General features: G+C 61.2%; 48 protein-coding genes and 2 pseudogenes (1 of these 50 running past the window's edge). 31 read left to right on the forward strand and 19 right to left on the reverse strand.

The annotated features are described in order from the left end of the window. From AB7M22_RS09895 to AB7M22_RS09930, 8 genes are all read left to right on the forward strand, one after another. Nucleotides 1-37, forward strand: partial view of an AAA family ATPase gene (locus tag AB7M22_RS09895; RefSeq protein ID WP_454186121.1) — the end only. 1,313 nt of this gene lie to the left of the window's left edge; the window shows 37 of its 1,350 coding nt (coding positions 1,314-1,350); its start codon lies beyond the left edge, outside the window; it ends in the stop codon at nt 35-37. After that, a complete protein-coding gene (locus AB7M22_RS09900) occupies nt 37-522 on the forward strand; it encodes a hypothetical protein (RefSeq protein WP_454186122.1) in 486 nt (161 codons plus the stop codon). The genes AB7M22_RS09895 and AB7M22_RS09900 overlap by 1 nt, the downstream gene beginning before the upstream one ends. Nucleotides 523-527: 5 nt before the next feature. After that, nucleotides 528-1,445 (forward strand): tetratricopeptide repeat protein, encoded by a 918-nt coding sequence (locus AB7M22_RS09905; RefSeq protein WP_454186123.1) that lies wholly within the window; start codon nt 528-530, stop codon nt 1,443-1,445. Nucleotides 1,446-1,550: 105 nt separating this feature from the next. Beyond that, on the forward strand, nt 1,551-1,811 hold the full coding sequence (locus AB7M22_RS09910; RefSeq protein ID WP_454186124.1) for a YeaC family protein: 261 nt from the start codon (nt 1,551-1,553) through the stop codon (nt 1,809-1,811). After that, complete coding sequence (locus AB7M22_RS09915; protein ID WP_008014560.1) at nt 1,808-2,638, forward strand: DUF2797 domain-containing protein; 831 nt, start codon at nt 1,808-1,810, stop codon at nt 2,636-2,638. Before AB7M22_RS09910 ends, AB7M22_RS09915 begins: the two co-directional genes overlap by 4 nt. Nucleotides 2,639-2,648: 10 nt before the next feature. Further along, on the forward strand, nt 2,649-5,306 hold the full coding sequence (pepN, locus tag AB7M22_RS09920; protein ID WP_454186125.1) for an aminopeptidase N: 2,658 nt from the start codon (nt 2,649-2,651) through the stop codon (nt 5,304-5,306). A 1,213-nt stretch (nt 5,307-6,519) separates the two neighbouring features. Next, nucleotides 6,520-7,587 (forward strand): WD40/YVTN/BNR-like repeat-containing protein, encoded by a 1,068-nt coding sequence (locus AB7M22_RS09925; RefSeq protein ID WP_454186126.1) that lies wholly within the window; start codon nt 6,520-6,522, stop codon nt 7,585-7,587. 28 nt (nt 7,588-7,615) lie between these two features. Next, nucleotides 7,616-10,000, forward strand: a complete 2,385-nt coding sequence (locus tag AB7M22_RS09930; protein ID WP_007901145.1) for an efflux RND transporter permease subunit — start codon at nt 7,616-7,618, stop codon at nt 9,998-10,000. A 174-nt stretch (nt 10,001-10,174) separates the two neighbouring features. On the opposite strand, the gene AB7M22_RS09935 is transcribed toward AB7M22_RS09930, so the two are convergent. Continuing rightward, nucleotides 10,175-10,894 carry a FadR/GntR family transcriptional regulator gene (locus AB7M22_RS09935; protein WP_032835696.1) on the reverse strand — a complete coding sequence of 240 codons (720 nt, stop codon included), beginning with the start codon at nt 10,892-10,894 and terminating at the stop codon, nt 10,175-10,177. Nucleotides 10,895-11,099: 205 nt separating this feature from the next. Continuing rightward, nucleotides 11,100-12,836: an IlvD/Edd family dehydratase gene (locus tag AB7M22_RS09940; protein WP_007901147.1), complete on the reverse strand. Its 1,737-nt coding sequence runs from the start codon at nt 12,834-12,836 to the stop codon at nt 11,100-11,102. A 193-nt stretch (nt 12,837-13,029) separates the two neighbouring features. Between AB7M22_RS09940 and AB7M22_RS09945 the strand changes: the two genes are divergently transcribed. The 9 genes from AB7M22_RS09945 (at nt 13,030) to AB7M22_RS09985 (ending at nt 19,977) form a co-directional block, all read left to right on the forward strand. Continuing rightward, on the forward strand, nt 13,030-14,352 hold the full coding sequence (locus AB7M22_RS09945; protein WP_454186127.1) for an MFS transporter: 1,323 nt from the start codon (nt 13,030-13,032) through the stop codon (nt 14,350-14,352). A 158-nt stretch (nt 14,353-14,510) separates the two neighbouring features. Next, nucleotides 14,511-15,503, forward strand: coding sequence for an AraD1 family protein (gene araD1 / locus AB7M22_RS09950; protein WP_454186128.1), 993 nt, complete (start codon nt 14,511-14,513; stop codon nt 15,501-15,503). 10 nt (nt 15,504-15,513) lie between these two features. After that, a complete protein-coding gene (locus AB7M22_RS09955) occupies nt 15,514-17,094 on the forward strand; it encodes an aldehyde dehydrogenase (NADP(+)) (RefSeq protein ID WP_454186129.1) in 1,581 nt (526 codons plus the stop codon). 174 nt (nt 17,095-17,268) lie between these two features. Further along, nucleotides 17,269-17,565, forward strand: a complete 297-nt coding sequence (locus tag AB7M22_RS09960; RefSeq protein WP_008011324.1) for a DUF5629 family protein — start codon at nt 17,269-17,271, stop codon at nt 17,563-17,565. Then, on the forward strand, nt 17,558-18,727 hold the full coding sequence (locus AB7M22_RS09965; RefSeq protein WP_454188784.1) for a lactonase family protein: 1,170 nt from the start codon (nt 17,558-17,560) through the stop codon (nt 18,725-18,727). Before AB7M22_RS09960 ends, AB7M22_RS09965 begins: the two co-directional genes overlap by 8 nt. A 156-nt stretch (nt 18,728-18,883) precedes the next feature. After that, nucleotides 18,884-19,063: a hypothetical protein gene (locus AB7M22_RS09970; RefSeq protein ID WP_007901164.1), complete on the forward strand. Its 180-nt coding sequence runs from the start codon at nt 18,884-18,886 to the stop codon at nt 19,061-19,063. A 205-nt stretch (nt 19,064-19,268) separates the two neighbouring features. Next, on the forward strand, nt 19,269-19,394 hold the full coding sequence (locus tag AB7M22_RS09975) for a hypothetical protein (protein ID WP_454186130.1): 126 nt from the start codon (nt 19,269-19,271) through the stop codon (nt 19,392-19,394). 116 nt (nt 19,395-19,510) lie between these two features. Continuing rightward, the gene (locus tag AB7M22_RS09980; protein WP_454186131.1) at nt 19,511-19,723 is read left to right on the forward strand and encodes a hypothetical protein; all 213 of its coding nucleotides are present in this window, start codon (nt 19,511-19,513) and stop codon (nt 19,721-19,723) included. Beyond that, nucleotides 19,720-19,977 (forward strand): hypothetical protein, encoded by a 258-nt coding sequence (locus AB7M22_RS09985; protein WP_454186132.1) that lies wholly within the window; start codon nt 19,720-19,722, stop codon nt 19,975-19,977. Before AB7M22_RS09980 ends, AB7M22_RS09985 begins: the two co-directional genes overlap by 4 nt. A gap of 123 nt (nt 19,978-20,100) precedes the next feature. Here the strand turns inward: AB7M22_RS09985 and AB7M22_RS09990 are convergent, their stop codons facing one another. The 10 genes and pseudogenes from AB7M22_RS09990 to AB7M22_RS10035 all read right to left on the reverse strand — a co-directional run bounded on the left by AB7M22_RS09990 (nt 20,101) and on the right by AB7M22_RS10035 (nt 33,356). After that, complete coding sequence (locus AB7M22_RS09990; RefSeq protein WP_454186133.1) at nt 20,101-20,697, reverse strand: glutathione S-transferase; 597 nt, start codon at nt 20,695-20,697, stop codon at nt 20,101-20,103. Continuing rightward, nucleotides 20,694-24,335 carry an AAA family ATPase gene (locus AB7M22_RS09995; RefSeq protein WP_454186134.1) on the reverse strand — a complete coding sequence of 1,214 codons (3,642 nt, stop codon included), beginning with the start codon at nt 24,333-24,335 and terminating at the stop codon, nt 20,694-20,696. The genes AB7M22_RS09990 and AB7M22_RS09995 overlap by 4 nt, the downstream gene beginning before the upstream one ends. Continuing rightward, on the reverse strand, nt 24,332-25,576 hold the full coding sequence (locus tag AB7M22_RS10000) for an exonuclease SbcCD subunit D C-terminal domain-containing protein (protein WP_454186135.1): 1,245 nt from the start codon (nt 25,574-25,576) through the stop codon (nt 24,332-24,334). Before AB7M22_RS10000 ends, AB7M22_RS09995 begins: the two co-directional genes overlap by 4 nt. A gap of 268 nt (nt 25,577-25,844) precedes the next feature. Beyond that, nucleotides 25,845-27,497 carry a BatD family protein gene (locus tag AB7M22_RS10005; protein WP_454186136.1) on the reverse strand — a complete coding sequence of 551 codons (1,653 nt, stop codon included), beginning with the start codon at nt 27,495-27,497 and terminating at the stop codon, nt 25,845-25,847. After that, nucleotides 27,494-29,230, reverse strand: a complete 1,737-nt coding sequence (locus AB7M22_RS10010) for a tetratricopeptide repeat protein (RefSeq protein WP_454186137.1) — start codon at nt 29,228-29,230, stop codon at nt 27,494-27,496. The genes AB7M22_RS10005 and AB7M22_RS10010 overlap by 4 nt, the downstream gene beginning before the upstream one ends. Continuing rightward, nucleotides 29,227-30,321, reverse strand: a complete 1,095-nt coding sequence (locus AB7M22_RS10015) for a vWA domain-containing protein (protein WP_454186138.1) — start codon at nt 30,319-30,321, stop codon at nt 29,227-29,229. The genes AB7M22_RS10010 and AB7M22_RS10015 overlap by 4 nt, the downstream gene beginning before the upstream one ends. After that, nucleotides 30,314-30,808: a DUF4381 domain-containing protein gene (locus AB7M22_RS10020; RefSeq protein WP_454186139.1), complete on the reverse strand. Its 495-nt coding sequence runs from the start codon at nt 30,806-30,808 to the stop codon at nt 30,314-30,316. Before AB7M22_RS10020 ends, AB7M22_RS10015 begins: the two co-directional genes overlap by 8 nt. Next, nucleotides 30,805-31,749 (reverse strand): DUF58 domain-containing protein, encoded by a 945-nt coding sequence (locus tag AB7M22_RS10025; RefSeq protein ID WP_454186140.1) that lies wholly within the window; start codon nt 31,747-31,749, stop codon nt 30,805-30,807. The genes AB7M22_RS10020 and AB7M22_RS10025 overlap by 4 nt, the downstream gene beginning before the upstream one ends. Before the next feature lie 5 nt (nt 31,750-31,754). Further along, a pseudogene (locus AB7M22_RS10030) lies at nt 31,755-32,715 on the reverse strand (AAA family ATPase). A gap of 287 nt (nt 32,716-33,002) precedes the next feature. Then, nucleotides 33,003-33,356 carry a hypothetical protein gene (locus AB7M22_RS10035; RefSeq protein ID WP_008067938.1) on the reverse strand — a complete coding sequence of 118 codons (354 nt, stop codon included), beginning with the start codon at nt 33,354-33,356 and terminating at the stop codon, nt 33,003-33,005. A gap of 503 nt (nt 33,357-33,859) precedes the next feature. Between AB7M22_RS10035 and AB7M22_RS10040 the strand changes: the two genes are divergently transcribed. After that, nucleotides 33,860-38,767 carry an NAD-glutamate dehydrogenase gene (locus tag AB7M22_RS10040; protein ID WP_454186141.1) on the forward strand — a complete coding sequence of 1,636 codons (4,908 nt, stop codon included), beginning with the start codon at nt 33,860-33,862 and terminating at the stop codon, nt 38,765-38,767. A 216-nt stretch (nt 38,768-38,983) separates the two neighbouring features. Here AB7M22_RS10040 and AB7M22_RS10045 read toward each other — a convergent pair whose 3' ends face one another. From AB7M22_RS10045 to pdxR, 3 genes are all read right to left on the reverse strand, one after another. Next, a complete protein-coding gene (locus AB7M22_RS10045) occupies nt 38,984-39,400 on the reverse strand; it encodes a cupin domain-containing protein (RefSeq protein ID WP_427628041.1) in 417 nt (138 codons plus the stop codon). A 246-nt stretch (nt 39,401-39,646) separates the two neighbouring features. Next, nucleotides 39,647-39,940 carry an antibiotic biosynthesis monooxygenase family protein gene (locus AB7M22_RS10050; RefSeq protein ID WP_454186142.1) on the reverse strand — a complete coding sequence of 98 codons (294 nt, stop codon included), beginning with the start codon at nt 39,938-39,940 and terminating at the stop codon, nt 39,647-39,649. Between the two features lie 123 nt (nt 39,941-40,063). Next, nucleotides 40,064-41,497 (reverse strand): MocR-like pyridoxine biosynthesis transcription factor PdxR, encoded by a 1,434-nt coding sequence (gene pdxR / locus AB7M22_RS10055; protein WP_454186143.1) that lies wholly within the window; start codon nt 41,495-41,497, stop codon nt 40,064-40,066. A gap of 247 nt (nt 41,498-41,744) precedes the next feature. On the opposite strand from pdxR, the pseudogene AB7M22_RS10060 reads away from it, so the two are divergent. Beyond that, nucleotides 41,745-41,972, forward strand: a pseudogene (locus tag AB7M22_RS10060) (carboxymuconolactone decarboxylase family protein); the annotation flags it as partial. Nucleotides 41,973-42,271: 299 nt separating this feature from the next. Here AB7M22_RS10060 and AB7M22_RS10065 read toward each other — a convergent pair. Then, nucleotides 42,272-42,616: a hypothetical protein gene (locus tag AB7M22_RS10065; protein WP_454186144.1), complete on the reverse strand. Its 345-nt coding sequence runs from the start codon at nt 42,614-42,616 to the stop codon at nt 42,272-42,274. 191 nt (nt 42,617-42,807) lie between these two features. On the opposite strand from AB7M22_RS10065, the gene AB7M22_RS10070 reads away from it, so the two are divergent. From AB7M22_RS10070 to AB7M22_RS10080, 3 genes are read left to right on the forward strand one after another with little or no spacing between them, the layout of a single operon-like run. Beyond that, the gene (locus AB7M22_RS10070) at nt 42,808-43,491 is read left to right on the forward strand and encodes an STN domain-containing protein (RefSeq protein WP_454186145.1); all 684 of its coding nucleotides are present in this window, start codon (nt 42,808-42,810) and stop codon (nt 43,489-43,491) included. Beyond that, entirely contained in the window at nt 43,488-44,033 is a 546-nt protein-coding gene (locus tag AB7M22_RS10075; protein ID WP_007901197.1) for an RNA polymerase sigma factor, read from the forward strand. The genes AB7M22_RS10070 and AB7M22_RS10075 overlap by 4 nt, the downstream gene beginning before the upstream one ends. Nucleotides 44,034-44,070: 37 nt before the next feature. After that, nucleotides 44,071-45,000, forward strand: a complete 930-nt coding sequence (locus AB7M22_RS10080) for a FecR family protein (RefSeq protein WP_454186146.1) — start codon at nt 44,071-44,073, stop codon at nt 44,998-45,000. Between the two features lie 154 nt (nt 45,001-45,154). Here the strand turns inward: AB7M22_RS10080 and AB7M22_RS10085 are convergent, their stop codons facing one another. Together AB7M22_RS10085 and gspH are read right to left on the reverse strand one after the other, a co-directional pair. Next, the gene (locus tag AB7M22_RS10085; RefSeq protein WP_454186147.1) at nt 45,155-45,763 is read right to left on the reverse strand and encodes a prepilin-type N-terminal cleavage/methylation domain-containing protein; all 609 of its coding nucleotides are present in this window, start codon (nt 45,761-45,763) and stop codon (nt 45,155-45,157) included. Beyond that, a complete protein-coding gene (gene gspH, locus AB7M22_RS10090) occupies nt 45,760-46,212 on the reverse strand; it encodes a type II secretion system minor pseudopilin GspH (RefSeq protein WP_454186148.1) in 453 nt (150 codons plus the stop codon). Before gspH ends, AB7M22_RS10085 begins: the two co-directional genes overlap by 4 nt. Nucleotides 46,213-46,332: 120 nt before the next feature. Here gspH and AB7M22_RS10095 point away from each other — a divergent pair, with 120 nt between their 5' ends. After that, on the forward strand, nt 46,333-46,764 hold the full coding sequence (locus AB7M22_RS10095; protein WP_454186149.1) for a type II secretion system protein N: 432 nt from the start codon (nt 46,333-46,335) through the stop codon (nt 46,762-46,764). Nucleotides 46,765-46,781: 17 nt separating this feature from the next. On the opposite strand, the gene gspI is transcribed toward AB7M22_RS10095, so the two are convergent. Then, nucleotides 46,782-47,162 (reverse strand): type II secretion system minor pseudopilin GspI, encoded by a 381-nt coding sequence (gene gspI, locus AB7M22_RS10100; protein ID WP_032835548.1) that lies wholly within the window; start codon nt 47,160-47,162, stop codon nt 46,782-46,784. Between the two features lie 147 nt (nt 47,163-47,309). On the opposite strand from gspI, the gene gspG reads away from it, so the two are divergent. From gspG to AB7M22_RS10140, 8 genes are all read left to right on the forward strand, one after another. Continuing rightward, nucleotides 47,310-47,768, forward strand: a complete 459-nt coding sequence (gene gspG, locus AB7M22_RS10105) for a type II secretion system major pseudopilin GspG (protein ID WP_007901208.1) — start codon at nt 47,310-47,312, stop codon at nt 47,766-47,768. An 8-nt stretch (nt 47,769-47,776) separates the two neighbouring features. Beyond that, complete coding sequence (gspK, locus tag AB7M22_RS10110; RefSeq protein WP_454186150.1) at nt 47,777-48,763, forward strand: type II secretion system minor pseudopilin GspK; 987 nt, start codon at nt 47,777-47,779, stop codon at nt 48,761-48,763. Then, on the forward strand, nt 48,760-49,935 hold the full coding sequence (gene gspL / locus AB7M22_RS10115) for a type II secretion system protein GspL (protein WP_454186151.1): 1,176 nt from the start codon (nt 48,760-48,762) through the stop codon (nt 49,933-49,935). Before gspK ends, gspL begins: the two co-directional genes overlap by 4 nt. Beyond that, the gene (gene gspM / locus AB7M22_RS10120) at nt 49,928-50,485 is read left to right on the forward strand and encodes a type II secretion system protein GspM (RefSeq protein ID WP_454186152.1); all 558 of its coding nucleotides are present in this window, start codon (nt 49,928-49,930) and stop codon (nt 50,483-50,485) included. The genes gspL and gspM overlap by 8 nt, the downstream gene beginning before the upstream one ends. Further along, nucleotides 50,482-52,854: a type II secretion system secretin GspD gene (gene gspD / locus AB7M22_RS10125; protein WP_454186153.1), complete on the forward strand. Its 2,373-nt coding sequence runs from the start codon at nt 50,482-50,484 to the stop codon at nt 52,852-52,854. Before gspM ends, gspD begins: the two co-directional genes overlap by 4 nt. A gap of 205 nt (nt 52,855-53,059) precedes the next feature. Next, on the forward strand, nt 53,060-54,478 hold the full coding sequence (gene gspE, locus AB7M22_RS10130) for a type II secretion system ATPase GspE (RefSeq protein ID WP_454186154.1): 1,419 nt from the start codon (nt 53,060-53,062) through the stop codon (nt 54,476-54,478). Next, nucleotides 54,478-55,689: a type II secretion system inner membrane protein GspF gene (gene gspF / locus AB7M22_RS10135; RefSeq protein WP_454186155.1), complete on the forward strand. Its 1,212-nt coding sequence runs from the start codon at nt 54,478-54,480 to the stop codon at nt 55,687-55,689. The genes gspE and gspF overlap by 1 nt, the downstream gene beginning before the upstream one ends. Nucleotides 55,690-56,154: 465 nt before the next feature. Continuing rightward, nucleotides 56,155-57,327, forward strand: coding sequence for a substrate-binding domain-containing protein (locus tag AB7M22_RS10140; protein WP_454186156.1), 1,173 nt, complete (start codon nt 56,155-56,157; stop codon nt 57,325-57,327). The last annotated feature ends 21 nt before the right edge of the window (nt 57,328-57,348 follow it).

Raw genomic sequence — 57,348 nt, forward strand, 5'->3', positions numbered from 1 at the left:
GCTGGCCTTCCTCGACAAGCATGGCAAGGGGCGTTGATGGCTACTCAAAGTGTCTACCGGATTGAGGATGAGCCGCGCCCCGGTGCCTTGGCCAGATTTGCAGTGTCGCCATTCTGGCCATTGCTGGGCCTGATGATGGGGGGACTATGGCTGGGTTTGCCGTGGTTTGTGCTGAACTCGATTGCCGTCGGCAGTCCCAATCGTGTGAAAGAATGGATCTGGGTTGCCGTCGGTGCCGTGGGCAGTCTGATCATCGGCCTGGTCCTGATCAATCTGGTTGAAGCGGGTTATCTCGCCAATCAAAGCCGGATCCAGTACGCCCTGTTGGTGCTGGTGGTGTGGAAGTTGTCGATCGGCTACGTGCTGTTCAATCTGCAGAACGCCACCATTGAGTTGTATCAATACTACGGCGGGGTACTCAACCGGTTCGCGCCATTGGTAGCCCTGGGGGGCGCCTTCGTCTTGAAGGGCTTTGTGATCAAATTGGTGCCAGCCACCCTTTGGTATCTGGTGATGAGCTGATGAACATGTCCTATCTACTCGAAGTGGCTTACCAGCGTTTGAACACCGGCCACAATGAAGGTGCTATCGACAGCTTGCGGCAATTGCTCGCTGATGACCCGGAGTGTGCCGAGGCTCACGGACTGCTCGCTCTGTGTCTGTTGAACATGCGCCGTCTTCACGCCGCGCGTCACGAAGCGCACCTGGCGCTGGCGGCAGATCCATTGCTGCCATTGGCGCATTACGCGGCGGCGTTGGTAGACATGGCTTCCCGTCAGTTCAAGAGCGCCGAACAGCACCTGGTGCAGTTGCTTGACATGGAGCCCATGGAACCCCGGTATTACCGCAGCCTGGCCGATCTTTATCGATTGACCGACCGCTCGAGCCAAAGCTTGCCACTGCTGGAAAAGGCCTTGGAGTTGCAGCCGGATGAGGCGGCCAACCTGGTGGCCATGGCCGAGTATCACCGGGCGTGCGGTCAATGGGAGCAAGCGCAGGCTTTTGCCCGCCAGGCCCTACAGGCCGACCCGGGTCACACCGCGGCCGTTGTGGTGCTGGGTCATCTGTTATTGCGTCAGGGCGATATCAATGGCGCTCGGGAGCACGCGATCTGGGCCCTGCAAGAAAACGCCAACGATGTTGCGGCGCTGGGACTGCTGACAGCGGTCAAAGCACGCAGCAATCTGTTCATGGGGGGGTGGTGGCGATTCAACAGTTGGCTGACCGAGCGCGGAACCACCCGTGGCATCGTCCTGTTGCTGGCGATGTTCGTGGTCTACCGGGTCACCGTGATCACCGTCAGTAGCCAGGGCTATTCGGGGGCCGCCGAGATCATTGATTGGCTATGGCTGGGTTTTGCCCTCTACACCTTCACGGCGCCACAGATTTTCAGGCGCCTGATGGAAAAAGAGTTGACCCAGGTAAAGCTTTCCAGGGAGTTCTAGGCCGGCAGGCTTCACGCCTGTCGATCTGCCGTTGACCTGATGCCCGGCAGTGCACCGCGCCATCACCACCGTTAAACTAGCGACATTCATTGGAGAGTGTTCAGCATGTCGTCTTTCGTTGAAATGATCAAAAACATCACCCCGGATATCTACCAGAGCCTGAAACTGGCGGTGGAAATCGGCAAATGGTCCGACGGTGGCAAACTCACCGCCGAGCAGCGCGAACTGTCCCTGCAAGCGATGATCGCCTGGGAAATCCAGAACCTGCCGGAGGAAGAGCGCACCGGCTACATGGGCCCGCAGGAGTGCTCGTCGAAGTCGATCGAAGTGCCAAACATCCTGTTCAAATCGGATGCCATCCATTGATCGAGATTGGCCGCGGTGCAATCAGCAAAATGTCGGCGCGCCTTGACGGGCCGAACGTGCAGTACGCTTTTCGTCTGGGCGACGCCGAGGTACCGGTCAATCCGTTGATCGGCACCACGGTGCGCCTGGAATACCTGGGGGCGATCCACTGCACCCATTGCGGACGCAAAACCAAAACCAGCTTCAGCCAGGGTTACTGCTACCCGTGCATGACCAAACTGGCGCAGTGCGACATCTGCATCATGAGCCCGGAACGTTGCCACTACGACGCCGGCACCTGCCGCGAGCCTGCGTGGGGCGAAAAATTCTGCATGACTGACCATGTGGTTTACCTGGCCAACTCGTCAGGGATCAAGGTCGGGATTACCCGCGCCACCCAGCTGCCAACCCGTTGGCTCGATCAGGGCGCCAGCCAGGCCTTGCCGATCATGCGCGTCGCGACCCGTCAGCAGTCCGGTTTCGTCGAAGACCTGTTCCGCAGCCAGGTCGCCGACAAGACCAATTGGCGTGCTTTACTCAAGGGCGATGCCGTATCTGTGGACCTGGCGCAGGTTCGCGATCAGCTATTCGAGAGCTGTGCGCAAGGTTTGCAAAATTTGCAGGAACGATTTGGCCTACAAGCAATCCAGACAATTACCGATGTAGAACCTCTGGAAATCCGCTATCCGATCGAGCAATACCCAGCCAAGATTGTCAGCTTCAACCTGGACAAGAACCCGATTGCCGAAGGCACGCTGCTGGGGATCAAGGGCCAGTACCTGATTTTCGACACCGGCGTGATCAATATTCGTAAATACACGGCCTACCAGCTCGCCGTGCATCAGTAAGGACTCCAGTATGCGCACCGAACAACCGAAGATGATCTACCTGAAGGACTATCAGGCGCCCGAGTACCTGATCGACGAGACGCACCTGACCTTCGAGTTGTTCGAGGACCACAGCCTGGTCCATGCGCAACTGGTGATGCGCCGCAATCCTGAACGTGGCCCGGGCCTGCCGCCGCTGGTGCTGGATGGCCAGCAACTCGATCTGTTGTCGGTGACGTTGGCCGATCGCGAACTGAGCGCCGCCGACTACCAACTGACCGAGAATCACCTGACCCTGCACCCGGCCAGTACAAGCTTCACGGTCGACACCAGCGTCCGGATTCACCCGGAAACCAACACGGCCCTGGAAGGCCTGTACAAATCCGGCACGATGTTCTGCACCCAGTGCGAAGCCGAGGGTTTCCGCAAGATCACCTATTACCTCGACCGCCCGGACGTGATGAGCACGTTCACCACCACGGTGGTTGCCGAACAGCACAGCTATCCGGTTCTGCTGTCCAACGGCAACCCGATTGCCTCGGGTCCCGGCGAAGACGGCCGGCACTGGGCTACCTGGGAAGACCCTTTCAAGAAGCCTGCCTACCTGTTCGCGCTGGTGGCCGGTGACCTGTGGTGCGTCGAAGACACCTTCACCACCATGACCGAGCGCTCCGTGGCGCTGCGCATCTATGTCGAGCCGGAAAACATCGACAAGTGCCAGCACGCGATGAACAGCCTGAAGAAGTCGATGCGTTGGGACGAAGAGGTCTACGGTCGTGAGTACGACCTGGACATCTTCATGATCGTCGCGGTCAACGACTTCAACATGGGCGCCATGGAAAACAAGGGCCTCAACATCTTCAACTCCAGCGCCGTGCTGGCCCGCGCCGAAACCGCCACCGACGCTGCACACCAGCGGGTCGAAGCGATCGTTGCCCACGAATATTTCCACAACTGGTCGGGCAACCGCGTGACCTGCCGCGACTGGTTCCAGCTGTCGCTCAAGGAAGGCTTCACCGTGTTCCGGGATTCGGAGTTCTCGGCCGACATGAACTCGGCCACGGTCAAACGCATCCAGGATGTGGCGTACCTGCGTACCCATCAGTTCGCCGAAGACGCCGGCCCGATGGCCCACGCCGTGCGCCCGGACAGCTTCATCGAGATTTCCAACTTCTACACCCTGACCGTGTACGAAAAGGGTTCGGAAGTGGTTGGCATGATCCACACCTTGCTGGGTGCCGAAGGCTTCCGCAAAGGCAGCGACCTTTATTTCGAACGCCATGACGGCCAGGCCGTGACCTGCGACGACTTCATCAAGGCCATGGAAGACGCCAACGGCGTTGACCTGACTCAATTCAAACGCTGGTACAGCCAGGCCGGCACGCCTCGTTTGGCGGTGAGCGAGTCCTACGACGCAGCGGCAAAAACCTACAGCCTGACCTTCCGCCAGAGCTGCCCGGAAACCCCGGACAAGGTGGAAAAACTGCCGTTCGTGATTCCGGTGGAACTGGGCCTGCTGGACAGCAAGGGCGGTGAAATTGCCTTGCGTCTTGCCGGTGAAGCCAGTGCTCAAGGCACATCGCGGGTTATTTCGGTGACTGAAGCCGAGCAAACCTTCACCTTCGTCGACATTGCGCAAAAGCCGCTGCCTTCATTGCTGCGCGGCTTCTCGGCACCGGTGAAACTGAGCTTCCCGTACAACCGTGATCAGCTGATGTTCCTGATGCAGCACGACAGCGACGGCTTCAACCGCTGGGATGCCGGTCAGCAATTGTCGGTGCAGGTGCTGCAAGAGTTGATCGAGCAGCAACAGAAGGGTGAAGCGCTGGTACTGGATCAGCGTTTGGTTGCAGCGCTGCGTACCGTGCTGTCCGACGAGACGCTGGATCAGGCCATGGTCGCCGAAATGCTTTCGCTGCCGGGCGAGGCGTATCTGACCGAGATCAGTGAAGTGGCTGATGTAGACGCCATTCATACGGCTCGCGAGTTTGCCCGTAAGCAATTGGCTGAAGGCTTGTTCGAGGCATTGTGGCTGCGTTATCAGGCCAATCGCGATCTCTCGAAGAAAACGCCGTATGTGGCCGAGGCCGAGCATTTTGCCCGTCGCGCGCTGCAAAACATTGCGCTGTCGTACCTGATGCTCAGCGGCAAGCCGGAAGTGTTGGCGGCAACCCTTGAACAATTCGACACCAGCGACAACATGACCGAGCGTCTGACGGCGTTGGCGGTGTTGGTCAATTCGCCATTCGAAGAGCAGAAAGCCACGGCGTTGGCGAGCTTCGCCGAGCACTTCAAGGACAATCCGCTGGTCATGGATCAGTGGTTCAGCGTCCAGGCCGGCAGCACGTTGCCGGGCGGTCTGGAGCGGGTCAAAGCCTTGATGCAACACCCGGCGTTCACGATCAAGAACCCGAACAAGGTGCGGGCACTGATCGGCGCGTTTGCCGGGCAGAACCTGATCAACTTCCACGCGGCCGACGGTTCCGGGTATCGGTTCCTGGCGGATCTGGTGATCGAGTTGAACGGGTTTAACCCGCAGATCGCCTCTCGCCAACTGGCGCCGCTGACTCGGTGGCGCAAATACGACGAGGCTCGTCAGGCGTTGATGAAAGGTGAGCTGGAGCGGATTCGCGCTTCGGGGCAACTGTCCAGCGATGTGTTTGAAGTGGTCAGCAAAAGCCTGGCTTGAGTTTGGTCTTGCTCCTTCGGGGTCCACTCGGACCCCTGTGGGAGCGGGCTTGCTCGCGAAGGCGGCCTGATAGCCGACCTGTCTCTTGCGGATGTATACCGATCAAATTGTGGGAGCTGGCTTGTCGGGTTGCCGCATCGCTGCGATGGCGGCCTGATAGCCGACCGGGATTTTTGATGGTGTACATATCCGTTGCTGCGGTAACGGCAGCTTATGGTTTCGCCCTTACGGCGAGTCCCTTTTGGCAAACGCCCCAAAAGGAACCAAAAGGTCTCGCCCCAAGCGTCCGGCCCCTCGCTGAGGCTCGGCGTTCCTTCGCTTCGGTATCCATCTGGGGGCATCGCCCTACGGTTGGCTTCGCTTCAACCTACATGCGATGGGTTCGACTGCGTCGAACGGCGCTGCGCGCCAATCCCCAGATGAACACCTCCACTCAGCCTCCCGAAGGGGCGGGTAGATCAAGATCAAGTTCAAGATCCAAAGCCGAAGCAACAGCAGGATCAACAGCTTCGCGAGCAGGCTCGCACAGTTGGAGTGGGTACATCCGGGGAAGATTGGTCGGCTGACAGGCCGCCATCGCAGCGATGCGGCAACCCGACAAGTCAGCTCCCACAATGGAGCGGCGTACCACTGCGCTTTTCACCACTAAACAGGCCGAGCGTTAGCTCGCCTGCAGCTTTTGATCTTGACGCACCGCCCCCTCGAGGGCATGCCGAGCCTAAGCGAGGCACCGAACGATAGGGGCAAGAGCGCTTTGGTTACTTTCCGCCGGGCCGCGCAGGCTTTTCGAAAGTGACTCGCTGTAAAAGCGAAACCGCCAGCGGCCGTGACCGCAGAAATGGATATGTACACGATCAAAGACCCCAATTGGCTATCAGGCCGCCTTCGCGGGCAAGCCTCGCTCCTACAAAGGGCAATAACCGTCAACCGGCACTATCGTAGAAACGGATATGTACACCCAAACCCCAAACTCCAATCACCCCTCCGAATACCTCCTCATTCACCCACAACCCATATCCCCTCCAGTTAACAAAACATAACGTGGCGTCGATTGTCAGACCTTTCCAAACCCCGATAGGATAAGCCCAGCTTCCGAAGGGGCTCTGGATTGCGGGTTTCAGGACTATGCTCCTGAATAGGTCAATCCCGATGAGCACCCCTTACGGCGCCCTGAAGGGTTGAACGACCTAACAATAATAATGGGGGAAGGTCTATGAGTGAGCCTGTCATGGGTGTGAGTATTTGCCGCCCGCCGGCGTTACGCAGGTTCGCGTTGCTGGCTACAGCGCTCTCGCTGTTGGGCTGTACCATGCTGTCGGCGCCTGCGCTGGCCGCTGCCGCGTCGGCCACCGATGTGGTTTATTCCGTTGAATCCGCCAAGGCCAGCAAAGGCCTGATGCTCGATGTCGTTCACGCCGGTAAACGCCTGGTGGCGGTTGGCGATCGCGGGCACATTCTGTATTCCGATGACCAGGGCGTGACCTGGACCCAGGCCAAGGTGCCGACCCGGCAACTGCTGACGGCAGTGTTTTTTGTCGATGACAAACACGGCTGGGCCGTTGGCCATGACGCGCAGATCCTCGCCAGCGAAGACGGCGGCATCACCTGGACCAAACAATTCGAAGACCTGAAACGCGAATCGCCGCTGCTCGACGTCTGGTTCAAGGACCTTAACAGCGGCTTTGCCGTGGGCGCTTACGGTGCCTTGCTGGAAACCACCGACGGCGGTAAAAACTGGGAAAACGTCAGCGATCGCCTCGACAACGAAGACCAGTTCCACCTCAACGCCATTGCCGCGGTCAAGGATTCCGGCATTTTTATCGTCGGTGAACAAGGCAGCATGTTCCGCTCCGTCGATGATGGGCAGACCTGGGAAAAGCTTGAGGGCCCCTACGAAGGCTCGCTGTTCGGAGTGATCGGCACTGCGCAACCGGCCACGCTGCTGGCCTACGGGTTGCGCGGCAATCTGTACCGTTCCACGGATTTCGGCAGCACCTGGGAGCAGGTCGAGCTCAAGGCTGCACGCGGTGCACTGGAGTTCGGCCTTTCTGGCGCCACGCTGCTCGATGACGGTTCCATCGTGATCGTCGGCAACGGCGGCAGCATTATTCGCAGCAGCGACGACGGCGAAACCTTCAGTGTGTTCAACCGCCCGGATCGCATTTCCGTTTCGGCGGTGACTGCGGCAGGTAACGGCAATCTGATTCTGGCCGGACAGGGTGGCGTTCGCGTCACTTCGCCCACCGGCGCAGAGAATGGAAAAAACGGGTCGTCCAAATGAGCCGGGCAAATAATAAGAAGGCGGGTCTATGACATCCTTAAGCACTCCTCATCAGGACAAGGCGACGTTTCTTGAACGCCTGATCTTCAACAACCGCCCGGCAGTCATCGTCATCTGCCTGCTGGTCAGTGTTTTCCTGTTCTGGCAGGCAACGCTGATCCGGCCGTCCACCAGTTTCGAAAAAATGATCCCGCTCGAGCATCCGTTCATTGAAAAAATGATGGAGCACCGCAACGATCTGGCGAACCTGGGCAACACGGTGCGGATTTCCGTGGAAGCCACCGACGGCGACATCTTCTCCAAGGAGTACATGGAGACCCTGCGCCAGATCAACGACGAGGTGTTCTACATCTCCGGCGTAGACCGTTCCGGCCTCAAGTCGCTGTGGAGCCCGAGCGTGCGCTGGACCGAGGTGACGGAGGAGGGCTTCGCCGGTGGTGAAGTGATTCCCCAGAGCTATAACGGCTCCCAGCAAAGCCTCGACCTGCTGCGCAACAACGTACTCAAGTCCGGGCAAGTCGGGCGGCTGGTGGCCAACGACTTCAAGTCGAGCATCGTCGACATCCCGCTGCTGGAGTCCTACCCGGACCCGCAGGACCAGGGCAAGTTGCTGGCGCTGGACTACCGCAAGTTCTCTCACGAACTCGAAGACAAGATCCGCAACAAGTTCGAAGCCCAAAACCCCAACGTGAAGATCCACATTGTCGGGTTCGCCAAGAAAGTCGGCGACCTGATCGATGGGCTGGTCATGGTGGTGATGTTCTTCGGCGTCGCCTTCGTCATTACCCTGATCCTGCTGTACTGGTTCACCAACTGCATGCGCAGCACCGTGGCGGTATTGAGCACGACGCTGGTGGCGGTGGTCTGGCAGCTAGGCCTGATGCACTTCTTCGGCTTCGGGCTTGACCCCTACTCGATGCTGGTGCCGTTTCTGATCTTCGCCATCGGGATTTCCCATGGCGTGCAGAAAATCAACGGTATCGCCTTGCAGTCCAGCGAGGCGGAGAACGCGCTGACTGCGGCACGCCGCACTTTTCGTCAGCTGTTCCTGCCGGGGATGATCGCGATCCTCGCGGATGCGGTGGGCTTCATCACGCTGCTGATCATCGACATTGGCGTGATTCGTGAACTGGCCATCGGCGCGTCCATCGGCGTGGCGGTGATCGTGTTCACCAACCTGATCCTGCTGCCGGTAGCGATTTCCTACGTGGGTATCAGCAAGCGCGCCGTCGAACGCAGCAAGAAAGACGCGCACCGCGAACACCCGTTCTGGCGCCTGCTGTCGAACTTTGCCAGCCCCAAAGTCGCCCCGATTTCCATTGCCCTGGCGCTGATCGCTTTCGGTGGCGGCCTCTGGTACAGCCAGAACCTGAAGATCGGCGACCTCGACCAGGGCGCGCCGGAACTGCGTCCGGACTCGCGTTACAACAAGGACAACAGCTTCATCATCAACAATTACTCCACCAGTTCCGACGTATTGGTGGTGATGGTCAAGACCAAGTCCGAAGGTTGCTCGCGTTATGAGGCCATGGCGCCGATCGACGAGCTGATGTGGAAGATGCAGAACACCGAGGGCGTGCAGTCGGCGATCTCGCTGGTGACCGTGTCCAAGCAGATGATCAAGGGCATGAACGAGGGCAACCTGAAATGGGAAACCCTGTCGCGCAACCCGGACGTGCTGAACAACTCCATCGCCCGTGCCGATGGCCTGTACAACAACAATTGCTCCCTGGCGCCGGTGCTGGTGTTCCTCAACGACCACAAGGCCGAAACTCTGGACCGCGCGGTGCATGCGGTGCAGGACTTCGCCAAAGAGAACAACAAGGAAGGCCTGGAATTCATCCTCGCCGCCGGTAATGCCGGGATCGAAGCGGCCACCAACGAGGTGATCAAACGCTCCGAACTGACCATTCTGGTGCTGGTGTACATCTGCGTCGCGACCATGTGCATGATCACCTTCCGTTCCTGGGCGGCGACCTTGTGCATCGTGCTGCCGCTGGTACTGACCTCGGTTCTCGGCAACGCGTTGATGGCGTTCATGGGCATTGGCGTGAAAGTGGCGACCTTGCCGGTAGTGGCGCTCGGGGTGGGGATTGGCGTGGACTACGGGATCTACATCTACAGCCGTCTGGAAAGCTTCCTGCGTGCTGGCCTGCCGTTGCAAGAGGCGTACTACCAGACGCTGAAGTCTACCGGTAAAGCCGTGCTGTTCACCGGTCTGTGCCTGGCGATCGGCGTGTGCACCTGGATCTTCTCGGCGATCAAGTTCCAGGCCGACATGGGCCTGATGCTGACCTTCATGCTGCTCTGGAACATGTTCGGCGCGTTGTGGCTGCTGCCAGCGCTGGCTCGGTTCCTGATCAAACCGGAGAAACTGGCAGGGCAGAAGGGCAACTCGCTGTTCGCTCACTGAGCCCTGGCAGAAACAGAAAAGCCGCAACCTTGGTTGCGGCTTTTTTACACCTGAAATTCATACCAGTCCCTGTGGGAGCGGGCTTGCCCGCGATGACGGCTTAACATTCAACGTTTGTATCGACTGACACTCCGCAATCGCGGGCAAGCCTGCTCCCACAGGGTTTAGTGGTGGTTATGAGGGATCAGTGCCCAACACCACATTCAAAGCACTACGCGCATCATCCAGCTGCACCAGCGTCGCATGTCGCGCGCCCAGCGCATCGCGATTCTCGATGGCGGTCAGGATCGCCTTGTGCCGTGGCATCGCCAATTCATGCAGATTCGGCCGTTGGTTGGAGTGCTTCAACGCTTCGGCAATCGCCACCGACAACATGTTGCACAGGTTCGCCAGCAAGTCATTGTGGGTCGCGTCGGCGATGCGGCTGTGGAAATCCAGATCCGGTTGCAACAACGCTTCCGGGGTCGGTGCAGCTTCCATGCGTTGGTAGGCTTCACCGATGGAGGCGATGTCTTCATCCGTGGCGAACTGCGCAGCCAATGCGGCGGCGGCCGGCTCGATGATGCTGCGCACGCTGGTCAGCAGATCGAAGAATTCATTTTGCGGGCTGCTTTGCATCAGCCAGTGCAGCACGTCCGGGTCGAGCATGTGCCATTCCTTGCGCTGCTTGACCACCGTACCGACCCGCGGACGGGAATACACCAGGCCCTTGGCGACCAATACGCGAGTGGCTTCGCGCAGCACCGGCCGGCTGACCGCGTATTCCTCGCATAGCAGGGCTTCGGCGGGCAGTTTGTCGTCAGGTTTGAACCGTCCCGAGACGATCTGCATGCCCAATTCCTGGACGATGCGCGAGTGCATGCTTTTGCGGTCGGAGGGTTTGCGGTAATCCATGGGGAACGGCGCGATCCTGTGCGATGGGGTGCTGCGCATGATAGCAGGCGCGGCGAGGACGGTCGCCAGAGCAAGCACAGTCCTGGAGCAGATGGGGATTAAATGTGGGAGCGGGCTTGCCCGCGATGGGGCCATCACATTCAACATTGATGGCGACTGATCCACCGCTATCGCGGGCAAGCCCGCTCCCACAGGGGGGTGGTGATTAGTGAGAATGACGCGGCACCTCGGCCCCACGGCAACCGACCAGGAAGTCAAAGTCGCAACCCTGATCCGCCTGCAGCACATGGTCGATGTACAGCTGACGATAACCGCCCACGATTAACTGTTGCGGTGGTTGCAGATCCGCCATGCGCGCTGCCAGTTCGGCGTCCGGGATGTCGAGATGCAAACGCCCGTTGGCGCAATCTAGCTCGATCCAGTCACCTTCCTTCACTGTCGCCAAAGGCCCACCAGCCGCCGCTTCCGGTGCCACATGCAGAACAACAGTGCCATACGCCGTGCCGCTCATGCGTGCGTCGGAAATCCGCACCATGTCGGTCACACCCTGGGCCAGCAGCTTGGCCGGCAAGCCCATGTTGCCGACTTCGGCCATGCCCGGATAACCCTTTGGTCCACAGTTTTTCATCACCAGAATCGAATTGGCATCCACATCCAGTTCAGGATCGTTGATCCGCGCCTTGTACATGTCGAAGTTCTCGAACACCACCGCACGGCCACGGTGTTGCATCAATTCGGCACTCGCGGCGGAGGGTTTGAGCACTGCGCCGAGTGGTGCCAGGTTGCCGCGCAACACACAGATGCCGCCGTCGGCGCGGATCGGGTTGTCGAGGGTGCGGATCACTTCGTCCTGACCGTAAATCGGCGCGTCCTTGGTGTTCTCGCCGATGGTTTTGCCGTTGACGGTAAGGGCGTTCGGGTTAGGGATCAGGTTGGCTTCGCCGAGGCGGCGCAGCACGGCGGGCAAGCCGCCGGCGTAGTAGAACTCTTCCATCAGGAAGCGCCCGGAGGGTTGCAGGTCGACAATGGTCGGCATGCCGCGACCGATGCGGGTCCAGTCATCCAGGTCCAGCTCGACGCCGATGCGCCCGGCGATGGCTTTCAAGTGGATCACCGCGTTGGTCGAACCGCCGATGGCGGCGTTCACCCGGATGGCGTTTTCGAAGGCTTCCTTAGTGAGGATTTTCGACAGTTTCAAGTCTTCTCGAACCATCTCCACCGCGCGCATGCCCGACATGTGCGCCAACACATAACGGCGTGCATCGACCGCCGGAATCGCCGCGTTGTGGGGCAGGGAAGTGCCGAGTGCTTCGGCCATGCAGGCCATGGTCGAGGCCGTGCCCATGGTGTTGCAGGTACCGGCCGAGCGCGACATGCCGCCCTCGGCCGCGAGGAAATCATCGAGGGTGATGGTGCCAGCCTTGACCTGTTCGCTGAGCTGCCAGACCACCGTGCCCGAGCCGATGTCCTGGCCCTTGTGCTTGCCGTTGAGCATTGGCCCGCCAGTCACGACGATCGCCGGCACGTCGCAACTGGCCGCACCCATCAGCAGCGCCGGGGTGGTTTTGTCGCAGCCGGTGAGCAACACCACGCCATCGATCGGGTTGCCGCGAATCGCTTCCTCGACGTCCATGCTCGCCAGGTTGCGGGTAAGCATGGCAGTGGGGCGCAGGTTCGATTCGCCGTTGGAGAACACTGGGAATTCCACTGGAAAGCCGCCGGCTTCGATCACCCCGCGCTTGACGTGCTCCGCAATCTGGCGGAAATGCGCGTTGCACGGGGTCAGTTCCGACCAGGTGTTGCAGATGCCGATGATCGGCTTGCCGTGGAACTGATGGTCGGCGATGCCCTGATTCTTCATCCAGCTGCGGTACATGAAGCCGTTCTTGTCGGCGGTGCCAAACCATTGGGCGGAGCGCAGGGTGGGTTTCTTATCAGACATGATCGGTTCTCTTATTGTATGACTATATTGTTCGAGCTACGGCGTAACATAAGCGCAATTTCGGCTGTTTGGAAGTGTTGTTGGTTAAATAGTATTACTATATAGTCGGTTTCGACGGAGGGATGGCCCTGGCGATTTTCTGCGAGAGGCGGCCCCCGAGGTTCTATAACAACAACAATCGGAGACCGAACTCATGAGCCAGGAATTGCGGCTTATTCGTCGCATCACGCTGAAACTGATTCCCTTCCTGATCCTGCTGTACCTGATCGCCTATGTGGATCGCTCCGCGGTCGGTTTCGCCAAGCTGCACATGGGCGCCGACATTGGCCTGGGTGACGCGGCTTACGGCCTTGGCGCCGGGCTGTTCTTCATTGGCTATTTCCTGCTGGAAATCCCCAGCAACTTGATGCTCGATCGCTTCGGCGCAAGGCGCTGGTTTGCGCGGATCATGGTCACTTGGGGTGCCATCACCATCGGCATGGCGTTCGTCCAGGGACCGAACAGTTTCTATGTGATGCGCTTTCTGCTCGGCGCGGCCGAAGCCGGGTTCTTCCCGGGCGTTCTGTACTACATCACCCAATGGTTCCCGATCCGCCATCGCGGCAAGATCCTCGGGTTGTTCATCCTTTCCCAACCCATCGCGATGATGATCACCGGCCCGGTGTCCGGCGGCTTGCTGGGCATGGACGGCATTCTTGGGCTGCACGGTTGGCAGTGGCTGTTCATCGTCATCGGCACACCCGCGATCCTCCTGACCTGGCCAGTGCTGCGTTACCTGCCGGACGGTCCGCAACAGGTGAAATGGATGGACCAGTCTGAGAAAGACTGGCTGACCGGCGAGCTGAAAAAGGACCTGGAGGTGTACGGCCAGACCCGCCACGGCAATCCGCTGCATGCGCTGAAGGACAAGCGCGTGTTGCTGCTGGCGCTGTTCTATCTGCCGGTGACCCTGAGCATCTACGGTCTCGGTTTGTGGTTGCCGACGTTGATCAAGCAGTTCGGTGGCACTGACCTGGTGACCGGGTTCGTGTCATCAGTGCCGTACATCTTCGGGATCATCGGTTTGCTGATCATCCCGCGCAGTTCCGATCGCTTGAATGATCGCTACGGTCATTTGGCGGTGCTGTATGTGTTGGGCGCCATCGGCCTGTTCCTCAGTGCCTGGCTGACAGTGCCGGTGCTGCAATTGGCGGCGTTGTGCCTGGTGGCGTTTGCGCTGTTTTCCTGCACAGCGGTGTTCTGGACTTTGCCGGGTCGCTTCTTCGCCGGCGCCAGTGCGGCGGCGGGGATCGCGTTGATCAACTCGGTGGGCAACCTCGGCGGCTACATTGGCCCGTTCGTGATCGGTGCGCTGAAGGAATACACCGGCAATCTGGCGTCAGGGTTGTACTTCCTGTCCTGCGTGATGGTGTTCGGCCTGGTCCTGACGGGTGTGGTTTATCGCTTGCTGGAGCGTAAGCATGTGCTGCCGGCCGACCAGTTCGCCGCCAGCGCCCGGGGCGCTACCCGCACCTGACACGAAATAGGCGATCACTACCGATCCTGTGGGAGCGGGCTTGCCCGCGATAGCAATCTACCTGACGCATCAATGGTGAATTTGCCGCCGTCATCGCGGGCAAGCCCGCTCCCACAGGGTTTTCGGTGTTTTGAAGAATTGTTTTACAGGAGAAAATCATGCGTTTAGTTCAGTTCGAATTGAGTAACGGCGAACGCCGTGTCGGCGTGGTCGAGGACGGCCTGGTGCGCGAAGTGCAGGATGCGCGCTCGGTGCGGGATCTGGCGCTGGCGGCGATCGAGGCGGGCGTCAATCTTCAGCAACAGGTTCAAACCCTGGGGTTGGGCATCAGCCATGACTATTCAGCGCTACTGGCCAATCTGCAAATCCTGCCGCCGCTGGATCACCGGGACCCGGCGCACATGCTGGTCAGCGGCACTGGCCTGACCCATCTGGGCAGCGCTTCGGCCCGGGACAAAATGCATCAGCAGGTCGGCGACGAAACCGCCATGACCGACACCATGCGTATTTTCAAGTGGGGCGTGGAGGGCGGTAAACCCGCGACCGGCCAGGCCGGCGTGCAACCTGAGTGGTTCTACAAGGGCGACGGCAGCATCGTTGTGCGACCGGGCCAACCGTTCCCGCTGCCGCCGTTTGCCGAAGATGCCGGGGAGGAGCCTGAACTCAGCGGCCTCTATGTGATCGGCCACGACGGCAAACCCTATCGCCTCGGTTTTGCCGTGGGCAACGAGTTCTCCGATCACGTGATGGAGCGCAAGAACTACCTCTACCTGGCCCACTCGAAACTGCGCAGTTGCAGCTATGGCCCGGAGCTTCGGGTCGGTGAATTGCCTCAGCATCTGGCCGGCACCAGTCGCATCCTGCGTGACGGCGAGGTGCTGTGGCAGAACGAGTTCCTCAGTGGCGAAGCGAACATGTGCCACAGCCTGGAAAACCTCGAGTATCACCATTTCAAATACAGCCAGTTCTTGCGCCCCGGAGACGTGCACATTCACTTCTTCGGCACCGCGACCCTGTCCTTCGCCGATGGCATTCGCACCCAACCGGGTGACGTGTTCGAGATCAGTCAGGCCGAGTTCGGCGCACCCTTGATCAACGGCATTGAACCCGTTGAAGCAGCGTTCGAACCCGGCACCGTCGGCACACTTTAAGGAGACACCCATGACCCGGATTCTTGGTCACAACTACATTGGCGGTCAGCGCAGCGCTGCTGGCGCGGTCAAACTGCAGAGCGCCGATGCCAGCACTGGCGAGGCCTTGCCCCATGATTTCTATCAAGCCACCCCTGAAGAAGTCGCCGCCGCGGCGAAGGCCGCCGCCGCTGCTTACCCGGCCTATCGCAGCCTGAGCGCCGAACGACGTGCGCAATTCCTTGATGCGATTGCCGATGAACTGGACGCGTTGGGCGATGACTTTGTCGCTGTGGTCTGCCGCGAAACCGCGTTGCCGGCCGGCCGTATTCAGGGTGAGCGTGGTCGCACCAGCGGCCAGATGCGCCTGTTCGCCAAGGTGTTGCGGCGTGGTGATTTCTATGGGGCGCGGATTGATCGTGCGCTGCCTGAACGTACGCCATTGCCGCGTCCGGATCTGCGTCAGTACCGCATCGGCCTGGGGCCGGTCGCCGTGTTTGGCGCGAGTAACTTTCCGCTGGCCTTTTCCACGGCTGGCGGCGATACCGCTTCGGCATTGGCCGCCGGTTGCCCGGTGGTGTTCAAGGCCCACAGTGGCCACATGGCAACCGCTGAATGGGTGGCCGACGCCGTGATCCGTGCCGCCGAGAAAACCGCCATGCCGGCCGGTGTGTTCAACATGATCTACGGCGGCGGGGTGGGTGAAGCGCTGGTCAAGCACCCGGCAATTCAGGCGGTCGGTTTTACCGGTTCACTGAAAGGTGGTCGTGCGCTGTGCGACATGGCTGCGGCACGTGCGCAGCCGATTCCGGTGTTCGCCGAGATGTCGAGCATCAACCCGGTGATCGTGCTGCCTCAAGCGCTGGAAGCTCGTGCTGAAAACGTCGCCCGTGACCTCACGGCTTCGGTGGTTCAGGGTTGTGGTCAGTTCTGTACCAATCCGGGGTTGGTGATCGGCATTCGTTCGCCGCAGTTCAGTGGGTTCGTGCAGCAAGTGGCAGGACTGATTGGCGATCAACCGGCGCAAACCATGCTCAACGCCGGCACGTTGAGCAGTTACGGCAAAGGCCTGCAGAAGCTTCTCGCGCATCCGAAAATCGAGCACTTGGCCGGCAGCCCGCAACAAGGCAATCAGGCGCAGCCGCAACTGTTCAAGGCTGATGTGAGCCTGTTGCTCGATGGCGATGAAGTGCTGCAAGAGGAAGTGTTTGGCCCGACCACGGTGTTCATCGAAGTGGCGGATCAGGCGCAACTCAGTGCCGCGTTGAACGGTTTGCATGGGCAACTGACGGCAACGATCATCGGTGAGCCGGCGGACTTCGAACAATTCGGTGAGTTGACGGCGTTGCTGGAACAGAAAGTCGGGCGGATCCTGCTCAACGGCTATCCGACCGGCGTGGAAGTCTGCGACTCGATGGTTCATGGCGGGCCGTATCCGGCGACATCCGATGCGCGTGGTACGTCGGTGGGCACCCTGGCCATCGACCGTTTCCTGCGCCCGGTGTGCTTCCAGAACTACCCCGACAACTTGCTGCCGGAAGCGCTGAAGAATGGCAATCCGCTGCGAATCCAGCGCCTGGTCGATGGCAAGCCATCGCGCGAAGCGCTCTAACGACTGATCACAATCCCTGTGGGAGCGGGCTTGCCCGCGATAGCGATCAGACAATCACAAAATGTTGGATGTACTGCCGCCATCGCGGGCAAGCCCGCTCCCACAGGTTCGAGCCGAACGATCCTTTTGTGCATGAGCTATTATTGCGCCTTTCCCATTCAAAGATTGACTGCCATGACTGCCGTAACCAACACCTTGCTCAGCGCCCTCGAAGTCTGCGACATGCTTGAAATCGACGGGCTGCATGCGTTCGACTTCTCCCTCGATGAAGACGATAACCTGCACATCGAATGCATGGACGGTCGGGCGCTCAAGCGCTGGGAGTTCAGCATGGCCCAGATCGCGGCGGCGACGTTCGATCCCGACTTGAAGAGCTGGATCATTACCGGCGATTCCGGCGAGCACCGGCTGGTGCCTATGGAAGCGTTCGGCGGTGGTGACGATGAGGACGAAACGAATGAGGATGCGTAACTTCTGGCCACTGTTGATGGCCGGCAGCGTCGGCGCGATGGGCGTGCAAGCGGCCCCGGTCGACAGTTACGAGTTGCTGGTGGGCTCTTACACCGCCGGCCAGAGCCAAGGGATTTATCGTCTGAGTTTCGACAGCCGCACCGGGCAGATCGACGCCAAACCCCTGCAAGTGGTGAAGAGCGCCAACCCGTCCTGGCTGACCGTGTCCAAGGATCAACAGCGCCTGTTCGTGGTCAACGAAAACGGCCCGGGTCAGGCCGATCCTGTTGGGCGTGTCAGCAGTTATGCGATTGATCCCAAGACCCATGAGTTGAGCCTGATCAATCAGGTGCAAACACTGGGCAACGAACCGACGCACTCGAGCGTCAGCGGCGATGCCAGTCACGTGTTTGTCAGCAACTACTCGGTGGCTGAAGACCCGGGTGGCACCCTGGCGGTGTTACCGGTGGGCACCGATGGCAAACTCAAACCCGTCGTGCAAATGAGCAGTCATCCGTCCAGCCGGGTCAATCCTGAACGGCAGAAGTCGGCGCACGTGCATTCGGTGGTTTCATCGCCGGATGGCCAATACGTGTTTTCCAACGACTTGGGGGCGGACAGGATTTTCGTCTATCGCTTCGATCCCAAGGCCAATCCGGAACTGCCGCTGACCGCCGCTAACCCCGCGTCCGTCCCGTTGCCACCCGGCAGCGGGCCGCGACACTTACTGTTCAGCGCCGATGGCAAACACGCCTGGCTGACCATGGAAATGAGCGCGCAGGTCGCGGTGTTCGATTACCGCGACGGCAAGCTTGAGCAAACGCAGTTGGTCGATCTGGCGGCGGGTCTGCCGACGTCGGGCAAGGCTGCGGCTGCGCTTCACGCCTCGGCCGATGGCAAGTTCCTTTACGTCAGCAACCGTGGCACCACCAATCAGTTGCTGGTGTTCGCCATCGACCCGGCGACCGGGCATCTCAAGGAGCTTCAGCGCCGCTCCGTGGACGGTGATCACCCGCGCGAGTTCAGCCTCGACCCGAGTGGCAAGTTCGTGCTGATTGCCAACCAGAAGAGCAACCAGATTGTCGTCGTCGAGCGCGATGCCAAGACCGGTCTGTTGGGTAAAACCGTGCAGAAACTGCCGATGGATGCCCCGAGCGATCTCAAGTTCCTGGTGCGTCAATAGACCGCAGGCCCCGGTTGATGGGGCCTGCAACCTTCTATTAATGAGACTGATATCGGCTAATGCTACAAAGCATTTCAAGGCGCCGACCCTCGGGAGTTAAGTTTGCTTCACGGCCCTACCGGGCAAGCAAGCCAACTGAATCCGAGGAATACCGCCATGAACTTCAATCTCTTCTCTGTCATCGCCGCTTCCGCTATCTCTGCCACCGTTGCACTGCCTGCCAGCGCCAACGTTGAAATCAGCGACAAAAAATCCCACGCCCAAAGCTATACCCAGAAATACCTGCAACAGAGCGCCAACTTCTACGCCGCGCTGGATCACAAAACCCAACACTGAAATCTGAACCCTGCACCTTTTATGCAGGAGCGAAGTCACTTGCCGATCGAGCTGTAAGCATCGAAGAGCGTTGAAGTGAGGTCGCTCCTGCATAACGCGTTTACGACAGCATCATATTGCTATCAATGTAGTGCTTGATATCACATAGCCATGAGTTTAAATTTGACGCTGATTTTTTGACTCCTTCCCTAAAAGGATCGACAGCATGGCGATGCGTCTGGCAGTGGTTCTCCTGTTTCTCTATTCCACCCCGATTCTATCGGCTGCCCAGCCCGTTCCCAACGAGCCGGAGGCGGCCCGCGAGCGCTTGATGAGCTTGATCGAGGACTGAAAACACGCTGGGTTCATGATCAATGAAACTGATAGCTACTATGCATAAAGGTCGCTAGTTAACTTGTGTTTTTTGATCGATTCTGTGGGCACTGAAACATGCCCACGGAGAACATCATGGCCAGCGCAATCATCACTTCTGCCAAATACGGCGCCTACCTGGCCATCGGTCTTTACGTGGCCATGGTGTTGCTCGTCAGCCTTTCGGCTCAATCGCAACAAAGCCTTCAAGCTCCGATTCAGGTCGCTTATCCCGCCATTCAATTCGAACATCGCGCTCAAAGCGTAAGGGTCGATCACGCCGACGTGGCGGGAGTGGTGGGGGCATGAAAGGACGCAAACTCTGGGTCATCGCCTTCCTGGCATTCATGACCAATGGCGCTTCTTTGCTTGGGATCGGGCAGGGCTCGGCGGGGTCGGTGGCACGGGCCATCGAATGCAACCACAACATCGCCCACAACATTCAGACCGCCAAGGCTCTGGAGTTGTTGGTGGGCAATCCGCCGATCAAGTCCAATAGTGAATTCTTCGGGCCGTTCCAGGTGGACTGCTCGGTGTTGGGGATGTGCGCGGTGTTGGCCTGAATGGTCGAAACACCCTCTCCCTGTAGGAGCGAGGCTTGCCCGCGAAAGGGCCATAACATTCAGCATAGATATTGACTGACGCAGCGCTTTCGCGGGCAAGCCTCGCTCCTACAGAGGGCTTGGTTATTTCTTCATTATTGATGTGAACAGGTCTGACTCGATGAAGCGCTGTAACCACGCCTGCAATCGCACATAAGGCGTCTGCCCGAACCACTCGCGATCCACGTGGGCGAATTGCCGCACGAACGGCATCAGGGCGACATCCGCCAGGCTCGGGTGCCCGGCCAGCAAGTAGTCTCGCCCCTCCAGCAATTCATCAAGCTTGCGTAAAAACAACTCGCCCTCTGAGCGGTAAAACGCCATCGGCTGCTCGGGATAACGCTCGGCGTACTTGTAGCGATTCAGGTGCACCTTGAACACTTGATCGTTGTCTTCGATCAACGCGGCGCTGCGTTGCTGTGCTTGCGGATCATCCTTGAGCAACCAATCCTGCGGATCGTTCTGCGCCAGTGCCCAGCGCATGATGTCCAGGCTCTCATCGATCACCCGCCCATCCACACTCAGCACCGGCACCGTGCCTTTGCTCGACAGTGCGAGCATTTCGGCCGGTTTGGCCTTGAGGCTGACCTCGACGATCTGCACCGCAACGCCCGAATAGCGCAGCGCCATGCGTGCGCGCATGGCGTAGGGGCAGCGGCGGAACGAATACAGCGTATTCATTTCACCTCCAGCGTACTCAGGCCGTTGCCTTGACGGTGAACCTGGATTTGCACCGGGATCCGTTCATGCATTTCCTGCACGTGGGAAATCACCGCCACCTTGCGGCCCTGCGCTTGCAAACCGTCGAGCGCATCCATGGCCAGTTGCAGGGATTCCGGGTCGAGACTGCCGAAGCCTTCGTCGATGAACAGCGATTCGATTTTCAGTGTGCTTGACGCCATCGACGCCAAACCGAGTGCCAGGGCCAGTGACACCAGGAACGTCTCGCCGCCGGACAGCGAATGCACCGAGCGCAGTTCATCGCCCATCTCGGTGTCCATCACCAATAACCCGAGCATGCTGCCGCCACGTTTCAGGCGATAGCGCCGCACCAATTGCCGCAACTGGACGTTGGCGTGATGCACCAGCAGGTCAAGGTTGTAGGCCTGGGCGATCTTGCGGAAGGTGTCACCGGTGGCGGAACCGATCAGCGCACTCAAACGTGCCCAGCGCTGGTACTCGGCGTAGGCATCGGCGATCTGTTGCGCCAGTGCCTGATTGGCATTCTGTCGACGCTGATCCTCGGCCTGTTCCGCACGCAATTCGGCGCAACGATGTTCGCTGGCGGCGAACAGGTTTTGCAGTTCGGCCAGCGTCGTGGCCAGTTGTTCGGCGTCGAGATTGCCGTTGTGCTGCGCCTGATGATCGAGCAGGCGCTGATCGCGCTCCTGCAGCAGCACTTTGGCTTGCTCGATGGCTTTTTCGCTCTGCTGCAATCGTTGACGCAGTTCGCTGACCTGTTGGTCGTCGACGCCCAACAGCGCTTCCAGTCCGCCATCGTCGAGCTCTGGATGCTGCGCGCGCCAGTCGGCGATCTTGGCGCTCAACTCACAGTCTTCAGTTTCCAGAGCCTGCGAACGTTCCTGCTGCGCTTTGAGTTCAGCGGCCAGTTGCACCAACCGCGTGCGCACGGTTTGCAGTTCCTGATTGGCCGTGGATTCGGCAGTACGCGCCTGCTCGACGGCCTGGTCCAGTTGCTGCTGCCACTGTTCGGCGCTGGCATGTTCGCCCAGTAGTTGAGTCAGTTTTTCCTGGCAAACCTGTTGCTGCCCGGCCAGTGTCGTGAACTGCTGCTGCGCAGTTTCCAATTGCTGGATGCGGGTCTGCTGACGGTCCTGTTCCTTCTCCAGCGCCTGCTGGCGTTGTTGCTGTTCGCCGAGTTCATCGCGCTGCTGGTCAAGTTGTTGCAGACGCTGGGCGATCTGCCGGTCGAGCTGCATGAAGGTCGCGGCGGGTTCGTTGCGCAAGGCCTCCAGCGTGTCGGCCGGGAGCAGGGTGCTGAATGCCTTCAGTTCTTCGTCCAGACGTTGGCGATCGCTGCTCAATTCACGTTGTTGGTTGATCAGGTGTTGTGTGGCTTGCTGACTCGCCGTTTCAGCACTGCGCAGTTGTTGCGCAAGGCGCGCGGCATCCTGTTGCAGGGTGAGCAGGGCGGTTTGCCGTTGTTCATCCTGCGTGATGCTCTGGTTCAACTGGCTGCTTTGTTGGGTCAGCCAGGCATCGCGCTTGCTTGCATCCTGGGCCAACAGTTGAGCCGACAGTGGGTGCGCTTCCAGGCTCGGCGTCAGGCCTTGTTGCTGAGTCGCGAGCTGTTCTTGCTGTTGCAGCAATTCCTTTTGCTGAGCAATCAAACCGCCGACTTCGGCGCGCAGATCGGTGAGTTTTTCCTTCAGTAGGTCCATCGCTTTCTGAGCGTTGGCCTGTTCGCTTTCATCATGCCGGCCGAGGCTTTGCAGCAAGGCTTCGGGCTGATGATAAGGATGGTCCTGGCTGCCACAAACCGGGCACGGCTGATCGTCCTGCAACTGCGCGCGCAGTTCCTCGACGCTGGCACTGCGCGCCAGACGCTGACGCTCCAGCAGTTCGCGGGTGACGGTCAAGGTCTGTTCGGCGACGCTCAGTTCGGCCTTGGTCTTCACCCCGTCCTGGGTCAGGCGATCGCGGTCTTGCTGAGCGGCGAGTTGCCGCTGCTGAAGCTCGGCGCCGCGCTTGTCCAGTTCCTGCTGGCTGGTCCACAGCCGTGTCAGTTCTTCAAAGGCCCGCAGTTGCTTGCGGTTGTCCTGCAGCAGACTGCCGAGGATCTGAATCTGCTCGGCCACCGCTTCAGGCTCGGCGCCGGCCTCTTTGTACAGCACCTCAAGACTCTGGCGCTGGGTGGCCAGTTCCTCGGCAGCGCGGGCGGCGCTTTGCTCCAGAGCGGCCAGTTCGACCTGGCCCTTGTTCAGGCGATTACCGATCAGCATCAGTTGTTGCAGACGATCGCGGTAGGCGTTCCAGGCGTCGCTCAACGGTGCCAGATGGGTGCTCTGCTCAAGCTCCCCGGCAATCTGCTGCAACCGTTCGGCGACCTGTTTCTGTTGGTCGAGCAAACCCTGAATCGTGCCCTGGCCCTGAGTGCAGGCCAGTTCCGCCTGCTGCTTGAGGTCGGCACTGAGGCTGGCGTCCTTGACCAGGCGGGCGAGGGTGCTTTGCTCTTCGAAGGCCTGACGCAGCAGTGGTGCGCTGGAGGTGTGTTGGCTTTGCGCTTGGGCCAGCGCCGTTTGGACGGTGCTCAGGCTTTGTTCGAGTTGAGTCTGTCGCTCGGTCAGCTCGTTTTGCTGTTGCGTGTGCTGCTGAATCTGCGCCGCCAGCGGCGTGAGCTGGGCAGTGAGCTCGGTCTTGCGCGCGAACTGATGCCGTTGCGGCGCCAGTTGCTCCAGGCGAGTCAGCTTCAAGCGTTCGCCGGCCAGGCTCTCCCAGTGTTGCTGGGCCGATTGCAGTTGCTCGGTGGCGCTTTGTTGCGCGTCCTGCAACTGACGCAGGTCCTTGAGCCAGGTGTGTTGCAACTCCAACTGTTTGAGCTGCGCCTGCTGGGTCTTGAGTTGCTGCTGAGCGTCGTTGAAGCGCTCATCGAGTTCGGCCCGGGCTTCTGGCGACAGCGGCGTGACCCCGGTGGCCTGATCCTGCAACAGCTTGTGGGCTTCGCGAGCTTCTTTGGTCTTGTCGAAGGCGCGGCGACCGAGGCGGGTGTAGAGCGCGGTGTCGGTGAGCTTTTCCAACAGTTCGCTGCGGTCGTTGTCGTCAGCCTTGAGGAAGGCGCTGAATTCGCTCTGAGCCAGCATGACGGCGCGGGTGAACTGTTCGAAGTTCAGGCCCAGCGCGGCTTCGAGCTGTGCTTTGTATTCGCCTTTCTGGCTGGCCAGCAGTTGATCCTGATCGATGTCACGCAGGCTCTGACGACTGGCTTGCAGCTTGCCACCGGCCTTTTCCCGGGCGCGATTGGCCTCCCAGCGAGCGCGATAGCGGCGACCGTCAATGCCGACGAAATCCACTTCGGCATACCCTTCGCCGGTGCCACGTCGCAGCAGGGTGCGCGGGTCGCCAGTGCCGATTTCACCATCGGCGTCCGGAACCTTGGCATCGCGACCGGTGTTGTTCAGGCGCGGCACGGCACCAAACAGCGCCAGGCACAGGGCGTCGAGCAGCGTGCTTTTGCCGGCCCCGGTCGGCCCGGTAATCGCGAACAGGCCGGCACTGGCCAAGGGCTCGGCGGTGAAGTCGATTTCAAACGGCCCGGCCAGGGAGGCGAGGTTTTTCAGGCGGATCGCGAGGATCTTCATGGTTGTTCGCTCTCCATCTGCACGTCTTGCAACAGCTCGGCGAAGTCCTTGAGCGTTTGCTCGTCGACCTCGCTGCCGTAGTTGTCCTGCCAGGCGCGGCTGAACAGTTCCTGGGGCGAAAGCTGATCCAGCTCGATCAAGGTTGTGCCGTCATCGACGCCGTCGCGGCTGCCATTGCCGGCGTATTCGGCAGCGATCCGCACCAGCCGTACGGCCTTGCCTTGCAGGGCGGTTTCCACTTGATGGCGTAGGTCCGGTTGCGGTTCGTCGAGACGGACCCGCACTTCCAGCCACGGCTGACGCTGGATATCGGCGAGCAGGTCGATGTTGGGCAGGTCGGCCAGTTGCAACAGGATTTCCGCCAACGGCGCGGAGCCGAGGCGTTGCAAGTGGACGGAGCGCGGAATCAGGCGTGGTTCGACGCTGACCAATGTTTCGCCATCAAGCAGAATGTCGAGGATCTGATGCTGGTAATTGATCTCGGAGAACGACAACGGAATCGGCGAGCCGCAGTAGCGGATGCGCTCTTCACCGTTGACCTTCTGCGGCTTGTGCAAATGCCCGAGGGCGACGTAACTGATGCTCGGCCCGAACAGACTGGCGGGCAGGGCTTCGGCATTGCCGATGATCAAACTGCGTTCGGAGTCTTCCGAGACCGAACCGCCAGCCATGTGCGCATGGCTGATGGCGATCAGCGCCTGGCCCGGCTTGCGCTTGGCATTGGCGGCTTCAATCAGCCATTCATGAACCTGGCCGATGCCGCGCAAGTAGTTGTCGCCCAAATGCGCGCCGGTCACTTCGGCGGGGCGCAGGAACGGCAGCGCCAGGCACCAGGCGGCAATTTCGCCGCTGGCATCCGGCAACGGCAATAACAAACGTTCGGCATCCAGTTGACCGTCATCGAGCCACAGCACGCGACCGAGGGCGTGAGTGCGCAAGCGCCGCATCAACGGCGCGGGCAGTTCGATTCGCGAACCGGAGTCGTGGTTGCCGGCGATCATCACGATGGTCAGCAACGGCTGCTGCTCGTGGGCGCTGACGATGAAATCGTAGAGGCGTTCCTGGGCTTTGACCGGCGGGTTGACCGTGTCAAAGATATCGCCGGCGATCAGCAGCACATCAGGCTGATCCAGCTTCAGCTGACGCAGCAGCCAATCGAGAAAACAGGCGTGCTCGAAATCGCGCTCCTGGCCGTGCAGGTTCTGCCCAAGGTGCCAGTCGGAGGTGTGAAACAGACGCAAGGCGTACTCCGCAACAAAATAAGGTGATGGCCGCGAGGAAAATGGTGGCGGCTAAAGAGGGGAGAGTTTACTGGCAAATGTGCAAAGGAACACGGGTTTGGGGGATGTCGAAGCTTTGGAGAGGAACACGGTCCCTGTAGGAGCGAGGCTTGCCCGCGAAGAACGATGACGCGGTCTAACAGATGCATCGAGTCATCGTTCTTCGCGGGCAAGCCTCGCTCCTACAGGGGATTGGTGTGCCTCGGCAGGAGGCTGCGATCTTTTGATTCTATTTCGGATACAGCGGCGGCAACCCCGTATCACCAACCAGATCCTGAACCCCCTCGGCCGTCGGGATCGCCCGAATCGCGCGCCACAGATCCTCGCCCTGCCAGTACTGACCGGTTTCGCTGTACAGCGCGCCGTTCAGGCCGTCCAGTGCATCGGACAGCGGCACAAAACGCGCCGCCATGTCGGCCAGGGTTTCCGGTTGTTGTCGGGCCCAGGCGTCGAGGGCCTGGCGGGTGGCGTGGGAGTCGTTGGCCTGACAGGTGCGTTTGAGGTCGTCGAGCAAGGTGCGTGGGCTCGGGCCGGTCTGCGCCGCCCGCAGGACCGCCGGTTGCGAGCGGGCGCGCCACCACAGACCGAAGCCCAGCAGCGTGGTGCAGGCCAGAATCACGGTGCTGAGCTTCCACCACCAGAGGGCTTCGTTGTTGGCGCCGGAGATGGCCTGCGGGCTGCCCGCCGGGGTATCGACGATCAGGCTCGGATTGCTCGCCACTTGCAGCGTGCGGGCTGGCAGGCTGCTGTGTTCCAGGTGATCCTCGAAGGTGTTCCACCAGACCACTTCAACGCTCGGCAAGTCAATGTTGCCGGTGCGGGTCGGCACCAGGGCTTCACGGTCCTCGCGACTGCCGATCAAGCCGCGCTCGCTGCTCTGGTTGCCCAGCACAGGTTGATCCGGGTAGCGCCGCAGGCCGTTGATCTCGGTGGCGGGCAACGGTGGCAGTTGCGAACTGGCGAGGCCTTCGGCGTTCAGGGTCAAGCTGCGGGTCAGCGAGTCGCCGACCTGCAAATGATCCGGTTCCGGGCTCCAGCTTTCGCTCAGGCTCAGGCTGCGGGCCGGCAGCCAGGGCACATCGGCCGGATACGTGCCGGGTTTGGCCTTGACCGTCAGCGGGATCTCGGCAGATTTGACGCGCATCTGCTTGCCCGGTTTCGGTCCTTGAGGTGTTGCGTCCTGGGACGGCCGGGTATCGACCGGCGTGGCACTGAACATCTGCGCCGGAATGGTCAATTCACCGCTGTGCTGCGGGTAGATCGCGTAACGCATTTCGATCACGCCATGGCGCAATCCGTTGATGACTTTTTCGTAGGTGCGCGACTCGCCCAGCTGTTCGATGCGCGCATCGGGAATCTGCAACGGGGTCAGGCTGCTGTCGTCGTACAGCGACACCGAATGGTAGATGCGCAAGGTCAGGATCGCCTGAGCCTGCACATAGACGCTGTTCTGGTCGAGGCTGGCTTCGATGAACACCGGCGCCAGTGTGTTGCTGCTGTCCTGGGTTTCGCTCTCGATCACCTGCACGGTAATCGGCTGGCTCTGGACGTCGCCCAGTTGCAGCGACGGAATCACCACGCTGCCGTTTTGCCGGGGCAGCAGGGTGATGATCCAGCGCGTGGTCGCCTGAGTGTTGCCGTTGAGGGTGTTCAGTTGGTTGACCTGGCGGGTGCCGCGCACTTCGAACAGCGGCTCCAGCGGGGACAGGTCGGGTTTGCCGAACTGGGTTACGTCGCTGGTTTCCAGGGTCAGTTCGACCGTCTCGCCGGAATTCAGACGGCTGCGATCGACGCTGGCGACCAGCTCCGCAGCCTGGGCCTGAACGGTGCAGAGCAACAGGGTGGGCAACAATGCGAGCAAGAAGGCGGTGAAGCGGGTCATCGAGTTTTTTCCTGATCCTGATGTTGTTGCTGTTCGTACCAGAATTTACGTCTGAGCAGTTCGCCGGGGTCATCCGGGATCTTGCGCAGCCATTGCTCCAGCGCCTGGCGCTGTTCGCCTTCAATCATGTCGCTGGCCGGGCGTCGCGGTGGCGTGGTGCTTTGCTCATCGCCCAACTCGCTGCCCGGGACTTCATTGGCGCCCGGTTGTGGTGGCGTCGTGGGCGGCTGCTCGGCGTCCGGGGTGGTTTGCTCGGCGTCGGTTTTCGGCTCGCCATTGCTGGGTTGGGTGGCGCTGCCCGGCGGCGGTTCCTGGGTGATGGTTTCGGTTTTGCCATCGGCGGTTTTGTCCGGCTCGACGGGCGGCGCTGAGGTTTTCTGCTTGAGCAGGCTTTCCACCAATGCCTTGTTGGTCAGGGCCGGGCGCAGATCCGGTTGACGTTCAAGCGCTTGATCGTAAGCATCCAGCGCTGCTTCCAGCTCACCGCTCTTGGCCAGGGCGTTACCCCGATTGTAGTGGGCGTGGGCATCGGTGCCTTGGGTAAACCGCTGGGCGGCGCCACTGTAGTCGCCGGCTTCATAGAGCGCCACACCTTGCCACTGCGGGTCTTCGAAATGCTGCGCAGCCTCGGCCGGGCGCTTTTGTTTGAGCAAATGCAGGCCTTGCTGATCGGGACGCAGCCACAAGTCTTCGAAATCGAAGGCGTAACTCGGTTGCGGCAGCATGAACAACAGCGGCAGGCAGAACAGCCAACCACGGCGCCCGGCACAGGCGGCCAGTAATAACAGTGGTAGCAGCAGCCAATAGCCCTGATCGACCCAGGTGTCGAGACGCAATGTCTGGCCGTCGCTGCGCAGATCCCGTGGGCCATCGAGCAGGCCAAGGCCGCGCAGGTCGGCATCGTCCAGACGCGCCTGGCGATACCGTCCGCCCAGGCCGTTGGCAAAGGCTTTGAGGCTGGGGCCGTCCAGACGGGGCACCAGAATGGCGCCCAGGTCATCCTTGAGGAAACTGCCGTCGTCCTGCGCGACCGGCGCCCCTTCGGCGGTGCCGATACCGAGCATCAGAAATTGCGTGGACTTGTCATCCAGCGCCTGACGAATCCCTTGGCGTTCCTGTTCCGTCAGCGACGAACCGATCAGCAGGATCCGACCTTGACCGAGTGCGCCCTGATCCAGCAGCGCAAGGGCCTTGGCCACTGCCAGATCGGCACGATGACCGGCTTGGGGCATCAGCGACGGCTTGAGCGCGTCCACCAGATTGCGGCTGGTCGACAGGTCATCCGACAGCGGCACCAAGGTGTGGGCGCTGCCGGCGTAGACAATGATTGCTGTCTGCGCGTCGCTGCGATTTTGCAGCAGATCGAACAGTTTGCGCCGGGCTTGTTCCAGCCTGTTTGGCGCACTATCGGTGGCGAGCATTTCCGGGGTCAGCTCAAGCAACACCACCAGCGGGTCGGCGGGTTTCTGGCTGGTTTGTTCGACGCGCTGAAAGCTCGGCCCTAGCAGGGCCAGAACGGTCAGCACCCAGGCCAGGCCCAGGGCGACCCACGGCAGTTTGCTTTCGCGACCGCTGCCACCACTGAGCAACGCGGCATGGAAGGCCGGCGGCAGAATCATTTGCCAGCGGCCAGCGCGTTTCTGTCGATGCCAGAGTTGCCAGAGCAACCAGCCCAGCAACGGCAACAGCAGCAGCCACCAGGGGCGGAACCAGTGCGGCCAGAGCGCAATCATCGGCGCCTCCGCAGGCGCAGGCGTTTGAGCCGCTGACGCCAGTCGGGCAGTTGCGTTTGCAGAAACCGCTCTTTGGTAAACAGCTCCTTGCTAAACAGCCGTTGCAACGGGTTATCCGGCCAGCGCTCGCGGATTACCAGCAGCATGCTCAACAGCAGCGCCATCGCCAAAGGCCAGTGATACAACGCTTGGGCCGGGCGGGCCTGAGTGGGTTGCTGGGTCACCGGCTCCAGTTTGTCGAGGGTGCTTTTGATCGCTTGCAATTCCTCGCCGTCGCGGGCGCGGAAGTATTGGCCGCCGGTGGCTTGGGCGATGGCTTTCAAGGCCGGTTCGTCGAGGTCCAGGCTCGGGTTGATGCCGAGGAATCCCAGGGTGCCGCTTTGTTCCGGGTCGGCGCCGATACCTATCGGGTAGATTTTCACGCCTTCGTTGGCCGCCAGTCGGGCGGCGGTCAGCGGATCGATCTCGCCGCCGTTGTTGGCGCCATCGGTGACCAGAATCAGCACACGGCTTTGTGCCGGGCGTTGGCGCAGACGTTTAAGGGCCAGGCCAATCGCGTCGCCGATGGCGGTGTTTTTGCCGGCGATGCCGATTCGCGCTTCGTCGAGCCACACGCGAACGGTGTGCCGGTCGAAGGTCAGCGGTGCTTGCAAATAGGCCTGGCTGCCGAACAGGATCAACCCGACCCGGTCGCCGTCGCGACTTTCAAGAAAGTCACCCAGCAAATGCTGCACCAGCGTCAGTCGGCTGACGTCTTCGTCCTGCCACTGCATGTCGGGGAAATCCATTGAACCGGACACGTCCACCGCCACCAGCAGATCGCGACCACTGGCGGCAACCGGCAGGGGTTCGCCGAGCCATTGCGGGCGCGCGGCGGCGATCAGCAGTAACAGCCACAGCAGAATGAACGGTGCTTGCTGACGCCACGCTGGCAGATTCGCCCGGGCACGGCGGCGAGCGAGGCCTTCGAGGTCGCTGAGGAAGCTGACTTTAAGCGCCGGTTCGCCACTGTCGGCCACCGGCAGCAGCACCCGCATCAGCCAGGGCAGTGGCAGCAGGGCGAAGATCCACGGCCAGGCGAACTCAAACATGTTTGCGAATCCAGGTGTCGACGGCTTGAGTCAGGCCGGCGATGGCCTTGTCGTCGAGTTTGCATTCGGGTTTGTAGGCGCCTTCCACCAGCACCATCCAGCGCGTGAGGCCGGCGGCCGGGCAGCGGTTATCGAGGAACGCCAGCCATTTGCGACCGTTAAGGGTGTGGCTCTGGCTGTAGGGGTAATGGTTGCGACACAGGCGTTTGAGCAAGCCGTTGAGTTGCTGCAGCCAGGCACCGGCCGGGGCGCCGTCGTAGGGTTTGGGCATCCGGGCAAGTTCAGCCAGCGCAGCGAGACGCACAGGGTCCAGCGGTTGTTCGGCGCGCACGACAGGGCGCTTGTTCGAGATGAAACGGCGCAACTGCCACAGGCCGAAACCGATCAATGGCAGCAACAACAGCAGCAGCCACCAGCCCGGCGCCGGCGGCCAGAAGCCGATCGGTGGCGGGGAAATCAGCGGTTGCAGTTGATCGAGGCTGCTCATCGACCTTTCCCCGGACGTTGAGGATTGAGGTATTCGCGCAGTTGCTCGACCATTTCGCTTTGGGTGCTCAAAGGCATCAGCAATACCCGCAACTTTTGCGCCAGTAGCTCCCAGCGGGCGATACGTGCTTCAGCTTGTGCGCGATAAGCCTGGCGCAAGTCGAAATTCAATGTGTCGAGTTCCAGCTGTGCCCCCCGTTCCGCAAAGCGTAAAAGCCCGGCAGCGGGCAGGGCGTGATCCAGCGGATCGGACACGGGTAGCAGCAACAGGTCGCAATGACGCGACAACAGGCTCAACTGCTGCTCGGCGCCGTCGGACAGGGCGCGTTCGTCGCAGATCACGATCACCAGGCTGCCGGGGCGCAATACTTCCCGGGCGCGACGCAAGGCAATGCCGAAGGCGTCGCGGTCGGGCTCACGTTCGGTGTGCAGCGACTGATTGACCCGCACCAGTCGGTTGAGCAATTGCAGCAGGCTCTGCTTGCTGCGTCGCGGTTTGATTTCGTAGTGCTCGTCGTCGCCGAACACCAGCCCGCCGACCCGGTCGTTGTGGCCCAGCGCGGCCCAGCCAATCAGGCTCGCCGCCTGGGCAGCAAGCACCGATTTGAACATCAGCCCCGAGCCGAAAAACAGCCGGCGGCTCTGTTCGACCATGATGAAAATCGGCCGCTCGCGTTCTTCGTGGAACAGCTTGGTATGAGGTTCCTGGGTCCGGGCGGTGACGCGCCAGTCGATGCTTCGCACGTCATCACCGGCCTGATACACCCGCACCTGATCGAAGTCCACCCCGCGCCCGCGCAGTTTGGAGTGGTGCAGGCCGATCAGCGGGCTGCGCTGGCTCGGCGTGGAGAACAGCTGCACTTCACGCACGCGATGGCGCATCTCGATCAGCTCGGCGAGGCTGACGCGGATGCCCGGCTCGGGCGGCAGGATGGCGTTCATCGGGGTCAAGCGACAGCTACGACGTCGAGAATCCGCTGGACCACCCGGTCCTGGTCGATGCCAGCGGCTTCGGCTTCAAAGGAAAGAATGATGCGGTGGCGCAACACATCGAACAGCACCGCCTGAATGTCTTCCGGGCTGACGAAGTCGCGACCGGCCAGCCAGGCGTGGGCCCGGGCGCAACGGTCCAGGGCAATGGAGCCACGGGGGCTGGCGCCGTAGGCGATCCATTCGGCCATTTCAGGGTCGAACTTGGCCGGCGTGCGTGTGGCCATGACCAGTTGCACCAGGTATTCCTCCACGGCGTCGGCCATGTACAACCCGAGGATTTCCTTGCGCGCGGCGAAGATCGCCTGCTGGCTGACCCGGCGTTCGGGTTTGGTTTCGCCGTGCAGCGCTTCGCCGCGAGCCTGTTGCAGAATCCGGCGCTCGACGGCGGCGTCAGGGAAACCGATTTTCACGTGCATCAGGAAACGGTCGAGCTGGGCTTCGGGCAGCGGGTAGGTGCCCTCCTGCTCGATGGGGTTTTGCGTGGCCATGACCAGAAACAGCGGCGACAGGTCGTAGGTGCTGCGCCCGACACTGACCTGGCGTTCGCCCATGGCTTCAAGCAGGGCCGACTGAACCTTGGCCGGGGCACGGTTGATTTCGTCCGCCAGCACCAGATTGTGGAAAATCGGGCCTTGCTGGAACACGAAGCTGCCGGTTTCCGGGCGATAGATTTCTGTGCCAGTGATGTCGGCCGGCAGCAGGTCGGGGGTGAACTGGATGCGATGGAACTGTGCTTCGATGCCTTCGGCGAGCTCTTTGATGGCTTTGGTCTTGGCCAACCCCGGGGCGCCCTCGACCAGCATGTGGCCGTCGGCGAGCAAGGCGATGAGCAAGCGCTCGATGAGTTTTTCCTGGCCGAGAATCTGCGTTGAAAAGAAAGGTTCGCAGCGCGAGCAGCGCTTCACGATGTTCCATCGATGACTGTTCCTGGAAAGGGTGACCGAAGACGTTCGAATAACGCCAGGGCTGGGGGCGTTACTTTAATCCATCGCGGGGGGCGGCGACTAACGGCATTTTGTGCAAAGTGCGGGAATTGATGGGCTAAATTGTTGGAAATTTGTAGGGGGTGGGTATTGCGGTGTTCTTTTGGACGCCTTCGCGGGCAAGCCTCGCTCCTACAGGTATCGAGGCGCCGCGATATTGTGTCGACTCAAAACCTGTAGGAGCGAGGCTTGCCCGCGAAGGCGCCAGCTCAAACACCATCAGAGCTCACTGATGTAAGTACCAGTCCCCTTGAGAATGTTCTGCAAGGTTTCTTCCACCTCAGCCAGGTCCTGCGCATCGGTGCTGTGCAGGATTTCCAGCGAATCTTCGCCATCGAGCACATCGGCGTCCGCGGCGGCGATTTCGATCAGCAGGCGGTCAGGGCTGAGGGTGACTTTCACACCGTTGAGGGCCGAGGGCTTGTCGTGGAAGATGATCTCCAGCTCATCCTCGTCCGGAAAGCGGCTCATCAGGAACATTTCGCCCTCGGCGCTGTTGCAGCAGAGCATGGCCAAGTTGTCTTCTTCTTCGTCGCACGGGTTGACGATCAAGAGGTCAGTTGTCATTTGCATGGGGAAAATCCTGGCTCGGCGAGCGTGGTGAACGTTACAAAAAGCAATTCTGCCAGCCTTGGGGAATTTCTGCTCGGCTGAGTGTCAGAAGATGTGTCGTGAACATTCGGGGTGTCACTGGTCATTTTTGGCACGCATGTACCGTGAAACCGGGCATAAAACGTCCATTTTGCTACACGGCTGCTAGTGTTGTTCAAGGCTTATGCCGCGCGCTGCGTACCGTTGACCGAATATGTCGCAGCGCTGCAAGCACAGCCCTTGCCGCACTCGTTAAGCTGCGCAACGGATGAGCACCCGTAAAGGCATTGCCTGTTGCCTTGGCAGTCGTTTTTGCAGATGCCTATTCAATGGAAGGTGAATGTGACCTGAGTGTCTCGTCCAGCTTCACCCACCTGTCATCCTGTTTCCTCTGCCCGAGAATCAGGAACAGGGTGACGGATTGCCCCGAAAGGGGTTTGCACGCGACGCTTCCATCAATAACAAGCCCAAGCGGAGTACCACAGATGGCGTTCTTCACCGCAGCCAGCAAAGCCGACTTCCAGCACCAACTGCAAGCGGCACTGGCGCAGCACATCAGTGAACAGGCACTGCCACAAGTGGCGCTGTTCGCCGAACAATTCTTCGGCATCATTTCCCTGGACGAGCTGACCCAGCGTCGGCTGTCCGACCTCGCCGGCTGCACCCTTTCTGCGTGGCGCCTGCTTGAGCGCTTCGATCACGCGCATCCGCAAGTGCGCGTCTACAACCCGGATTACGAACGCCACGGCTGGCAGTCGACCCACACCGCGGTCGAAGTGCTGCACCACGATCTGCCGTTCCTGGTGGACTCGGTGCGCACCGAGCTGAACCGTCGCGGCTACAGCATTCATACCCTGCAAACCACTGTGCTGAGCGTGCGTCGCGGCAGCAAGGGCGAGCTGCTGGAAATCCTGCCCAAAGGCACCCAGGGCGAAGGCATTCTGCAAGAATCGCTGATGTACCTGGAAATCGACCGTTGCGCCAACACGGCCGAACTGAACGTCCTGACCAAAGAGCTGGAGCAGGTTCTCGGTGAAGTCCGCGTCGCGGTCGCCGATTTCGAACCGATGAAAGCCAAGGTCCAGCAGCTGATCGAAGGCATCGACAACAGCCAGTTCATCATCAACGCCGACGAAAAGACCGAAATCAAGAGCTTCCTGGAATGGCTGGTGGGCAACCACTTCACATTCCTGGGCTACGAAGAATTCGTGGTGGGCGAGGATCAGAACGGCGGTCACATCGAATATGACCAGAACTCGTTCCTTGGCCTGACCAAACTGCTGCGTGCCGGCCTGACCGTCGACGATCTGCGCATCGAAGACTACGCCGTCAACTACCTGCGCGAACCGACGCCGCTGTCGTTCGCCAAGGCTGCACACCCAAGCCGTGTCCACCGTCCGGCTTATCCGGATTACGTTTCGATCCGTCAGATCGATGCCGATGGCAAAGTCATCAAGGAATGCCGCTTCATGGGCCTGTACACCTCGTCGGTGTATGGCGAAAGCGTGCGGGTCATTCCTTACATCCGTCGCAAGGTCGAGATCATCGAACAGCGCTCGGGCTTCCAGGCCAAGGCTCACCTGGGCAAGGAACTGGCCCAGGTACTCGAAGTACTGCCGCGCGACGACTTGTTCCAGACCCCGGTGGACGAGTTGTTCACCACCGTGATGTCGATCGTGCAGATCCAGGAACGCAACAAGATCCGCGTGTTCCTGCGCAAAGATCCGTACGGCCGCTTCTGCTACTGCCTGGCGTACGTGCCGCGCGACATCTACTCCACCGAAGTGCGCCAGAAGATCCAGCAAGTGCTGATGGATCGCCTGAAAGCCTCGGACTGCGAGTTCTGGACCTTCTTCTCCGAGTCTGTGCTGGCCCGTGTGCAACTGATTCTGCGGGTCGACCCGAAGAACCGTCTGGACATCGACCCGGTTCTGCTGGAAAAAGAAGTGGTACAGGCCTGCCGCAGCTGGCAGGACGACTACGCGAGCCTGGTGGTCGAGAGCTTCGGCGAAGCCCAGGGCACCAACGTGCTGGCCGACTTCCCGAAAGGCTTCCCGGCCGGTTACCGCGAGCGTTTCGCTGCGCATTCGGCTGTGGTCGACATGCAGCACCTGCTGAGCCTGAAAGAATCCAATCCGCTGGTGATGAGCTTCTATCAGCCACTGGGTCAGGTCTCCGGTCAGCGCGAGCTGCACTGCAAGCTGTATCACGCCGATACCCCGCTGGCGTTGTCCGACGTGTTGCCGATCCTGGAAAACCTCGGCCTGCGCGTGCTGGGTGAATTCCCATATCGCCTGCGCCACAACAGCGGCCGCGAATTCTGGATTCACGACTTCGCGTTCACCGCCGCTGAAGGCCTGGAACTCGACATCCAGCAACTCAACGACACCTTGCAGGACGCTTTCGTCCACATCGTGCGCGGCGATGCCGAGAACGATGCGTTCAACCGCCTGGTGCTGACCGCCGGCCTGCCATGGCGCGATGTCGCGCTGCTGCGTGCCTACGCCCGTTACATGAAGCAGATCCGCCTGGGCTTCGACCTGGGTTACATCGCCAGCACCCTGAACAACCACACCGACATCGCTCGCGAGTTGACCCGGTTGTTCAAAACCCGTTTCTACCTGGCCCGCAAGCTCGGTACTGACGATCTGGAAGACAAGCAGCAACGTCTGGAACACGCGATCCTGAGCGCACTGGACGACGTCCAGGTGTTGAACGAAGACCGTATCCTGCGTCGCTACCTGGACCTGATCAAGGCCACCCTGCGGACCAACTTCTACCAGACCGACGCCCACGGTCAGAACAAGTCCTACTTCAGCTTCAAGTTCAACCCGCACCAGATTCCAGAGCTGCCGAAGCCGGTTCCGAAGTTCGAAATCTTCGTTTACTCGCCTCGCGTCGAAGGCGTGCACCTGCGCTTCGGCAACGTTGCTCGCGGTGGTCTGCGCTGGTCCGACCGTGAAGAAGACTTCCGTACTGAAGTCCTCGGTCTGGTAAAAGCCCAGCAAGTGAAGAACTCGGTCATCGTGCCGGTGGGTGCGAAGGGTGGCTTCCTGCCGCGTCGCCTGCCACTGGGCGGCAGCCGTGACGAGATCGCGGCCGAGGGCATCGCCTGCTACCGCATCTTCATCTCGGGCCTGTTGGACATCACCGATAACCTGAAAGACGGCGCGCTGGTACCGCCGGCCAACGTCGTGCGTCATGACGACGATGACCCGTACCTGGTGGTGGCGGCGGACAAGGGCACTGCAACCTTCTCCGACATCGCCAACGGCATCGCCATCGACTACGGCTTCTGGCTCGGTGACGCCTTTGCGTCCGGTGGCTCGGCTGGTTACGACCACAAGAAAATGGGCATTACCGCCAAGGGCGCGTGGGTCGGCGTACAACGCCACTTCCGCGAGCGCGGCATCAATGTCCAGGAAGACAGCATCACTGTAGTGGGCGTCGGCGATATGGCCGGTGACGTGTTCGGTAACGGCTTGCTGATGTCCGAGAAGCTGCAACTGGTCGCTGCGTTCAACCACCTGCACATCTTCATTGACCCGAACCCGGAGCCAGCCAACAGCTTCGCCGAGCGTCAACGTCTGTTCGATCTGCCGCGTTCGGCCTGGTCGGACTACGACACCAGCATCATGTCCGAAGGCGGCGGGATCTTCTCGCGCAGCGCAAAAAGCATCGCGATTTCCCCGCAGATGAAAGAGCGCTTCGACATTCAGGCTGACAAGCTGACCCCGACCGAACTGCTGAATGCCTTGCTCAAGGCACCGGTAGACCTGTTGTGGAACGGCGGTATCGGTACGTACGTCAAAGCCAGCAGCGAAAGCCACGCCGATGTCGGCGACAAGGCCAACGATGCACTGCGCGTGAACGGCAACGAACTGCGCTGCAAAGTCGTGGGCGAGGGCGGTAACCTCGGTATGACCCAATTGGGTCGTGTCGAATTCGGCCTCAATGGCGGCGGTTCCAACACCGACTTCATCGACAACGCCGGTGGTGTGGACTGCTCCGACCACGAAGTGAACATCAAGATCCTGCTGAACGAAGTGGTTCATGCCGGTGACATGACCGACAAGCAACGTAACCAGTTGCTGGCGAGCATGACCGATGAAGTCGGTAACCTGGTGCTCGGCAACAACTACAAGCAGACTCAGGCCCTGTCCCTGGCGGCACGCCGTGCCTTGCCGCGGATTGCCGAATACAAGCGTCTGATGAACGATCTGGAAGGCCGCGGCAAGCTGGATCGCGCCATCGAGTTCCTGCCGGCAGAAGAGGCGATCAACGAGCGCGTCGCAGCGGGCCATGGCCTGACCCGTGCCGAGCTGTCGGTGCTGATCTCCTACAGCAAGATCGACCTCAAGGAAGCGCTGCTCAACTCCCTGGTGCCGGACGACGACTACCTGACCCGCGACATGGAAACCGCTTTCCCGCCGACGCTGGTCAGCAAGTTCTCCGATGCCATGCGCCGTCATCGTCTGAAGCGCGAAATCGTCAGCACCCAGATCGCCAACGATCTGGTGAACCACATGGGCATCACCTTCGTTCAACGACTCAAAGAGTCGACCGGCATGAGCCCGGCGAACGTGGCCGGTGCCTATGTGATCGTGCGTGACATCTTCCACCTCCCGCACTGGTTCCGTCAGATCGAAGCCCTGGACTACCAGGTTTCCGCTGACGTACAACTGGAGCTGATGGACGAGCTGATGCGTCTGGGCCGCCGCGCTACGCGCTGGTTCCTGCGCAGCCGTCGCAACGAGCAGAACGCTGCCCGTGACGTCGCGCACTTCGGTCCGCACCTGGCGGCGTTGGGCCTCAAGCTCGACGAACTGCTGGAAGGCCCGACCCGCGAAGGCTGGCAGACCCGCTACCAGGCTTACGTCGCTGCTGGCGTGCCTGAGTTGCTGGCGCGCATGGTTGCCGGCACCACTCACCTGTACACCTTGCTGCCGATCATCGAAGCTTCGGATGTGACCGGTCAGAACGCAGCCGACGTGGCCAAGGCCTACTTCGCCGTGGGCAGCGCGCTGGACATCACCTGGTACCTGCAACAGATCAGCGCCCTGCCGGTTGAAAACAACTGGCAGGCCCTGGCCCGTGAAGCGTTCCGTGATGACGTCGATTGGCAACAACGTGCGATCACCATCTCCGTCCTGCAACAGGGCGACGGCACCCAGGACGTGGAAACACGCTTGGCGCTGTGGATGGAAGAGCACGAAGGCATGATCGAACGCTGGCGCGCCATGCTGGTGGAAATCCGTGCCGCCAGCGGCACCGACTACGCCATGTACGCGGTGGCCAACCGCGAACTGCTGGACCTGGCGTTGAGCGGTCAAGCGGTGGTGCCTGCGGCTGTCACTAGCAGTGCGGACGCCGAGCTGGAGCCGGCTGCCTGATAGGCGCTGAATGAAGAAAGCCCTGTCTCGAAAGAGATGGGGCTTTTTTTTGTCTGAAGGTTTTGTGGTGTCTGGTCGGGCCTCTTCGCGGGCAAGCCTCGCTCCTACAGGTTTCGTGTTGAACGCCGATTTTGTGGACACCCGCAATCCCTGTAGGAGCGAGGCTTGCCCGCGAAGAGGCCATCAGCCGCACCGAGACTTTTTTAGGTACGGCGCTCAGTTTTCCAAAGGAATCAACACTTTCTCATCCGGAGCCAACACCATGAACACCAGCAGCTTGGCGGGTTGGGTGGCGCTGGCGTTTTTCGAGACCAGATGTTCAGAACCCGCCGGTTCGTACCAGAATTCGCCGGCCTTGTAGGTGATCGCTTTTTCGCCTTTGACTTGAGAAATGATCTCCCCCGAAAGCACATAGGCCATGGCCGTGCCCTGGTGTTTATGGGCGATGGACGATTGGCCCGGCTCGTAATCGACTTCGATCATCAAGGCTTTTTTGCCGGGGGCGTTTTTCAGCATCTGGTCCTGCAGGACGGTGACTTTTTCTGAGGGGGCGGTTTCGTGGGCGAAGGTCGGGGCTGAAATGCTCAGCGTCAGGGCGGCGAGAGGCGCGGCAAAAAAACAAAGCGTTTTCATGGTTGATTACCTGAGGGTGGTGAGTCGTCAGGGACCACAGTAAGCCGCGCTATCGGGCAATCAAACGGCCAATTTTCGGGAAGGTGAGGGGACCAATGACCGAAGCTACGTTACCCGCTGATCGTTCCCATGCTCTGCGTGGGAACGCCTCACCGGACGCTCTGCGTCCGCTTTTGGGGCGCGGAGCGCCCCTGGCTGCATTCCCACGCAGAGCGTGGGAACGATCATCACCAGAGCGTCTTGCTTTTAAACGATTGGAAAGCTGTTGAAGTCGACGGCATTGGCCAGTCGGCTGTCGATCAGGCCGATAAAGCCTTGCACTTCGGGGCAGTTGAAATGCGATTGCATGGCCGCTTCCGATTGCCAGCGGGCGCTGACTGTCCAGCGGGTGTCGTCCTCGGGGCAGCGGTCGACCATATAGGAGTCACAGCCCGGAAGTTCGCGCAGGGTGTCGACAATCTTTTGCAGTTGCTTACCCAGTTCGTCCGAGCGGTCGGCGGCAGCCTGCACCTTTACGGTGGTGATCACTTCGTTGGACATTGCTCACACTCCTGAATCAGGCCGGACGAATCCTGCTCATTGAGGGATAACGCCCAGTCAGGATAGGCCTGCACCCCCAGACCGCCAATAGCCAATCGCCGGATAAAGCCACAGACCAATCCCTCAGCCGAGCTGCTGCAAAATGTCCCTTAAGCGGTCCAGGGCGATATCGATGTCCAGGGTTTCGATCGCGCCGAACCCCAGGAAAAGCCCGGCCCGCGGCGCCTGCTGGTAAAAAAAGCTGTCCAGTGCATAGAGCCCCACTTCAACTTTTCTTGCCAATTCGATCACCAATGGAATATCGACCGGCACCTTACACAGCACTGCCATGTGGAAACCGGCCGTGGTCGGCACCGCTTCAAACCACGGCGAAAGGTCGCCCGCCATGCGCGCCAGGATCCGTTCACGACGCCCGGCGTAAATCGTATGGCAGCGCCGGATGTGCTTGAGCAGACAGCCCTCGGCGATGAACTTGGCGAGCGCCCATTGGGGCAGGGTGGAGGTATGCAGGTCGGTGAGCTGCTTGGCGCGGATCACCGCTTCGAGAATCGCCGGCGGCAAAATCGCGTAGCCGAGCCGCAGCTCCGGCAACAAGGTCTTCGAGAAAGTGCCGACGTAGGCGACGATGCCGCGCTGATCCAGGCTTTGCAGCGAGTCGGTGGGCCGGCCTTCGTAGCGGAATTCGCTGTCGTAGTCGTCTTCGATGATGATCGCCCCCAGCTCATAGGCCCTGGCGAGCAGGGCTTCGCGGCGGGCCTGGCTTAGGGGCATGCCCAAGGGAAACTGGTGGGACGGGGTGACGTAAATCAGCCGGGTGCCGTCGGGAATGTGCTCGACCTGAATGCCTTGCGCATCCACCGGCACGCCGACCACCGTTGCGCCATGGCTCCCGAACAACAGACGCGCCGGCGGGTAACCGGGGTCTTCCATGGCCACGAGGCTGCCCGGTTGGGTCAGCACCCGGGAAATCAGGTCCAGCGCCTGCTGCGCGCCGTTGCACACCACCACGTCCTCGTCCTGACAATTGACCCCGCGTGAAAACGCGATGTGCCGTGCGACCGCATTGCGCAGCGCCGGCAGGCCTTCGGGCTGGCTGTAGAAACCTTTGGAACCGGCAATCTGGCGCAAGGCATGGGAGGTGCAGCGGCGCCAATCGTCCTGCGGAAACTGGCCCTTGCTGGTGGCGCCACCAATGAACTCGTAACGCAACGAGCCTTCCAGCGTCGGGTGGCGCAAGAATGTCGGCAGGTTGCGCCAGCGTTCGATGACCTCAAAGCTCGCCAGCTCCGAGTGGCTCTGCTTGTGGACGATTTTCGCCGCCCGGGCATTGACGTAAGTGCCTTTGCCGATCACCCCGGTGAGGAAGTTCTCATAGGTCAGTTGCGCATACGTGTCGGAAATGGTCTTGCGCGAAATCCCCAGTTGTTCGGCCAGCAAGCGGCTGGGCGGCAGCTGCGTCCCGGCTGTCAGGCGACCGGATTCAATGGCGTCGCGAAGTTGCCGGTACAACTGGCCTGTAAGGTCCTTGCGGCCGTTGATGACAACATGAAGTTCCATACCGGCGGGGCTCCCTGGGCGGTTGAGGCGACTGTGCGTCGCGCCAGATTACCCGCATGAACGGCTGCGCAGAAGTTGCGTGGGCGAAAAACCTGCGATTGGCCTGCTGCCGGGCGGTCCATGGTTTTTTCGACGAATTGGACCTGTGACGCTCGCGGATGAGCCTCTACCTTGGAGTCACCTATCCGATCCACGAGGTCGCGCCATGAACTCCCGTCTGGATTACTACAGCGCATCGCCCAAAGCGATGAAAGCCATGATCGCCATGGAGGCCTTGACCCGCGACCTGAGCATCGAGCCGGCCTTGTTGAACCTGATCAAAATCCGCGCCTCGCAGCTCAATGGCTGCGCCTTTTGCACCGACATGCATTGCGTGGACGCGCGCCGCTTCGGTGAGAGCGACCGTCGGCTGTACGCGATCGTGGTCTGGCGCGACAGCAACTTTTTCAACCCTCGGGAGCGCGCGGCCCTGGCCTGGACCGAAGCGGTGACCCTGCTCTCGCAAAGCCACGTGCCGGACGACGTTTACGCACTGGCCCGAGAGCAGTTCAGCGAAGGTGAACTGGTCGACCTGACAATGGCTGTCAGCACCATCAACAGCTGGAATCGCCTGGCGGTGAGCTTTCGGCAAACGCCCAGTGATACCTTGTAGGAGCGAGGCTTGCCCGCGAAGAACGATGACGCGTAATACCTGAAAACCGCGGTGCATTCTTCGCGGGCAAGTCGGATCGCCGCACCGCTCGCTCCTACAGGATTTTCGTCTGCAGTGGCTGATCACCTGCCGTTAAGCAGCGGTGAAGTTGCAGTCGTCGGCGCCGGCCGCTGCGGTTTCACCGATGTGCCAAAGGTATTGCCCATGCGCGTGCTGGTGGCGGCCGGTGTGGCCAGGCCCAACTGATGGGGTGGCCGCTTGTTGATAGGCACGTTCATCGCCTGCTGATTTTTCTGCTCCGCCGTGGTACCCGCCGGGTTGTTGCCCATCTGCTGGCTGAGGCAGTTGTAGTCCGGCGCCTTGTAGCCACCGACCGTCACTTCAACGCAGCCCTGTGGTTGTTCGGCGTGAGCCAGCGACAGCCCGCTCAGCAGCACGCCCGCTGCAAGGCTCGATAGATGTTTCATTGAAGGCCTCCTGGCCGGCCACAATGGGGCCGCTCTGGAACGTGAGTCTAGAGCAATGCGCTTGAACGGCGCGTGATGGTTTTTTTGCACCGGCCGTCACATCAGGTTCATATACAGCCCTCAGGATGACGGTTTTCAGGGGTACGTCAGCCGTGCAGCGAGGCAGAGCCAGGGACGGGCGCCAGTTTTTAATGACTCACGTTCGCCAGGCTTGCCTGGCGTTGCTGTTTTGGTTGATGTCATCGGCGGTGTCCGCAGGTCCGGTCGACCCACGCACACCGCTGGAACTGGACATCCCGGCCCAGGCATTGGCCAGCGCGCTTGAGCGGTTCAGTCGCGCCACTGGCATGGCGGTGCTGGTGGATCGCCAGCTGACCCGCGGTCGTCGTTCGGTCGCCGTGAAAGGACACTTGAATGCTACCGATGCGTTGAGCCTGATGCTCAGTGGCAGCGGGCTGATGGCGCGGTATGCCAGAGCGGATGCCTTCACCTTGCAGGTGGCGCAGGTCGCCGAGGTGCCCTCGGTGTCAGGCACAGTCGCAAACAATGCGCCGCTTGCGGGCGGCAGTTATGCGACGGCGATTCAATCGGCGCTCGAACGTCGCTTGTGCCGCTCGCCGTTGACCCGCCCGGGCAGTTTTCGGGCGTTGTTGCAACTGTGGATCGGCCGTGACGGTGTGGTGCAGTACAGCCGCCTGGTCAGTTCCACAGGTGATGTTCAGCGCGACTCGGCGTTGGTGGAAAGTTTACGCAACCTCAGAATAGAACGCCCGGCGCCCAGCTCCTTAGGTCAGCCGGTCACGCTGCTTTTGCTACCGGAATCGTCAGGGAAACGCATGGAATGCACACAATGGGAAGGAGTTTCCGGGGGATGAAAGACACCGGGCAAAGTTCGATGGTCAGGCTGTTCCTGACGTCCTATGACGATTTCAAGGTGCGCTTGCGCAGGCGCCTCGGTTCGGAGGATCTGGCCAACGACGTCCTGCACGAAACCTACCTGCGGGTCGACCGCATGGAAGCCCCGCCGAACATCGCGCAACCCAATGCCTACCTCTATCGCATGGCCCTGAACATTGCTGCCGACCGGCGCCAGTCGGATGCCCGGTTGCTGACCGGCAGCGAGGTGGAGGAGCTGTTGCAAGTGTCCGACGAAGCGCTCGACCCGGCACGGGTGGTGGGCGGTCAGAAGGAAATTCAGTCGCTGCTCAAAGCGCTGTACGAACTGCCGGCGCGTCGGCGCAAGATCTTTATCGCCGCGCGTCTGGAAGAGGCGCCGCACCTGGAAATCTCCCAGCGTTTTGGCATTTCGACACGGATGGTCGAGAAGGAAATCAAAGCGGCCTTGGGTCATTGCGCCGCGCGCCTGGAAAGAAAAGTCATTCAGCGGTTCGGTCCCGGCGCGGGAAAACCGTCTTGATAGAAGAGTCCAGATTAATCCGTGAGTACCCCCGCGCTTGAACATCTTCCGTATGTCATTCCCTGAGGCGACACCCCAGGACCGGCTGCAAAGTGAAGCCCAGGACTGGTTGATCCTTTTGACCTCGGGCCGGGCGACCGCCGCCGATGCCCGCGCCTTGCGCCAGTGGTGCGCGCAAAGCCCCGAACACGCCCGCGCCTTCGAGCAAAGCAAGCTGTTGTGGCAGCAGCTGCAGCCCGCCGCCGAAGGTTTGCAAGCGCCGCGGCCTCTGGGCCGTCGAGCGTTTCTTGGCGGCGCCATCGCAGCGTCCGCGGCGTTCTTGCTGATTCGTGGCACCGTGCCCGGCGGTTTTTCCGGGCTGGGCGCTGACTACATCACGCAAGTTGGCGAACAGCGGCGGGTCGATCTGGCGGACGGCGTGAGCCTGGAACTCAATACCCAGACGCGGATCAACCGCCGTGACAGTGCCGATTTCGAACTGGTCAGTGGCGAAGTCGAGGTCCTGACCCGTGCTCAGGCGCCGCTCAAGGTTCAGGCCGGGGCAGGGTGGTTGAGTGCGAGCCAGGCGCGGTTCAATCTGCGCAACACCGATCAGAGCGTATGCGTTACCTGTCTGGACGGTGCCTTGCTGGTTGATGTGCAGGGGCGCAGCATTCGCCTGGAGTCAGGTCAGCAACTGACCTATGACGCCCAGCGAGTCGGCACGCCGCAAGCAGTGGACACCTCGGCGGTGATTGCCTGGCGCCAGCAAGTACTGGTGTTCAACGACGCCACGCTGTCGACGGTGATCGACGAGATCAACCGTTACCGCCCCGGCATGTTGCTGTTGCTCAACAGCGAGTTGGGCAAGCGCAAGGTCCAGGCACGTTTCAGCCTGGATCAATTGGCGGGGGTGGCGTTGTTGATCCGCGATGCGTATGGGGCCAAATGCACTGAATTGCCGGGTGGGGTGGTGGTGCTCAGTTAGGGACCGGCTTGAGGTTATGGAGTGTTCCGGCTGGCGCTTTCGCGGGCAAGCCCGCTCCCACAGTGGATGTGTATTGTCTGCAAATATTGCGGCTAACCGATAACCCTGTGGGAGCGGGCTTGCCCGCGATGAACGATAACGCGGTCTTTCTGGCTCACTCCAACGGTCCCAACACCTGCCGATACTGCTCAACCCCCTGAGGCGTCTGCCGCGTCAGATTGATCTCGATCCCCAGTGGATTCTCCCGCCGGTTACCGCTCAGTTTCCTCCAGCCCTTGTCCACCTCCCACACCCGCAACGCGGTTTCGCTGACGTCATTGAGCACGGCAACTCCGCCGGTAGGGGCCGGTAGCGGATACTGACTGCGCGACGGCGCCTGAGCCCGGTACAGCGTGTCGCCCTTGAGCCACCAGCGCACGCGTTGCAACTCGCCATTCTGGTTGGGCGCGACACGGATCACGTCCAGACGAAAGCCTTTGCCATCGGTGCTGCGCACGGTCAGCGCAGGCGGGGCGCTGGGCGGTTCGTCGTCTGCCCCGGGCCTGACCGGCTCGGACAGCTCGATGCTGGCGCGCATCGCGACGTCGCGCTCCAGTTGGTTCAGCGCCCGCAGCAGGGCTTCGGTCTGTTCGGTGCTGGCCTGCAAATGAGCGTCGGCACGGGTGACACTGTCCAGGCCACGCCAGGCAATCAGGCTGACCACGGCCATGAGCATGATCGCGACCATCACTTCGATCAGGGTAAAACCTTGTTGGGCTTTCATTGGACGCTCACCTGGCCGGTGGCATTGCGTTGCACGCTGATGCTGTTGAGCCCGTCCGACAGCTTCAACTGCAAGGGCGGGTTGATCCACTCGGCGTTCAACACGACTTTTTGCCTGGGCTCCACGCGCACTTCCAGCCCCGGCGTTTGCCAGGGGCGGGGGCGCAGTTGTGGGTCGTTGTTGAAGTGATCGAAGCCTTTGTCCTGGTCATTGCGGCGACTGAAACGAAAGCCCTTGGCATCGGCCAGCCAGGTGATCGGCCGCCCATCGGCGCGGGCTTCGGCCTGGGCCACCTGGAGCAGTTGCGCGACACGTTCGGCGTCCTTGCGCAGCAAATGCAACGGGTCCGGTTTGATGCTCAGGCTGATCGCCGCGCTGGCGATGCCGATGATCACCAGCACCACCATCAACTCGATCAAGGTAAAGCCCTGTTGTTTGAAGCCATTCATCGACTGCGCGCTCCTTTGCGTCGGTTTTTATCCTGCACGGCAAAGATGATGGGTGTGTGAAATAAAAACGTGAGAATTAAGCGGTAGGCTCAGGGCAGGGACTAAAAGGAGATTCAGCCCATGTCGTTCACCGATCGGTTTTCCCCGGCACAGTGCGTGCAGGCTGTTGCCTTGCTGGCGACCCTGGCCGGTGTCGTCACCTGGTCATCGCTGCTGCTCACCTCGGCCGAATCGCGAACCCCGGAGGCGGCGCCGCAATTGATTGCCGAGCGCTCCAACAACACGGCCCTGCAATGGTTTTCCAACCAACCGGCGCCGGTCGATATCAAAGTCGGCGGCGTACTGGCGGGCAGCCGTGGCGCCGTGGCCATCCTCAGCCTCAACGATGGCCCGCCACGCAGCTTTCTGGTGGGCGAGCGCGTGAGCCAAGGGGTGAAAGTCGTGGCCATCGACGGCGACGCCGTGGTGATCGAACGCGGCACCGAACAAACCCGGCTGGAGCTCGACAAATTGCCGGACTCACCTTCGCTGCCCGTATTGACCCAACCCTGAAACCACAGGGATCGCGTTTATTTGGTGATTGGCCGACTGAGCAAGGTATCGAGTCGGGCCAGTGGCGGTGCTTCGCGGCTGCGGTCGAACACTTGCAGATCGACCCGCAACAATCGGCCATTCTGCGCATTGCCAATGGCTTGTTCGCAGCGCAACAGCAACCGCCCCTGATCGCATTCGATCGCTTTCGCCCCCAGCGGCAAACGGCCCTCCAGGCGCAGCTCGGCCAGACGACTCTGGGCCGCCAGCAGCGCGATGGATTTGTCGCGCAACAGGCCATTACTCTGGGTCATCAACCCGGCCACCCGCACCGCGGCGGACATCGCGACGGCAATGATCGCCAGCGCCACCAACACTTCAATCAAGGTAAAACCGGCTTCTCGGGAAGGGCGTTGCATCAGGCGCTCGGGCAGTCTGGACAGCACTTGACGGTAGCGTCCGGGCTTGACGGCTTGACGACCAAAGCTCCCGAGGAATTTCAACATCACTGACATATCTTCTTGCAACACTGCGCGTCGAATCGAATCAAGCCAGGGAATGTCGAGATGGATATCGCGCGCTTCAAGTTGCTGAATCAGCAGCCCCGCCTGCCTCGGGGGCAGCAAGGTTTCACCTTGATCGAGATCATGGTGGTGGTAGTGATTCTCGGGATTCTGGCGGCGATGGTGGTGCCCAAGGTGCTGGACCGTCCGGACCAGGCGCGGGCCACGGCCGCCAAACAGGACATTGGCGGCTTGATGCAAGCCTTGAAGCTGTATCGCCTGGACCACGGCACCTATCCGAACATGACCCAGGGCTTGAAAGTGCTGGTCGAGCGCCCGGCGGACGCCAAGAACAGCAACTGGCGTTCGTATCTGGAACGCCTGCCGAATGACCCGTGGGGCCGTCCCTATAACTATCTGAATCCTGGCGCGAATGGCGAAGTCGATATCTTCTCCCTCGGTGCCGACGGCCAGCCGGACGGCGAGGGCGTGAATGCCGATATCGGCTCCTGGCAGTTGTAAGCGCGGTCATGAAAGCCTATTCGCTGGCAGTGGCGAAGCAACGCGGCATGGCGATCATCAGTGCCTTGCTGATCGCGGCGGTGGTGGCAGTGATTGCTGGCGGCATGCTCACCCGGCAAACGGTGTTTACCCGAAGCCTCGAGGCTGAGCAGTTGCGAGTGCAGGGTGCCTGGGTGCTGCACGGCGGCATCGAGATCAGCCGACATCTGCTGTGGGATGCGCGCCGGCGTGACCCCTTGACCCGTCTCGATCAGCCGTGGGCGCAGCCCTTGGTAATGGCGCCTGATGACGGTCGTGATTTGCCCTTCGAAGGCCGGCTGGAAGACGAGCAGGGCAAGTTCAACCTGCGCAACCTGGTCGCCAATGAACGAATCGACGAGGAACAACGGGTGAACTTTCAGCGCCTGTGCCAGTTGATCGGGGTCAATGGGGCTCTGAGCCAACGCATCATCCAGCGGGTGATCGCCTCCTATCCACGTCTGTTGAACCCTGAGTTGGCGGACAAAGCACCGCCCAAAAGCGGCTTTGACAGCGGCCGCGATACCTCGCCGAATGCCGCGCGCAAACCCCAATTGCCCTCTCGCCCGATGCTGCGCAGCCTCGACGATTTGCGCAGTGTCGAAGGCATGAATGACGCGCTGCTGGCGAAGATCACGCCTTACTTGACCATTCTCCCGGCCAATACCTGGCTCAACGGCAATACCGCTAGCGCACCCGTGCTGGCCGCTTATGTGCCGGGGCTGTCGATAGAGCGCGCCCAGGCCTTGGTCACCGAGCGTGACGGCGGCCAGTGGTTCATCAATCGCGGGGATTTCGTCAACCGCCTGCGCATGCCGAATCTGGAGTTGGCGACCGTCAAAGTCGGGATCACCAGCGACTGGTTCCGCCTGCGTGGCAAGGCTCGCAACGATCAGCGTCGGGTCAGCCTCGATGCCTTGCTGCACCGCAGCGAAGACCGCTTGCCCGAGGTGATCTGGTCACGGGTGGGTGTATGAGTCAGTTGCGCATCGCCTTGCCGCCACTGGCTGATCTGACCCTCGACAGCCCGCTGCAATTCGCCTGGCTGGACCGTCAGGGGCAGGTGACCCGCGAGGGCGAAAGTACCTTGCTGCAATTGGGCCAGAGCGGAAAAACCCCGGCGATTGCATTCTTTCTGCACCCCCAGGACAGCCTGTTGGCGAGTATCGACCTGCCGATTTTGCCGGCCAGCAAAACCACGGCGGCGGTGCAGTGCGCGGCGCAGGCGTTGATCCTCGGGGCCTGCGAGCAGATGCACAGTGCCCACAGCCCACGGGACGAGCAGGGGCGCGTGCACATCGCGTGGCTGTCCCGGGAATGGCTGAGCCAGTTCGGCCAGCTACTGCGGATGGCGCGATTGACCCTGCGCGGCTTGTACTCGGGTGCGTACTGCTTGCCTGTCGCGGATGGCCCGGTGGCCTGCGTTCGGGACGGGCATCTATTGGTGCGTTACAGCCTTCAGCACGCGGTCGTACACCCGGCGGTGGACGAGGCGTTGAGTGATCTGTTGCTGGAGCATGGCGCCAGCGTGCAATGGATCGGCGAAGCGCTGCCAGAGACGACGGTCACGCCGTTACCCGCCGAACAACGCTGGACCGGTGCCTTGCCCGGATGGGGCTTGCACGGCGGGATTCAACAACGCAGCGCCGGTCAATCAGGCTGGGGTCGGGCGGCGGCCTTTTGTGCGATGGCCGTGGCGGTCTGGACCTTGGGGCTGAATCTGTACGCCGCCCGTGAAGCGACGCAGGGCCAGCGACTCAAGACGCACATGAACCAACGGGTGAAGCAGGCCTTCCCCGAGCTGCCGGTGATCCTCAATCCGCTGCAACAAGCGCGTCAGCAATTGGCCGCCCGCCAGAGCGGCGCCGCGACCGACCCGACCCAGCGTTTCGCCAGCCTGGTGCTACAGGCCGGCAGCGGCATGCCTTTCATCGCCGGCAGCGTGCAACAGCTGGTGTTTGAACAGGGCGAGTTGCAGCTGAGCTTGCTCAGCGATGCGCGCAAAACCGGCAGCGACAAGCAATGGCAAACCGCGTTGACCCAGGCCGGCGTTGCGATCAACGCCACCGACGATGGCTGGGCCTTGCGCCCGGCCGCCGAGGCTGCGGCCAGCGACGCAGACACCGCCAGCGGAGCCGACGATGAGTAACTATTCCCTGGGGATTTACCGTGCGCGCTGGCAGCACTTTAAAACCCGTGCCCAAGTGATCTGGCAAGGCCTGGCCCTGCGCGAGAAACGCATGGTCGCTGGCACGGCGCTGGTGCTGGCAGGCCTGTTGACCTGGCTGTTGCTGATTCAACCGCCGCTGAAAAAGATCGATTACTGGCAGGCCGAAACGCCGAAGCTGTGCTCCCAGGCCGAAGCACTGGAAGTCTTGCTGCGTGAGGTGGCGCGGCCACCCACCGCGCAGGGCCTCGAGCAATCCCTGCGCCAGAGCCTCGAAGCCAGTGGCCTGACGGGGCATTACCAATTGCAGGCGCCGGACACCGCAACCCCCCAAGCCTGGCGCTTGACGTTTGACGAGGCCCCGGCAGACGCCGTGGTCGGCTGGTTGCTGGGCAATCCCCGGCAATTTTCCCTTGAGGTGGTCGAGGTTCGTTTGCAGCGCGCAGCCGAACCTTTGCCCAATGACACGGCAGGCACTCTGTCCGGAACCGTTCGCATGGATCAGGCGCTTGGCGCTAAGGAAGCTTCATGAAGTGGTCAGGTTCTCTGTATGCGCGTCAGTGCCGCATGGCCGCGCCGTTTTTACTGCTGGCACTGAGTGCGTGCAGCAACACCGCCACGACGCAACAGCCGCCGTTGCTGGTGGACAGCGAATTGGGACGCCCGTTGGCCGATACCAACCGTACCGGCGATGCGTTGGCGGATCGACAAAAAAACCAGGCGCAGTTGAAGCAGCCGCCGGGAGTGCAGCACAAAATCAGCAGCCCCGGCCGCAGCAATGCACTGCCCGCCGGTAGCGCACCGGCGAGCAATCCGCTGGGTAACCAACTGGTGACGCTGAACTTTGTCGACGTCGATATCCCGGCGGTGGTGCGTGCATTGTCGCGGTCCACCGGTCGCCAGTTTCTGGTCGATCCACGGGTCAAAGGCAACCTGACGCTGGTCTCCGAAGGGCAAGTGCCGGCGCATCAGGCCTACGACATGCTGCTCGCGACGCTGCGCATGCAGGGTTTCAGCGTGGTCGATGTCGGCGGGGTTTCCCAAGTGGTGCCGGAGGCCGATGCCAAGTTGCTCGGCGGGCCGATTTACAGCGCCGACAAACCCGCCGGCAACGGCATGCTGACCCGCACCTTTCGCCTGCAATACGAAAACGCGGTGAACCTGATTCCGGTGCTGCGCCCGATCGTGTCGCCGAACAATCCGATCAACGCCTACCCCGGCAACAACACCATCGTCGTCACTGATTACGCCGAGAACCTGGCGCGGGTGGCGCAGATCATTCAGGGCATCGACAGCCCGAGCGCCATCGACACTGATGTGGTGCAGGTGCAGAACGGTATCGCTGCGGACATCGCCGGCATGGTCTCGGACTTGCTGGAGGCGCCGGGTAACGATCCGACGCAGAAGATTTCGGTGATTGGCGATCCGCGTTCCAACTCGATCATCATCCGTGCCGGCAGCCCTGAGCGCACCGAGCTGGCACGCAACCTGATCTACAAACTCGACAACGCCCAGAGCAACCCGAGCAACCTGCACGTGGTGTACCTGCGCAACGCCCAAGCCGCCAAACTGGCCCAGGCCCTGCGCGGTTTGCTGACCGGGGAAAGCGACAGCGGCAGCAGCGACGGCGCACGTTCGGTGCTCAGCGCGATGGGCAGCAGCACCAGCGGTGGCCAGAACGGGCAGAGCGGCAGCCAGAGCAGCAGCGGCACGCAAACCTCGACGTCGGCCGGCAGCACCACGGGCGGCAACGGTTATGGGCAGGGCACCAGCGGTTCAAGTGGCCAGACAGGCAGCGGTCAGCAGAGTGAACAGAACGTGGCTTTCAGTGCGGGCGGCGTGACCATCCAGGCCGACGGCACCACCAACACTTTGCTGATTTCCGCGCCGGAACCGGTGTACCGCAACCTGCGTGAGGTGATCGACATGCTCGATCAGCGCCGCGCGCAAGTGGTGATCGAGAGCCTGATCGTCGAAGTCGGCGAAGACGATGCCAGTGAATTCGGCGTGCAATGGCAGACCGGTAATCTGGGCGGCAATGGCGTGATCGGTGGCGCCAACCTCGGTGGCTCGGGGATCAATACCAACGGCAAGACCAGCATTGACGTGTTGCCCCAGGGCCTCAACCTCGGCTACGTCAACGGCACGGTGGACATTCCCGGCATCGGCAAGATCCTCGACCTGAAAGTGCTCGCCCGCGCCTTGAAGAGCAAGGGCGGAACCAACGTGCTGTCGACGCCGAACCTGCTGACCCTGGACAACGAAGCGGCGAGTATTTTTGTCGGCCAGACCATTCCTTTTGTCAGTGGCAGCTACGTCACCGGCGGTGGCGGCACCAGCAACAACCCGTTCCAGACCGTGACCCGTGAAGAAGTCGGTTTGAAGCTTAACGTGCGGCCACAGATTTCCGAAGGCGGCACGGTCAAGCTCGACATCTATCAGGAAGTCAGCAGCATCGACGAGCGCGCGTCCAACAGCGCTTCCGCCGCCGGGATCGTCACCAACAAACGCGCGATCGACACCAGCATCCTGCTCGATGACGGGCAGATCATGGTGCTCGGTGGCTTGCTGCAGGACGGCTACAGCCAAAGCAACGACGCGGTGCCATGGCTGTCGAGCATTCCCGGGATCGGTGCGCTGTTTCGCAATGAGCGCCGGGCGATCACCAAGACCAACCTGATGGTGTTCCTGCGCCCGTACATCATTCGCGACAGCGGCGCCGGACGCGCGATTACCCTCAACCGCTACGACTTCATGCGCCGCGCCCAGGGCGGGCTGCAACCGGAACGCAGCTGGGCCATGCCGGACATGCAGGCACCGCAATTGCCGACGGCGGCTCAGGGTGTGCCAGTGTCGAATGCGCAGCCGCGAGCGACCATTCGCGCGGTGCCGATCCAATGAACACAATCGCAGCACTTTTTGTGGCGAGGGGGCTTGCCCCCGTTCGGCCGCGAAGCGGTCGTAAATCCGGAGAATGCGGTGTGTCTGGAAAATTGAGTGCTCAGGTATGGGGGCCGCTTCGCAGCCCAACGGGGCGGTGCGGCGTTCCGACAAGCCCCCTCGCCGCAACAAGCCCGCTCGCCAGAGGGACCGAGGGGCGTTCAGTATGAGCGCTTTGCCCTACGCCTGGGCCAAGGCCCAACGGATCCTGCTGCGCACCGGCGAGGAGGGCGCGGTGTTGACGGTGTGTCCGTCGACGCCGGGCTGGTCGATCAGTGAAGTGCGGCGTCAGTTCGGCCCGGCGCGGCTGGAGCGGGTGCGCGACGAGGAACTCGACGGCTTGCTCGCCAGTGCCTATGCCGACACCGGCAGTGCGGCGGCGGTGGTCGGCGCGGCGGAAAACGAAGTCGATCTCGACCGGTTGATGCAGGACATCCCGGAAATCACCGACCTGCTGGACACCCAGGACGGCGCGCCGGTGATCCGCATGATCAACGCCTTGCTCACGCAAGCGGCGCGGGACGAGGCCAGTGACATTCACATCGAACCCTATGAAAGCCATTCGGTGGTGCGCTATCGGGTCGACGGCACGTTGCGGGACGTGGTGTCGCCGCGCAAGGCGCTGCACGGCGCATTGGTGTCGCGGATCAAGATCATGGCGCAACTCGACATCGCTGAAAAACGCCTGCCTCAGGACGGCCGCATCGCCTTGCGCGTGGCCGGGCGGCCGATCGATATTCGCGTCTCCACGGTGCCCACCGGCCATGGCGAACGGGTGGTGATGCGCCTGTTGGACAAACAGGCCGGGCGCCTGCAACTGGAAACCTTGGGCATGGACCCGCAAGTGCTGGCCAAACTCGACAATCTGATTCGCCAACCCCATGGCATTGTGCTGGTCACCGGCCCCACCGGCAGCGGCAAAACCACCAGCCTGTATGCCGCGCTGGCACGGCTCGATGCCAGCACCAGCAACATTCTCACCGTTGAGGATCCGGTGGAATACGACTTGCCGGGCATCAGCCAGATTCAGGTCAACGCCAAGATCGACATGACCTTCGCCCTGGCGCTGCGGGCGATTTTGCGGCAAGACCCGGACATCATCATGATCGGCGAGATCCGCGACCTCGAAACCGCACAAATCGCCGTGCAGGCTTCGCTCACCGGGCACCTGGTGCTGGCGACGCTGCACACCAACGACGCGGTGTCGGCGGTCAACCGGCTGATCGACATGGGCGTCGAACCATTTCTGCTGGCGTCATCAATGCTCGGGGTGCTCGCGCAACGCCTGGTGCGGCGCTTGTGTCAGCACTGCAAACAGCAAGATCCGGCCGCGCCCGACACCTGGCGCCCGGTTGGTTGTGCCGTGTGCAACCACACTGGCTACAGCGGTCGTACCGGCATTCACGAATTGTTCTGCATCGACGATGACATTCGCACGCTGATCCATCAGGGCGCCGGCGAGCAGGCCTTGAGAGCCGCCGCCCGCGAGGCCGGGATGTTCAGCATGCGCGAAGACGGCGAGCGCTGGGTTCGCAGCGGTGCCACCGCGCCGGAAGAAATCCTTCGCGTGACACGGGACGCCTGATGAACCGCTACCGTTTTGAAGCCGCCGACGCCAACGGCAAGATCGAGGCCGGCCACCTGGAAGCCGACAGCCAGAGCGCGGCGTTCGGCGTATTGCGCAGCCGTGGCCTGACGGCGTTGTTGGTGCAAGCCGAGAGCAACACGCCGGCGGGCGGTGGCGGCGGATTATTCAGCGCCAGACTCTCGGACAACGACCTGGCCTGGGCCACCCGGCAACTGGCGAGCCTGCTGGGTGCGAGCCTGCCGCTGGAAGCCGCGTTGAGCGCCACCGTAGAGCAAGCCGAAAAAAAACACATTGCCCAGACCCTCAGCGCGGTGCGCGCCGATGTGCGTGGCGGCATGCGCCTGGCCGAAGCACTGGCGGCACGACCACGAGACTTCCCAGAGATCTATCGGGCGTTGATTGCGGCGGGCGAGGAGTCCGGCGACCTGGCCCAGGTCATGGAGCGACTGGCCGATTACATCGAAGAGCGCAACAACCTGCGGGGCAAGATTCTCACCGCGTTTATCTATCCAGGCGTAGTGGGGCTGGTGTCGATTGCCATCGTGATCTTTCTGCTCAGCTACGTGGTGCCGCAGGTGGTCAGCGCGTTTTCCCAGGCGCGCCAAGACCTGCCGGGGCTGACCCTGGCGATGCTCAACGCCAGTGACTTCATTCGTGGCTGGGGCTGGTTGTGTTTCAGTCTGATGGCGGGCGGTTTCTGGGGTTGGCGCCTGTACTTGCGCAACCCGGCGGCGCGTTTGAGCTGGCACAGTCGAATCCTGAGTTTGCCACTGATCGGGCGGTTCGTGCTGGGGCTGAACACCGCGCGTTTTGCCTCGACCCTGGCAATTCTTAGCGGCGCCGGAGTGCCGTTGTTGCGTGCGCTGGAGGCGGCGCGCCAGACCTTGTCCAACGACCGCTTGAGCCTGAGCGTCAGCGACGCCACGGCCAAGGTTCGCGAGGGCGTTAACCTGGCCGCCGCGCTGCGGGTCGAGAAAGTCTTTCCGCCGGTGCTGATTCACTTGATCGCCAGCGGCGAGAAAACCGGCTCGTTGCCGCCGATGCTCGAACGCGCCGCGCAAACCCTGTCCCGGGACATCGAACGCCGGGCCATGGGCATGACCGCGTTGCTGGAACCGTTGATGATCGTGGTCATGGGCGGGGTGGTGCTGGTGATCGTCATGGCGGTGCTGTTGCCGATCATCGAGATCAATCAGTTGGTGCAGTGAAAGCATCAAAAATAATAAAGCCAAGATCAAAAGATCGCAGCCTGCGGCAGCTCCTACAGGGAGATCGCGATAGACCTGTAGGAGCTGCCGAAGGCTGCGATCTTTTCTCTCCACATGAAATTATTTTCAAGCCTCGCCCCAGCACCCGAGCCATCCTCGGGTTCGTCGTTCTGTCATGTGCAACGACCCATCAAGCCCTCCAGCCGACCTTCGACCAAACCAACGAAAGTCTCGCGCCAAACACCGCGAAAAGCCCCCGCGAACACCCGAGAATTTGCCGAAAAATCAACGCCCGGCTCCCGAGGTTTTTTCCTTTATCTGTCACTGGAAGCTGCGAACTTCTGACCCATGGCCTCACCCCATACGCCGTTCAACCCACGCGGTTCCGGGCACAGGACTTGAGCGCCATGGCGTCATGCACGAGCAACTCACCCAACGTACGAACACGATGAAAGGAGACTCTTCATGTTTAAGCGCAACGTTCTCGCGGTATCCCTGACCCTCGCTGCCCTGTGCTCGGCACAGGCTGCAATGGCTGACATCAACGGTGGTGGCGCGACCCTGCCACAACCGCTGTACCAGACCACTGGCGTACTGACCACTGGCTTCGCCGCCTACATCGGTGTCGGCAGCGGCAACGGCAAGGCTGCCTTCCTGAACAACGACTACACCAAGTTCGTGGCCGGCACCACCGGCAAAAACGTGCATTGGGCCGGAAGCGATTCCAAACTCAGCGCTACCGAATTGAGCAACTATGTATCGGCTCACGGCGCTGCCTGGGGTCCATTGATCCAGGTGCCTTCGGTGGCCACTTCGGTTGCCATTCCGTTCAACAAAACCGGCACTGCCAACGTTGATCTGAGCGTCAACCAACTGTGCGGCGTGTTCTCCGGCCGTCTGACCGACTGGAGCCAGATCACTGGTTCCGGCCGTACCGGCGCGATCAACGTGGTTTACCGCAACGAAAGCAGCGGCACCACCGAACTGTTCACCCGCTTCCTGAACGCCAAGTGCGCTGAAACCGGCACCTTCGCCATCACCACCAACTTCGCTTCCAGCTACTCGGGTGGCTTGCCGGCCGGTGCCGTTCCAGCGGTCACCAGCCAAGGCGTGATGGATGCACTGAACGCCGCTCAAGGTCGCATCACTTACATGAGCCCAGACTACGCCGCTACTACCCTGGCTGGCCTGAGCGACGCCACCAAAGTCGCCAAGGTTGCCGGTGTTTCGCCTGCGCCGGCCAACGTATCGACCGCTATCGCTGCCGTCCCAGTGCCCGTCGCTCCCAACCTGACCAACCCTAACGCCTGGGTCCCAGTGTTCGCCGCTACCACCAGCCCGACCGATCCAAGTGTCGTGGCTTACCCATCCACCGGCTACCCAATCCTGGGCTTCACCAACCTGGTGTTCAGCCAGTGCTACGCCGATGCGACCCAGACCTCTCAGGTTCGCACCTTCTTCGGCCGCCACTACGGTGCTACGGCTGCGTTTAACAACGACGCAGCCATCACCAACAACCGTTTCGTGCCACTGCCATCGGCCTGGAAACAAGCCGTACGTGACAACTTCGTCACCGCTTCGAGCGGCCTGAGCATCGGCAACACCAGCGTCTGCAACGCCATCGGTCGTCCGCTGTAACCCTCGCTTCAACGACCCGCA

It is taken from the genome of Pseudomonas sp. ADAK2 TE3594, from assembly GCF_053628675.1.

What these genes read in the sequence shown, in the direction of transcription:
- gspF (WP_454186155.1), top strand. Translation starts at nt 54,478, where the DNA reads ATGAACCGCTACCGTTTTGAAGCCGCCGACGCCAACGGCAAGATCGAG.
- AB7M22_RS09990 (WP_454186133.1), bottom strand. Translation starts at nt 20,697, where the DNA reads ATGAATACGCTGTATTCGTTCCGCCGCTGCCCCTACGCCATGCGCGCA.
- AB7M22_RS10140 (WP_454186156.1), top strand. Translation starts at nt 56,155, where the DNA reads ATGTTTAAGCGCAACGTTCTCGCGGTATCCCTGACCCTCGCTGCCCTG.
- AB7M22_RS09985 (WP_454186132.1), top strand. Translation starts at nt 19,720, where the DNA reads ATGAAAGGACGCAAACTCTGGGTCATCGCCTTCCTGGCATTCATGACC.
- AB7M22_RS10015 (WP_454186138.1), bottom strand. Translation starts at nt 30,321, where the DNA reads ATGTTTGAGTTCGCCTGGCCGTGGATCTTCGCCCTGCTGCCACTGCCC.
- gspM (WP_454186152.1), top strand. Translation starts at nt 49,928, where the DNA reads ATGAGTAACTATTCCCTGGGGATTTACCGTGCGCGCTGGCAGCACTTT.
- gspD (WP_454186153.1), top strand. Translation starts at nt 50,482, where the DNA reads ATGAAGTGGTCAGGTTCTCTGTATGCGCGTCAGTGCCGCATGGCCGCG.
- AB7M22_RS10020 (WP_454186139.1), bottom strand. Translation starts at nt 30,808, where the DNA reads ATGAGCAGCCTCGATCAACTGCAACCGCTGATTTCCCCGCCACCGATC.
- gspE (WP_454186154.1), top strand. Translation starts at nt 53,060, where the DNA reads ATGAGCGCTTTGCCCTACGCCTGGGCCAAGGCCCAACGGATCCTGCTG.
- AB7M22_RS10025 (WP_454186140.1), bottom strand. Translation starts at nt 31,749, where the DNA reads ATGAACGCCATCCTGCCGCCCGAGCCGGGCATCCGCGTCAGCCTCGCC.
- AB7M22_RS09905 (WP_454186123.1), top strand. Translation starts at nt 528, where the DNA reads ATGTCCTATCTACTCGAAGTGGCTTACCAGCGTTTGAACACCGGCCAC.
- AB7M22_RS09965 (WP_454188784.1), top strand. Translation starts at nt 17,558, where the DNA reads ATGCGTAACTTCTGGCCACTGTTGATGGCCGGCAGCGTCGGCGCGATG.
- AB7M22_RS10045 (WP_427628041.1), bottom strand. Translation starts at nt 39,400, where the DNA reads ATGAAAACGCTTTGTTTTTTTGCCGCGCCTCTCGCCGCCCTGACGCTG.
- AB7M22_RS10005 (WP_454186136.1), bottom strand. Translation starts at nt 27,497, where the DNA reads ATGACCCGCTTCACCGCCTTCTTGCTCGCATTGTTGCCCACCCTGTTG.
- AB7M22_RS10095 (WP_454186149.1), top strand. Translation starts at nt 46,333, where the DNA reads ATGTCGTTCACCGATCGGTTTTCCCCGGCACAGTGCGTGCAGGCTGTT.
- AB7M22_RS10065 (WP_454186144.1), bottom strand. Translation starts at nt 42,616, where the DNA reads ATGAAACATCTATCGAGCCTTGCAGCGGGCGTGCTGCTGAGCGGGCTG.
- AB7M22_RS10040 (WP_454186141.1), top strand. Translation starts at nt 33,860, where the DNA reads ATGGCGTTCTTCACCGCAGCCAGCAAAGCCGACTTCCAGCACCAACTG.
- gspK (WP_454186150.1), top strand. Translation starts at nt 47,777, where the DNA reads ATGAAAGCCTATTCGCTGGCAGTGGCGAAGCAACGCGGCATGGCGATC.
- AB7M22_RS09910 (WP_454186124.1), top strand. Translation starts at nt 1,551, where the DNA reads ATGTCGTCTTTCGTTGAAATGATCAAAAACATCACCCCGGATATCTAC.
- AB7M22_RS10035 (WP_008067938.1), bottom strand. Translation starts at nt 33,356, where the DNA reads ATGCAAATGACAACTGACCTCTTGATCGTCAACCCGTGCGACGAAGAA.
- gspG (WP_007901208.1), top strand. Translation starts at nt 47,310, where the DNA reads ATGGATATCGCGCGCTTCAAGTTGCTGAATCAGCAGCCCCGCCTGCCT.
- AB7M22_RS09970 (WP_007901164.1), top strand. Translation starts at nt 18,884, where the DNA reads ATGAACTTCAATCTCTTCTCTGTCATCGCCGCTTCCGCTATCTCTGCC.
- AB7M22_RS10085 (WP_454186147.1), bottom strand. Translation starts at nt 45,763, where the DNA reads ATGAAAGCCCAACAAGGTTTTACCCTGATCGAAGTGATGGTCGCGATC.
- AB7M22_RS09975 (WP_454186130.1), top strand. Translation starts at nt 19,269, where the DNA reads ATGGCGATGCGTCTGGCAGTGGTTCTCCTGTTTCTCTATTCCACCCCG.
- pepN (WP_454186125.1), top strand. Translation starts at nt 2,649, where the DNA reads ATGCGCACCGAACAACCGAAGATGATCTACCTGAAGGACTATCAGGCG.
- AB7M22_RS09930 (WP_007901145.1), top strand. Translation starts at nt 7,616, where the DNA reads ATGACATCCTTAAGCACTCCTCATCAGGACAAGGCGACGTTTCTTGAA.
- AB7M22_RS09935 (WP_032835696.1), bottom strand. Translation starts at nt 10,894, where the DNA reads ATGGATTACCGCAAACCCTCCGACCGCAAAAGCATGCACTCGCGCATC.
- AB7M22_RS10075 (WP_007901197.1), top strand. Translation starts at nt 43,488, where the DNA reads ATGAAAGACACCGGGCAAAGTTCGATGGTCAGGCTGTTCCTGACGTCC.
- araD1 (WP_454186128.1), top strand. Translation starts at nt 14,511, where the DNA reads ATGCGTTTAGTTCAGTTCGAATTGAGTAACGGCGAACGCCGTGTCGGC.
- AB7M22_RS09925 (WP_454186126.1), top strand. Translation starts at nt 6,520, where the DNA reads ATGAGTGAGCCTGTCATGGGTGTGAGTATTTGCCGCCCGCCGGCGTTA.
- AB7M22_RS09980 (WP_454186131.1), top strand. Translation starts at nt 19,511, where the DNA reads ATGGCCAGCGCAATCATCACTTCTGCCAAATACGGCGCCTACCTGGCC.
- gspL (WP_454186151.1), top strand. Translation starts at nt 48,760, where the DNA reads ATGAGTCAGTTGCGCATCGCCTTGCCGCCACTGGCTGATCTGACCCTC.
- AB7M22_RS09995 (WP_454186134.1), bottom strand. Translation starts at nt 24,335, where the DNA reads ATGAAGATCCTCGCGATCCGCCTGAAAAACCTCGCCTCCCTGGCCGGG.
- AB7M22_RS10050 (WP_454186142.1), bottom strand. Translation starts at nt 39,940, where the DNA reads ATGTCCAACGAAGTGATCACCACCGTAAAGGTGCAGGCTGCCGCCGAC.
- AB7M22_RS09900 (WP_454186122.1), top strand. Translation starts at nt 37, where the DNA reads ATGGCTACTCAAAGTGTCTACCGGATTGAGGATGAGCCGCGCCCCGGT.
- AB7M22_RS10010 (WP_454186137.1), bottom strand. Translation starts at nt 29,230, where the DNA reads ATGATTGCGCTCTGGCCGCACTGGTTCCGCCCCTGGTGGCTGCTGCTG.
- gspI (WP_032835548.1), bottom strand. Translation starts at nt 47,162, where the DNA reads ATGCAACGCCCTTCCCGAGAAGCCGGTTTTACCTTGATTGAAGTGTTG.
- AB7M22_RS09940 (WP_007901147.1), bottom strand. Translation starts at nt 12,836, where the DNA reads ATGTCTGATAAGAAACCCACCCTGCGCTCCGCCCAATGGTTTGGCACC.
- AB7M22_RS09955 (WP_454186129.1), top strand. Translation starts at nt 15,514, where the DNA reads ATGACCCGGATTCTTGGTCACAACTACATTGGCGGTCAGCGCAGCGCT.
- pdxR (WP_454186143.1), bottom strand. Translation starts at nt 41,497, where the DNA reads ATGGAACTTCATGTTGTCATCAACGGCCGCAAGGACCTTACAGGCCAG.
- AB7M22_RS10070 (WP_454186145.1), top strand. Translation starts at nt 42,808, where the DNA reads ATGACTCACGTTCGCCAGGCTTGCCTGGCGTTGCTGTTTTGGTTGATG.
- AB7M22_RS09945 (WP_454186127.1), top strand. Translation starts at nt 13,030, where the DNA reads ATGAGCCAGGAATTGCGGCTTATTCGTCGCATCACGCTGAAACTGATT.
- gspH (WP_454186148.1), bottom strand. Translation starts at nt 46,212, where the DNA reads ATGAATGGCTTCAAACAACAGGGCTTTACCTTGATCGAGTTGATGGTG.
- AB7M22_RS09960 (WP_008011324.1), top strand. Translation starts at nt 17,269, where the DNA reads ATGACTGCCGTAACCAACACCTTGCTCAGCGCCCTCGAAGTCTGCGAC.